Source organism: Pseudomonas sp. NFACC45 (genome assembly GCF_900113505.1).
In the GTDB taxonomy this organism is placed as follows: domain Bacteria; phylum Pseudomonadota; class Gammaproteobacteria; order Pseudomonadales; family Pseudomonadaceae; genus Aquipseudomonas; species Aquipseudomonas tehranensis.
On record NZ_FOPO01000004.1, the window covers coordinates 1 to 57,671 of the forward strand.

The following is a 57,671-nucleotide window of genomic DNA, read 5'->3' on the forward strand; positions in this document are numbered from 1 at the left end:
GATCGCAGCCTTCGGCAGCTCCTTGTATATCGACTATCGCCCTGTCAGGAGCGATAGTTCTCGACTGATCATCGAGGGAGGGACTTGGAAGCCGTGCAGCTCCTTAGGCTTTTTGCCTGTGACGTAGATTGTGCTCCAGCCCTCCACACTCACTCATACAGTTCGAACGGTATCTTGGGCCCGCCTCAGGCTAGAGCTCGCATTCGCAAGGTTGGACAGAGTGAAGTGATGATCGCAAAAGGGACCAAGTGGAGAGACGATCATGTCAGGTTTCGTTGGCGTCGACATCGCAAAGAACACCTTTGATATTGCTACACATTTGCCCAATGGCAAGCACAAAACCAAGGCCAAGCTGGGCAACGATCCGAAGGGTTTCAAAGAGTTTGAGACCTGGCTGGACAAACACGTCGAGCGTTCGGCCCTGATCGTGATGGAAGCCACCAGCGTCTACCACCTGGAGCTTGCCGAGTTCGTCTACAACAAGGGTTTCCGGGTCTGCGTAGTGAACCCGGCCACGACCAAAGCGTACGCGGACAGTGAACTGCGCCGAATCAAGACCGATAAAAGCGACGCCAAGCTGATCGCTGACTTCGCCCGAGAAAAAGATCAGAAGCTTCAGCCCTGGGCGCCTGAGCCACTGAAATATCGCCAGTTGAAAGCGATGGTGCGCCGTTTGGATGACCTTCAGGAAATGGAGCAAATGGAGCGTAATCGTCTGGATGTGTCTGACGAAAAGGTCAAAGACTCGATCAACTCCGTTCTGCGCCATATCGAAAAAGAGATCGTAGAAACGCATAAGGCGATCAAAAAGCACATTGATGACGACCCGGACATGCGCCAGATGCGGGATCTGATCGTGACCATCGACGGCATCGGACAGAAAACGCTTGAGCGATTGCTGGCCGAGCTGGGTGACTTGCGCAAGTACAGCGATCCTCGCCAACTTGTCGCCGCTGCTGGGCTGAACCCCAAGTTGCAGGAATCAGGGAAGCTCAAGGGCCACACCCTAATTTCGAGAATCGGCTCAGCACGGCTGCGTGCAGGCCTTTACATGCCTGGCATGGTGGCGCTGAAACACAATAACGCGATCATGGCGATGAAAGAACGCTTGGAGGCCAACGGCAAGGCCCCCAAGCAGATCATCTGCGCAGCGATGCGCAAACTGCTGCACTTCGTTTACGGAGTGCTCAAGTCAGGTCTGCCATATGACCCAAAACTTGCGCTTGCCCGGTGAGATTTAAGACGGTATCTACACACGCAAAATAGGAAAACTCCACCTACCTTGTAGGATTCTGCGACAGCCTGGCGGTTGGTGATCGAACGTCCGCCACGTATGATCCCTGACAAACTCCCGCCGAATAGAAGCCTATGTCACTGATAGTTCTATTGCTTTTGCCCTTCATCGGCAGCTGTGTCGCGGCGCTGCTGCCGCATAACGCCCGTAACGCCGAATCCGTGCTGGCAGGCCTTGTGGCCTTGGTCGGCACCGTTCAGGTGGCTTTGCTGTACCCCCAGATCGCCGACGGCGGTGTGATCCGTGAGGAGTATTTCTGGTTACCGAGCCTGGGCCTGAATGTCGTGCTGCGCCTGGACGGTTTCGCCTGGCTGTTTTCAATGCTGGTGCTGGGCATCGGCACGCTGGTGTCGTTGTACGCCCGCTATTACATGTCGCCGGACGATCCGGTGCCGCGTTTTTTTGCATTTTTCCTGGCGTTCATGGGCGCCATGCTGGGGTTGGTGATTTCCGGCAACCTGATCCAGATGGTGTTCTTCTGGGAGCTGACCAGCCTGTTCTCATTCCTGCTGATCGGCTATTGGCACCACCGCGCCGATGCCCGGCGCGGTGCCTACATGGCCTTGATGGTGACCGGGGCCGGCGGATTGTGCCTGTTGGCCGGCGTGATGATCCTCGGCCATGTGGTGGGCAGCTATGACCTGGACAAGGTCCTGGCTGCCGGCAACCTGATCCGTGACCACGCCCTCTACCCCGTCCTGCTGACGCTGATTCTGATTGGCGCGCTGAGCAAAAGCGCACAGTTCCCTTTCCACTTCTGGCTTCCCCATGCCATGGCCGCGCCCACTCCGGTGTCGGCGTATCTGCATTCGGCCACCATGGTCAAGGCCGGAGTATTCCTGCTGGCGCGGTTGTGGCCGGCGCTGTCGGGCAGTGAACAATGGTTCTACATCGTCGGCGGCGCCGGCGCCTGTACGTTGTTGCTCGGTGCTTACTGCGCGATGTTTCAGAACGATCTCAAGGGCCTGCTGGCCTATTCCACCATCAGCCATCTGGGGTTGATCACCCTGTTGCTGGGCCTCAACAGTCCACTGGCGGCGGTGGCGGCGGTGTTTCATATTCTTAACCACGCCACCTTCAAAGCCTCGCTGTTCATGGCCGCCGGGATCATCGACCACGAAAGCGGCACCCGCGATATTCGCCGGCTCAGTGGCCTGGTGCGGCTGATTCCGTTCACCGCCACCCTGGCCATGGTCGCCAGCGCGGCGATGGCCGGGGTGCCGCTACTCAACGGGTTCCTGTCCAAGGAAATGTTCTTCGCCGAAACCGTGTTCATTTCCGCCACGGCCTGGGTGGAGCTGGCGCTGCCGATCATCGCCACCATTGCCGGGACCTTCAGCGTCGCCTACTCCCTGCGTTTTACTGTGGACGTGTTCTTCGGCCCCCCCGCCACCGACCTGCCCCATACCCCCCATGAACCGCCACGCTGGATGCGCGCGCCGGTGGAGTTGCTGGTGTTCGCCTGTCTGCTGGTGGGCATTTTCCCGGCCCAGGTGGTCGGCTCGTTGCTGGCCGCCGCCGCGTTGCCGGTGGTGGGCGGCCCGTTGCCCGAGTACAGCCTGGCGATCTGGCACGGCCTGAACGCGCCGATGATCATGAGCCTGGTGGCGATGTCCGGCGGCATCGTGCTTTATCTGCTGCTGCGCAATCAGTTCAAACTGGGCCACATCAAGCATCCACCGTTCATAGGCCGATTCAGCGGTAAGCGGCTGTTCGAGCGCTGCCTGGTGCTGATGATGCGTCAGGGCCGACGGCTGGAACGCAAGATCAGCACCCGGCGCCTGCAAGCGCAGTTGTTCTGGCTGGTGCTGGCCGCCGTATTGGCCGGGTTGATTCCGATGCTCAACAGCACGCTGGTGTGGGGCGACCGGCCGAAGATCCCTGGCTCCATCGTGTTCGTGACCCTGTGGCTGCTGGCGATCGCCTGCGCCCTGGGCGCGGCCTGGCAGGCCAAGTATCACCGGCTCGCGGCCGTGACCATGGTCAGCGTCTGCGGCCTGATGACCTGCGTGACCTTCGTCTGGTTCTCGGCCCCCGATCTGGCATTGACGCAACTGGCCGTGGAAGTGGTGACCACGGTGCTGATCCTGCTGGGCCTGCGCTGGCTGCCACGGCGGATCGAGGACGCAGCGCCGCGGCCCAACAGCGAACGGCGCGCACGCATCCGTCGTCTGCGGGACTTGCTGCTGTCCATCGCCGTGGGTGGCGGCATGGCGCTGCTGTCCTACGCGATGCTGACCCGCCAGACCCCCAACGATATTTCATCGTTTTACCTCAGTCGGGCCCTGCCCGAGGGCGGCGGCAGCAACGTGGTGAACGTGATGCTGGTGGATTTCCGCGGCTTCGACACCCTCGGAGAGATCACCGTGCTGGTAGCGGTGGCCTTGGCGGTCTTCGCCCTGCTGCGACGTTTCCGGCCGCCGAAGGAAAGCATGCAGCTCCCGGCCCAACAGCGTCTGCTGGCACCCGACGTGGTCACCGATCTGGTCAACCCGCGCCACGCCAGTGATACCGCGCTGGGATTCATGATGGTGCCGTCGGTGCTGGTGCGTTTGCTGCTGCCGATCTCCCTGGTGGTGTCGTTCTACCTGTTCATGCGCGGTCACAACCAACCCGGGGGCGGTTTCGTGGCCGGGCTGGTGATGTCGGTGGCGTTCATCCTGCAATACATGGTCGCCGGCACCCAATGGGTCGAGGCCCAGATGAGCCTGCGTCCGCTGCGCTGGATGGGCACGGGCCTGTTGTTCGCCACGGTCACGGGACTTGGCGCGATGGCGGTGGGTTATCCCTTCCTGACCACCCACACCTGGCATTTCGAGTTGCCGTTGCTGGGCGATATTCACCTGGCCAGCGCGCTGTTCTTCGACATCGGCGTCTATGCCGTGGTGGTCGGCTCGACCCTGTTGATTCTCACCGCCCTGGCTCACCAGTCGGTGCGGGCCCACAAGCCTGGTCTGCATCCCAAACCCATTGCACAACCCGTAGCAGGAGGCGCGGCCTGATGGAAGAAGTCATCGCAATAGCAATTGGCGTACTGGCCGCCTCCGGGGTCTGGCTGGTGCTGCGACCACGGACCTTTCAAGTGGTTATGGGCCTGTGCCTGCTGTCCTATGGCGTCAACCTGTTCATCTTCAGCATGGGCAGCCTGTTCATCGGCAAGGAACCGATCATCAAGGACGGCGTGCCCCAGGATCTGCTGCATTACACCGACCCACTGCCCCAGGCGCTGGTCCTCACTGCGATTGTGATCAGCTTCGCCATGACCGCGCTGTTCCTGGTGGTTCTGCTGGCCTCCCGGGGCTTGACCGGCACCGACCATGTGGACGGCCGGGAGCCCAAGGAATGATGTTGACGCCTCATTTGATCGCCGCGCCGATCCTGCTGCCGCTGTTGACCGCTGCGTTGATGCTCATGCTGGGCGAAAAACATCGTCCGCTCAAAGCCCGGATCAACCTGTTTTCCAGCCTGCTGGGCCTGGGTATCGCCATGCTGTTGCTGTACTGGACCCAAGGCCAGGCCCTGCCCGCCTCCATCGGCGTGTACCTGCCGGGCAACTGGCAGGCGCCGTTCGGCATTGTATTGGTGGTCGATCGCCTGTCGGCGCTGATGCTGGTGTTGACCGGGATCATCGGCGTCAGTGCCTTGCTGTTCGCCACAGCCCGTTGGGATCGCGCCGGCGCGAGTTTCCATGCGCTGTTCCAGATCCAGTTGATGGGCCTCTACGGGGCCTTCCTGACCGCGGATCTGTTCAACCTGTTTGTGTTCTTCGAGGTGCTGCTGGCCGCTTCCTACGGTTTGATGCTGCACGGCTCGGGCCGGGCGCGGGTGTCGTCGGGGCTGCACTACATTTCCATCAACCTGCTGGCCTCCTCGCTGTTCCTGATCGGCGCGGCGCTGATCTATGGCGTCACCGGCACTTTGAACATGGCTGACCTGGCGTTGAAGGTGCCCCTGGTGCCGGAAGCCGACCGGGGCTTGCTGCACGCCGGGGCAGGCATCCTGGCGGTGGCGTTCCTGGCCAAGGCCGGCATGTGGCCGCTGAACTTCTGGCTGGTGCCGGCTTACAGCGCCGCCAGTGCGCCGGTGGCGGCCCTGTTCGCGATCATGACCAAGGTGGGCGTCTACACGATCCTGCGCCTGTGGACGTTGCTGTTCTCCGGTCAGGCCGGCGCCTCGGCCTATTTCGGCGGCGACTGGCTGATCTACGGCGGCATGGCGACGATCGTCTGTGCCGCCATCGCCATTCTGGCGGCCCAGCGTCTGGAGCGCATGGCCAGCCTGAGTATCCTGGTGTCCGCCGGGATCCTGTTGTCGGCCATCGGCTTTGCCCAGCCAAACCTGGTGGGTGCTGCGCTGTTTTATCTGGTGAGCTCGACCCTGGCACTCTGTGCGTTGTTCTTGCTGGCCGAGCTGATCGAACGCTCACGCTCGGCCAATGAACCGTCGCTGGAGGACGATCTCGATGTCCTGCCTCGGCCACTTGAATCCCTGCAACCGCCCAAGGGCATCAACCTCGATGACGAACAGAAAGCCGTCATCGGGCAAGTCATTCCCTGGACCATGGCCTTCCTCGGCTTGAGTTTCATCGCCTGCACACTGTTGGTGGTGGGCATGCCGCCGCTTTCGGGGTTCATCGGCAAACTGGGGCTCATGAGCGCGTTGCTCAATCCTCAGGGGCTTGGGGAAAGTGTGGAACCGGTGTCGAACCAGGCGTGGGGCTTGTTGGCGTTGTTGATCCTGTCGGGGCTGGCGTCGTTGATCGCTTTCTCGCGCCTGGGTATCCAGCGCTTCTGGACGCCGCAAGAACGACCGTCACCCTTGTTGCGACCTTCCGAATGCCTGCCGATCATCGTGCTGCTGGGGTTGGGCATCGCGCTGACCTTCAAGGCCGAGCCACTGCTGCGCTACACCCAGGAGGCGGCCGCCGGGCTGAATAACCCCGAACATTACGTGATGTCGGTGCTCGCTACCCGCGCCGTCCCCGGCCCGAAAGCCGATAGCGCGCTGACAGAGGTGCAACCATGAAACGTTTGTTTCCTGCTCCGTGGTTGTCCCTGGCACTCTGGTTGCTCTGGCTGCTGTTGAACCTGTCCCTCAGCGCAGGGCATCTGCTGCTGGGAGCGGCACTGGGCGTGCTGGCACCTTTGCTGATGCGCCCGTTGCGCCCCAGGCCCATCCATATTCGGCGGCCTTGGGCGGTGCTGCGGTTGTTCCTGCTGGTGGGGCGCGAGGTGGTGGTGTCCAATCTGGCCGTGGCCTGGAGTGTGATGAACGCCGGACACCGCCCACCTCGCTCGCGGTTCATCAAGGTGCCGCTGGACCTGCACGATGCCAATGGCCTGGCGGCGCTGTCGATGATCACCACGGTGATTCCCGGAACGGTATGGTCGGAACTGGCCCTGGATCGCAGCGTCCTGCTGCTGCACGTGTTCGATCTGGAAGACGAAGCGGCATTCATTACGCACTTCAAGACCACCTTCGAGCGGCCGCTGATGGAGATTTTCGAATGAGCCCATTGCTGTCCAACGCGATCCTGTTGAGCCTGTTCCTGTTCTCCCTGACGATGGTGCTGACCTTGCTGCGTCTGTTCAAGGGGCCGTCGGCGCAAGACCGGGTACTTGCCCTGGACTATCTGTACATCGTGGCGATGCTGATGATGCTGGTGCTGGGCATTCGTTACGCCAGTGACACCTATTTCGAGGCGGCGCTGATGATCGCCCTGTTCGGCTTTGTCGGCTCGTTCGCCCTGGCCAAGTTCCTGTTGCGCGGCGAGGTGATTGAATGAGCGGCGAACTGTCGATGTGGGTCGAAATTCCCGTGGCCATCCTGCTGGTGCTCAGCAGCCTGTTCGCCCTGGCCGGAGCGATCGGCCTGGTGCGTTTGAAGGATTATTTCCAACGCATGCACCCTCCGGCCCTGGCTTCAACATTGGGCGCCTGGTGCGTGGCGTTGGCCTCGATCATCTATTTTTCAGCGCTCAAATCCGGCCCGGTGCTGCATGCCTGGCTGATACCGATCCTGCTGTCCATCACCGTCCCGGTGACCACCCTGTTGCTGGCCCGGGCGGCGTTGTTTCGCAAACGCATGGCCGGCGATGACGTACCGGCGGAAGTCAGCAGCCGCAGGACGGATCAGGGCGACTCGCCAATGCCTTGAGAGCGTGGGGGTTATCTGCCAAGGATATCCCCCCTGCCCTCGCAGCAATCGTTAAGCAACCCCTTGCGTTTCCGTCAATGCCGCCACCACCAGAGGATGCAGGACCGCGCCCGGGTGCTCGGTTTGCCAGGCACTCAACTGACGACGCATGGCCGGGGTCCAGAAGCTCTTCATGTGTTGACGCACCCCATTCACTGCCAGCGCGTGATCCGGCTCACTGGCGAAGTACTGCGCGATCTGGTTGGCCATCTTGATCAGGCTTTCGGAACTCATCGGCGCACCTCGGCTTTCTCGGCATGGCGACGCTCCTTCAGCAGGCGCCCCTGTTCGTCACTGAACGCCTGATAACGCTTCTGCCATTCGGAAGGCTGGCTGACCCGCACGATCTCGACCGCCGTCACTTTGTATTCCGGGCAGTTGGTGGCCCAGTCGGAGTTGTCGGTGGTGATGACGTTGGCACCCGATTCAGGGAAGTGGAAGGTGGTGTAGACCACGCCCGGCGCCACCCGCTCGGTGACTTTCGCACGCAGCACCGTCTGCCCGGCACGGCTGCCGATGCCGACCCAGTCGTCCTCGGCGATGCCGCGGTTCTCGGCGTCGGTCGGGTGGATCTCCAGGCGGTCCTCCTCGTGCCAGGCTACGTTGTCGGTGCGTCGAGTCTGGGCGCCGACGTTGTACTGACTGAGAATACGCCCGGTGGTCAGCAGCAACGGATAGCGGCTGTTGACCTTCTCTTCGGTAGGCACGTAGCCGGTGAGCATGAAACGCCCCTTGCCCCGCACGAACTGATCGATGTGCATGGTCGGCGTGCCGTCGGGCGCGGCATCGTTGCACGGCCATTGCAGGCTGCCGTGACGCTCCAGTTCGGCGTAGCTGACGCGACTGAACGTCGGTGTCAGGCTGGCGATTTCGTCCATGATCTGCGAGGGATGGCTGTAATGCATCTTGTAGCCCAAGGCATCGGCCAGGGCCACGGTGGCTTCCCAGTCGGCCTTGCCGGCCAGCGGTTCCATCACCTTGCGCACCCGAGAGATGCGGCGTTCAGCGTTGGTGAAGGTGCCGTCCTTCTCAAGGAACGAGCTGCCCGGCAGGAACACGTGGGCGAACTTGGCCGTCTCGTTGAGGAAGATATCCTGCACCACCACGCATTCCATGGCTGACAGCGCCGCAGTGACGTGCTGGGTGTTCGGGTCGCTCTGGGCGATATCCTCGCCCTGGCAGTAAAGCGCCTTGAAGGTCCCATCCAGAGCCGCTTCGAACATGTTGGGGATGCGCAACCCCGGATCGGGTTGCAGCGTCACGTTCCAGGCCTGTTCAAACTGGGCGCGCACCGTCTCGTTGGAAATGTGCCGATAGCCCGGCAGCTCGTGGGGGAAAGAGCCCATGTCGCAGGAACCCTGGACGTTGTTCTGCCCACGTAGCGGATTAACCCCGACACCCTCGCGACCGATGTTGCCGGTGACCATGGCCAGGTTGGCGATGCCCATGACCGAGGTGCTGCCCTGACTGTGTTCGGTGACGCCGAGTCCGTAGTAGATCGCCGCGTTGTCAACGCTGGCGTAAAGCCGCGCGGCGGCGCGGATCTGGTCGGCGGGCACGCCACAAACAGGGCCCAGAACTTCGGGGGAGTTCTCCTCCAGGCTGACGAAATCGCGCCAACGGTTGAAGTCCGCAGGCTCACAGCGTTGTTCGACAAACCCCTGATCAACCAGGCCTTCTGTGACAATCACATGGGCCAGCGCATTGAGCATCGCCACGTTGGTGCCCGGACGCAGTTGCAAGTGCAGGTCGGCACGGGCATGGGGTGAATCCACCAGGTCGATACGACGCGGATCGATGACGATCAGCCGCGCGCCCTGGCGCAGACGACGTTTGAGCTGGGAACCGAAGACCGGGTGAGCGTCAGTGGGGTTAGCGCCCATCACCAGGATCACGTCGGCCTTCATCACCGAGTCGAAATTCTGGGTGCCGGCGGATTCGCCCAAGGTCTGCTTGAGGCCATAACCGGTGGGCGAATGGCAGACCCTGGCGCAGGTGTCGACGTTGTTGTTGCCGAAAGCGGTGCGCACCAGTTTCTGCACCAGGTAGGTTTCTTCGTTGGTGCAGCGGCTGGAGGTGATGCCGCCGATGGAATCGCGCCCGTACTTGAGCTGGATGCGGCGCAACTCGCTGGCCGCATAGGTGACCGCCTCTTCCCAGCTGACCTCTTGCCACGGGTCGCTGATGTGCTTGCGGATCATCGGCTTGGTGATGCGGTCCGGGTGGGTGGCGTAACCCCAGGCGAAGCGGCCCTTGACGCAGGAATGGCCATGGTTGGCCTGGCCGTTCTTGTCCGGGACCATGCGCACCAGTTGCTCGCCCTTCATTTCAGCGCGGAAGGAGCAACCCACACCGCAATAGGCACAGGTGGTGATGACGCTGCGCTCCGGCTGGCCGATCTCCACCACGCTCTTGTCGATCAAGGTCGCCGTCGGGCAGGCCTGGACACAGGCGCCGCAGGAGACGCATTCGGAGTCGAGGAAGTTGTCACCGCCGGCTGCCGCCACGCGGGAATCAAAGCCGCGTCCGGTGATCGTCAGGGCAAAGGTGCCCTGGATTTCCTCACAGGCGCGCACACAGCGGTTGCAGACGATGCACTTACTCGGGTCGTATTCGAAATAAGGGTTGGAGACGTCCTTGGCTTCGGCCAGGTGATTGGCACCTTCGTAGCCGTAGCGCACCTCACGCAGACCGACCTGCCCCGCCACCGTCTGCAATTCGCAATTGCCGTTGGCTGCACACGTCAAGCAGTCCAGCGGGTGATCGGAAATATACATTTCCATCACGTTGCGCCGCAGGTCGGCCAGTTTGGAGGTCTGGGTACGTACCACCATGCCCTCCGTGACCGGCGTGGTGCAGGACGCCGGATAGCCGCGCATGCCGTCGATCTCCACCAGACACATGCGACAGGAGCCGAAGGCTTCCAGGCTGTCGGTGGCGCAGAGTTTCGGGATGGTCGTGCCCAGCATGGCCGCTGCGCGCATGACCGAGGTGCCGGAGGCGACGCTGATTTCGCGTCCGTCGATGGTCAGGCTGACCTGCACGTCGCTTTCACGCGCCGGGGTGCCGAGGTCGATATCGCTGCTGGGGTCGAAAATAGTGATCATTGGTCGGCCTCCGTGGTCGCCAGACCGAAGTCGGCGGGAAAATGCTTGAGGGCGCTGCCGACGGGAAAGGACGTCATTCCCCCCAGGGCGCAGAGCGAGCCGTACTGCATGGTGTCGCACAGATCATGCAACAGCAGTGCCTGCTCCTGGCGTGTAGCCGCATCGGTGCTGGCGATCAAGCGGTCCACCACTTCCACGCCACGGGTGGAACCAATCCGGCACGGCGTGCACTTGCCGCAGGATTCCTCGGCGCAGAACTGCAAGGCAAAACGGGCCATGTGGGCCATGTCCAGCGTGTCATCGGCAACCACCACGCCCCCGTGGCCGAGCATGGCGCCCATGGCGGCGAATGCCTCGTAGTCCAACGGCGTATCAAACTGTGAAGGCGGCACCCAGGCACCCAGCGGCCCGCCCACTTGCGCGGCCTTCAGCGGTCGACCACTGGCAGTACCGCCACCATAACCTTCCACCAGCTCACGCAGGCTCAGGCCGAAGGCGCGCTCCACCAGGCCGCCCTGGCGCACATTGCCGGCCAGTTGAAACGGCATCGTGCCCAAGGACCGGCCCATGCCGAAGTCGCGATAAAACTGCGCGCCCTTCTCCAGGATTACGGGCACCGAGGCCAGGGTCACCACGTTGTGGACCAGCGTCGGCAGCCCGAACAGGCCTTGGATGGCTGGCAGCGGCGGTTTGGCACGGACCGTGCCGCGCTTGCCCTCGAGGGATTCGAGCAGTGCCGTTTCCTCGCCGCAAATGTAGGCGCCGGCCCCCACCCGAACGTCAATGTCGAACTCACGGCCGCTGCCGCTCACGTTCGTGCCCAGATACCCAGCGTCACGGGCGATGCGCAGCGCATCGTTCAGGGTGCTGATAGCGTCCGGGTACTCCGAACGCACGTAGATGTAGCCCATGGTCGCGCCGACGGCGATCCCGGCGATGATCATGCCTTCGATCAAAAGGAACGGATCGCCTTCCATCAGCATGCGGTCGGCAAAAGTGCCGGAGTCGCCCTCATCGGCGTTACACACCACGTACTTCTGTGCCCCTACCGCGTCGCGCACAGTGCGCCACTTGATGCCCGCCGGAAACGCCGCGCCACCGCGACCACGCAAGCCGGAATCGAGCACGCTGGCGACCACCTCTGCGCCGTCCATCCGAATCGCCCGGGCCAGCCCAAGGAAACCGCCCTGGGCACGGTAATCGTCCAGGGACAGCGGTTGGGTGATGCCGGCGCGCGCAAACAGCAGACGCTGCTGGCTTTTGAGATAGGGGATCTGCTCAACCAGGCCCAAGGCCAATGGATGGCTGCCAGGATCGCCTGCCAGCGCATCCAGCAGGCTGGGCACGTCTTGCGGCGTCACAGGGCCAAAACCGAGCCGGCCTTGGTCGGTATCAAGCTCCAGCATCGGCTCCAGCCAATAAAGGCCGCGTGAACTGGTGCGGCGCAGCTCAAATGGTAGTTGTCGACGCTCAGCTTCACTCGCCAGCGCCGCTGCGACCTTGTCCGCGCCCACGGCACGGGCCACTGAATCACGGGGGATGCAGAGCTTCAGCATGCGCCCTCCTCCAGACAACCCTTGACCAGCTCGCGCAAGCGCTCGGGGGTTAACCGTGCATGCAGCTCACCGTCCAGTTCCAGCGCAGGTGAACAGACGCAGGCGCCCAGGCAATAGACCGGACGCAGGCTAATGCTGCCATCGGCACTGGTGCCGTGGTCATCCAGCGCCAGTTGCTCACGCAACTGCGCAGCCAGGCCTTCGGCCCCCATGCTCTGGCAGGACTCGGCCCGGCACAGACGTAGCGTGTGGCGCGCTGGCGGCGAGGTACGGAAATCGTGGTAGAAACTGATGACCCCGCGCACTTCAGCCTGGCTGAGGTTCAGGGCATGGGCAATTTCCGGGACGGCGGCGTCGGGGACGTACCCGCAACCTTCCTGGATCGCGTGGAGAATCGGCAGCAAGGCACCGGGGGTGTCCTTTTCGCGCTGCAACACGCTATGAATCAGAGGCAGGTGAAGCGTCTCATCAGGCATAAACGTACCTCGGCATCTCGAACGACACCGCCGCAATGCGGCAGCCGTCCGGAGTCTTGGCTGCGGTGCCGGGCCACGTCACGGACGCGTGGTTGATCCAGTCACCATTCTCGCTCTCCGGCCAAGTGTCTAGGCGCACCAGGTCCGGGGCATCGTTACAGCTTGCCACTCCCGGGGGGCGGCGGTTGCACACAGACGACTTAACGTGTCCTGAAAGCGACTTGAGCCGGGAGGCGGTCAGCTCTCATAGCTTAATTCACTATTGGTTATTAGCGAGTCGGGGCTGCCGGTGGCGGGTGGAGTACCTATGCTTCAGGGAGGGTTGCCCCTGGGATCGTCTCGGCGGCAGCTGAAGGCTTTCGTTGCCAAAGGTAAAGGCCGTCGAAGAACTGCTTGAAGCCATTCGTCGTTACTCCAAGTGAACCCATCCAGGTACAGGCTCATGAACAGCACTCACATCAACCACACACATGACCACGTGTTCCTTGGCTCAGGGCACGACGAAAACGCCAAGCGCACGCTTTGGGTGGTGGCACTGACCATGGTGATGATGGTTGGCGAGATCACCGCCGGCTATATCACCGGCTCAATGGCGTTACTGGCAGATGGTTTTCACATGGCAACCCATGCCGGCGCATTGGGCATCGCGGCGTTCGCGTATGGATACGCAAAACGCCACGCTTGCAGCCAGCGCTACAGTTTCGGTACCGGCAAGGTTGGAGACTTGGGCGGGTTCGCATCGGCACTGATTCTCGGTATGGTTTCCCTGGGAATTGGCGTTGAGTCTGTCCTGCGCCTCTTGCAGCCAACGGACGTTCAGTTCGGCACGGCTACGCTCATCGCTATTGCCGGTTTGATCGTCAACATTGTCAGTGCCCTGCTGCTGGGTCACGGGCACGATCATGGGCACGATCATGAGGATCATGGCCATGCCCACCACGGGAACGACAACAACCTGAAGTCCGCCTACGCCCACGTCATCGCGGACGCGCTGACTTCGGTCCTGGCTATTGTGGCACTGCTCGCCGGCCGCTATCTCGGTTGGGTGTGGCTGGACCCGGTCATGGGCATTGTCGGCGCCATCGTTATTGCGCGTTGGGCATGGACGTTGATGAGGGTCACCGCCGGTGTACTGCTGGATCAGACAGATGTGCCCATCGCCGAGGAAATCCGCGAACGGGTTGAAACGCCGGGAGATGCCACCCTCACAGACTTGCACGTCTGGCGGGTTGGACCACAAGCCCATGCGGCCATCGTCAGCGTCGTTGGTAACGCCACTGCGAGCGCCGACAGCATTCGTGAACGCCTCAAGCCGGTTCACGAAGTCAGCCATCTGACGGTCGAGTTTCGATCGGCCTGACTCAGCGCCTTCCCCACCATCGCCTCGAAAGGAACCCGCAATGCCCCTAGACCGCTCAGCAAGCTGCCAAAGGCAAGGAATAACCAGGTTTGCGTTTTACACCCAGAGGTCAGCCACTCCGATCAATTGAAAGACCTCATCTCCCGAGGGCTCGGCGAAGATGATGTCCAGGTTGCGGTAACCGGAGTGGTCTCCTGCCAAGCTCAGCTCGAATCGAGCCCCATTGGCGTCGGCTTCGTAGCTCTTCAAGTAAGTCAGGTTCTTGGCTTCATTGACCACCACGTCCAACGTGCCGTTGTAACCATTCCCCAGCCGGGTAAAGCCCAAGGCGGACAAATCGATAGTGTCTTCACCCGCGGTATAGTCCATCAGGCGATCCGTGTGGTTTTCAGTGGCGGTACGGTAGCTGTCGCTCAGTGCGTCGAAGCGGAACACATCGCTGTTACCGCCACCCACCAATAGGTCCCGACCCTCTCCGCCAACCAATACATCATTCCCTAACGCTCCATAAAGGCGATCATCGCCCGCCAACCCTTCGATGATTTCGCCTCGAGCGTTGCCTTGTAAACGATCAGCCTCTTCGGTACCCATCAAACTGGCTTGCTGGAACACGAGGTTGGTTTCATTCAGCGTTTGGCCCAAGTTACCGTCGAAGACCACTTCGAAGCGTTCCCCATCCGCGTTGGCCTCGAAACTTTTGAGGTAGGTCCGCGTCCCGCTTTCATTGACGCGTATCGCCAGCGTTCCGTCATATCCATTGCCCAGCCCGAGGAAGCCCAGCGAGGCGAGGTCGAGCGTATCAGTGTTGGGGTCGAAGTCGGTGATTCGGTCGCTATGGGCCGTGGTTGCGGTTCGGTAGCTATCTGAGACTGACTCGTAACGGAACGTATCGGCCCCGGCACCGCCCGTCAGCAGGTCGCGACCTTGCTGGCCATCGAGCAGATCGTTACCGGCCCCGCCAACGATCGCATCGTCGAATGAGTCGGTACCCAGCAAGAAGTCATCATCGCGGCCACCGTCAAGGTGGTAATAGCCGTCATCGGGATTGCCGAAGCTGTGGTCCAGGCTACCGTCGGGGTTCAACTGAACCAAGGCCGCCAGATAGCCGTCCGCTCTCGTGCCTTGCATTGCGCCGATCAACAGCTTGCCGTCGGCCAGCACGATCATGTCGGCTACGGCGAAAGGCGCGCTTTGCGAGCCCCAACTTACCCGACCCTGATCTCCGAAATCGCTGTCGAGGGAGCCGTCGGCGTTGAGTCGAATGACGCTCGCCACGCCGCCCGAGGCGCCCGCCAGCAGGATTTTGCCGTCATCCTGGATGACGAGGGCGTCTGCGTGAACATCCAGGGCCAGGCTGCCGCCGTTGGCAAAGCTGCTATCCAGGGTACCATCCTGGTTGAGGCGGGTCAGCGTATCTCGCCCCGTGACCAATACCTTCCCGTCCCCCTGCAGCGAAACGTCGATCGTGCTGCTGGGTTGAATGCCGACGGACGCGGGTAGGTGCAGGACCCCAGCCTCTGCGAAAGACGAGACCAAGGCCCCTGTCGCGTCGAAACGAGCGATATAGATCTCCCCAGAGGGATACGCAGCGCTCGCGAAAAAGCTGCCGTCGCGTTGTACCGAGAACGACGCTTGCTGGCCTAGAGAGTCATTCCAGTAAAAAGGCACTGTCGCGGTGCCGCCGTTCCCGAAACTCGTATCGAGGCTGCCGTCAGCCAAGGTACGCGTTATGCCCGACACCCAGGCGTCGCCTACTTTCACGTATTGCGCCACCAGATAGCCTCCTCCCGGCTGCACCGCAGCATTACCGCCGTCCTCGATATCGAGCGACACAGGCAGGAGGGATTTACCGTCTCCACTGTAGTTGCGGTCCAGGCTACCGTTGGCATTGAACCGGACCAGACTGCCGGTGAAGCCTGAATCCTCTTCGCCTCCCAACCCCAGGCGACTGTAAGCGCCAAGCCAGATAGCACCGTCCGGATCGACCGTGATCCCGCCGATGTTGTCCGAGCCCCATAAGGTCGTGGCTACCATGCCCGTGTTCCCCACAGCTGAAGCTGCGGGCGAGATGCTCTGACTCATGTCCATGCCTCCGATAGCAATCTGTCGCCAAAAACAATAGACACGCTTGAGTCTGGTTGCCACTTTACGAAACGAAGAGAGGTTCTTGGACGAGCTTCTACGCTGCTATCGATGCAACCAGTCTGCGGCAGCTGCGCAAGGTAATGCCAGGCTGGCTGAAGCTTTACTCATCGCGGGACTCTGAATCCAATCGCCGCTTGGCCTCGGCCAACATCTGAGGAACTGCGATTCGCTGGCTCAGAAAAGTAGCGACCATGAGGCGTTTTATCCAGTCAGATTAATTCCTGAGCTTGTCTTGGTTGTCGCTGATCCAGAATATGAACCATCAGGCAGGCATATAGCGTCACGAGAATGAACAGTCCCATGCGTACGGCAAACGCCGTGTAGACATCCTTGCCTGCAATACTGTCTTGAACCGACTGGCCTAGCAGAATAATCAGCGTGATCAGGCTGTTGAGCCAGAACCCCGGGCTTAAGCGTGTGGGGCTTAGTCCATATAGCTTGCACGCCAGCGCGAGGCCGAACAGCAACATCCAAAGGAAGAACATCCATAGGTGTACAAAAAGGCTCAGTGCACACCAGAACAACACCGCCAGCAGGCCTCCTAACAAGGTCGAGCCAAGCAATTCGCGAGCGGCATTACGCGACGTCGTTGTGGAGCTCTGCTGACCCAGGCTGACCGCTTTCAAGACAATGGGCAGGTAACTGGCCGGATCAATCAGGGCCACCAGAAACGCCGGTAATACAATCAGCGCAGCGCGCAGCGCAACCCTGTCGACGTCTTCCGCTCGCAGGGTCGGGGCCGCGGGTGGTGACGGCGTATTGGCTGACTCGGGAAACAGCCAATGACTTATCGCCAGCACCATGACGGCGAGGATCAAGCCTTTCACTAATGCACCGATGATCATCATCGCCAAGTCAAAATCGACGAAGCCAGCTGAGGAGATCATGGTCAGGCCGATCACCAGAAACGTGACGATCAGGTTATTGCCGCCACGCAGACCCAAGCGAAAAACCAGGAACAGGCTCACGCCGACCAGGAGAATGCCGCTGAACGAGTAGTAGCGCAGAATTGGGATAAGCAATAGGCCTACACCGGTGGTCAACATCGCTGCCAGTGCAAGTGTCAGTCCGGCCTTGAGTTGCAACGGACGATTGAGGGTGGCGATCAAAAGTACCGCAAGCACGGGCGCGATAAAGGGAATCGGCAAGGCCACGCCGAAGCTGATCGCAAGGCACAGCGCGGTGCCTGTAGCCAGGCGTAACGCCCGCTGAGTCCTCGGCGTCCGCTTAGTAGACATAAGACAGCCAACTCATCAGTCTCAGAAATAAGCGACCCAGTGGGTTCAGCGGGTTGCTTTGAGAGGGGAAAGCCATGACCTCGGCTTGGCCACCGGCACGTATCGCGCGAGTGTCACGCAGCCTGGCCATTGATTCCTCGGAAAATTCGATGATCACCGGAAAACGCTGTGCCGGACGAAGCCAATCCCGGCTGTTCTGCACAGTTGCCAATGTACCGGGCGCCGTCGTCGGCCCCACGCTGACGCCGTAGCCGACACTGCGGACACGCCCGTCGAACACTTCGCCTGGCAATGCATCCAGAACGATCGCAACCGGTGTCTGGGGCTTGACCAGACCGAGGTTGTTTTCGGTCATGTCTGCGCTGACCCATACATCATGGATGGCGATCAGGGTCATGACTGGGCTGCCGATGGCCGCGAACTGCCCCGCGTCGGTGCGTAGATCGGTGATCAAACCTGCCGAACGTGCGCGAATCTGTGTATTAGCCTGATCGAGTTCAGCTTTCGACAACGCGGTGGCGGCGCTGCGCAGCAAAGCGTTGTTTTCCGCACTGCCGCCCTCTTGCTCGCGCGCGCGCTGGACCTCGGCACGGGCGGCGGCGACCTGGCTGACCGCTTGTTGGTAGTTGGCACGAGATACTTCGAGCAAGCGTACGGAAATGGTGCCAGGGTCTTCGCGGTACAAACCCTCGAGGCGCTGGTTATCCTGCTGCGCCTTGAGTTCATTCGCCTGGGCCGCTCGCAAATTGGCTTGCGCCGCGGCGATGCCGGCGGTGCTGGCACCGATCTGTCGACGGGTGGACTCAAGATCTGCACGCGCACGGTCGACGGCAATCTGATATGGCTGAGGATCCACTTCGAACAGCACGTCTCCCGCCTTGACGTCCTGATTGTTACGCACGTTGACGCGGATGACTCGGCCAGCCACTTCCGCAGCGACCGGAATCACAAAGGCACCTACTCGAGCCTGTTGCGTATAAGGCGTAAAGCGGTCAGCCAACAAGTACCAGGCCAGACTCAGTGTGATTAAGATCAGTACCCACTTGATGCCTTTTGAGCCGGATTCAACTGGTGGTTCTGGCGCCTCGGGGGAAGAGGCATCGGGGGAAGACCGCGCGGCTTCACTCATGATTGTTGACCTTTTTGGGTTCCGCTGCTGAAGGCTCATCCAACAAATTGTCCCAGTCCGTGCGCTCTTCCATTTGCTGGCGGGTGGCCGGATCAACTTTCGGTCGGACGCTGTACCAACCGCCGCCCAGCGCTTTGTATAGGGCAATCACATTGCTGACGGCATTGCTGCGGCTGACCAGGTAATTGTCCTGTTGCTCCAGCAGCGCACGTTGCGAGTCGAGCACCCGCTGGAAGTCCGAATACCCTTCCCGATACAGGGCGTTGGCCAGCACCAGCGAGCGCTTGGCGGCGACTTCGGCCTCACGCAGGATGGCTTCGCGCTCCAGGGACTTGATCAGTCCATTAGCTGCGTCATCTGCCTCGCGTGCAGCTTGGCGCACCTTTTCGCGGTAACCTTCGATCAGTTGCTGCAACCGCGCATCCTGCACGCGCACGTTGTTACTGATCTGGCCATGGTCGAACAGATTCCAGCGCAGACTCGGGCCACCGATCAGGTCCAGACTCCTGGGCGTGCCATTGAGCGTATCAGTCGTCCAAACGATGCTGCCCAGCAAGGTCAGCGACGGATAGAAATCGGTTTCGGCCACGCCGATCAGGGCCGACTGAGCCGCGACATTGAGCTCAGCTGCACGTACGTCGGGCCTGCGCAGCAGCAGATTAGCCGGTACATCCTGCAGCACTGCACGGTCCACCAGCGGAATCCATCCTTCATTTTCGACCAGTTGCGGTAGAGCGCCGGGCGGCCGTCCAATCAATACGGACAACGAGTTACGGGTACGCAGAATCTGATCCTCGAAGTTGGGGATGGTACTGAGGGTCCCCAGGTATTGGGTTCTGGCTTGTTGCAGGTCGAGCTCTGCATTCTGGCCGCTCTTGAATAGCCTCTCGGTTATCTCGAAGTTACGTTTTTGCTGTTTGGCGTTTTCCTTAGCCACACGCAAACGTGCTTCGGTGGTACGCAGCGAAAAATAAGTACTGGCCAGTTGGGCGCGTAGCAGAACCAGCCCGTCTTCGAAATTGGCCTGGGCGGCGAAGTAACTGGCATCGGATGATTCAATGGCGCGACTGAAACGCCCCCAGAAGTCCAACTCCCAACCCATGTCGAACCCCGCACTGTATTGCCAGAAATGACTGTTTTGCGGATGACTCCCGCCGGATTGATTACGGTTGAAGTACAGACTGTCGGCGCTGGCTTGCTGCAGTTGTGGGTAACGCCCGCTCTGGGCAATACCCAACTGAGCCCGCGCCTCAATCACCCGCAGACCAGCAACTTTAAGGTCTGAATTGTTGGCATCCGCCTCAGCAATCAGACGATTGAGGACCGGGTCGCCGAAAACTTGCCACCATTGACGAAAGTCCGGGGTCCGGCTGCGTTGGCTGACTTGCTCAAGGGCAGGAGTCGTCCAATGTCCTGGCCACGCCTCCCTCGGTGACTGAAAGTCTGGCCCCAGGCGCACGCAGCCACTCAAGCCGAGCACTCCAAACACTAGCAGTTGGCCCGATCGCGTCAGATGCATGCGTTTTTCCCAGTCAAGGAAGACTACAGGAGCATAGACGCCCTGATCGCCCGCAGACTGCTAAGCTCTTCAAGCATCGTCACATTTGATAAGTCCAGTCAAAAAGGTACGGCAACCATGAATTCTCCCCATACCGCTAAATGGCGATTCAAACTGGGTATAGCCATCATTTGTCTGATGCTTGGCTCCTGGTTAATGGTGCCGGTCGCGGCAGCGCTCGATGTGCCTGGTTCAAAAATCGCAGCGCTGACTGGAGTGCTGTTTATCAGCAACAAAGTCCTGCTGATTCTGGTCATCGCCGTCATGGGCAAGGCCGGCTTCCAGCAGTTGAAGGGCAGCTTGGTCGGTTACGTGTCCGGGCTTGTGCCTTCCATGAAGGACGAAGTTGGCCCGGTTCGTCATCGAATCGGCATCGTGATGTTCTGCTTGCCGTTGATCTGCTCATTTCTCGAGCCTTACGTCGATGCCTTCTGGCCAGGTCTCAGACCGAACCTCTGGCAGGCTCAACTGTTGGGTGACGTCATGCTGATTAGCAGCTTTTTTGTACTCGGGGGGAATTTTTGGGAGAAGGTACACGCGTTATTTGTGCGAACTGCACGTGTCTCAGACTCAAGTACGACGTGAGTCGACGATAGAAACGAAGGCTTTCAACCCAAGCGGACGTTTAACTGCCTGCGAGGCAGCCGGCTTCGAACCGCGAGTCGCTTTCGACTTCGTTATGCTGGCTCGGGGGCTGGCGAAGGGGTTATAGATCACTGATTGAATGGTTTTCTGCCCAGACGCTCCGAGTCAGCCGCCGTTGCTCTTCTCGCTGAACGAAACAGGCGACGGAGCAGTCGGAACACCAGGTCCCTCGGCAAAGAAACCTGACCCATGTCCTTACGATTCGCTGTCCTCGCTACGTTGCTCACGTTGGCCGCCCACACTGCGGCCGCCGCACAAGAACCGCTGCGCCTGGAACGCCTGGACCGCTGCGGTGACCTGCTGCAAAACCAGCACCAGGACTGGTGCCTGACCGTGCGCGGCTTGGGCAATCAAACACCACAACTGAAACTGGGTGAAAAGACGCTACCCGCGCTCATTGTCCAGCGCGAAGGCGAAACCCTGCGCGTGCGCCTGGACAGCGCCGCCTATCAGAGCGGCCCTCTTTGGCTGGAAGACGGACAGCGCGTCAGCAATGCAGCCTGGCTGAGCCTGCGCAACAGTCACGTACGGGCCGCCGGGCCAGACGAAGTGGCGAAGAACATGGACGGCTTGAGCACCTACGTCGATCTGGTCAGCCTGTTGATCGAGGAGAATCACGATGGGCGCCAGGAAGCTGAGCGTCTTGCCCAAAAATACGGCGCCACGGTCGTTGGCAGTATTGCTCCCCTGAACCTGTACCAGCTTCGTTTGCCGGCCAAGGACCTGGTGCAGCGCGACGCGCTGGTGCTGCGGATGGGCAGTGAGACCAGCGTCGATGCCGTGGTGATCGAGGAGTCGGCGGCCGAAGAGGCCGAGCAAGCCGCCAACCGCCCTGAAGAACCGAAAAAGCCGGCCCTGGACTCCGATGAGTGGGCCGCCAATCGTTTTCTCGACGCGGTGAACTACTACCAGCGGCGCATACCCGCGCGGCAACCGCCCACCCGCCCACAACCGGTGCGCATCGGCCTGATCGAACGTAACGTGGATTTCGACACCGCCGATTTCGCCGACTACCTCGGCGACTGCTCACTGCCGCGCACCTGCGTTTATGCGCGCGACGCGAACACACCAGACAACCACGGCACCACCGTCGCCGGCATCCTCGCCGCACGCTGGGATGACGGTGGCAACACCGGTTTTCTCCGGGGTCTGGACAAAGCCAGTGGGGGCTTCGAAGTCATTGTCGAGCGCAATTCCGATGCCGGGATCACCGCCACCATCGCCGCCTCGGTCAACCTCGTGGAAGACGGCGTGCGGGTGCTCAACTGGAGCTGGGGCATTCACCGCGTTGGCGCGAAAAACGTCAAAGGCGATGAAGTCGACTCGCTGTTGCGCTCAGGCATCGCCATGAGTGGTTACGAGGAACTGCTGGAAGAGTTTTTCCTGTGGCTGCGCAAGGAGCATCCCGACGTGGTGGTGGTGAACTCCGCCGGCAATGGGTCGTCGTTCTCGGGCACCGATGAGTACCGCCTGCCCTCTTCGTTCATCACCGAACAACTGCTGGTGGTCGGCGGACACCAGCGCAGCGAGCGCGCCGGGGTGGCCGTCGATGACCCGGCCTATGCGGTCCAGCGCAGCTCCTCGAATATCGACATGCGCGTGGACATCACCGCCGCCGCTTGCGCCCACGCCTCGACCACCCGCGCCGGCGAAAACGGCGCAGTGCATTGCGGCACATCCTACGCCACACCCATGGTCGCGGGCCTGCTGGCGGCGATGCTATCCATCAACCCGCAACTTCAGCCCGAGCAACTACGCATGCTGCTACGGCGCAGCGCCATGACCATCGGTGAAAATCACGACTTCGAACGCATGGACGGCGAGGACCTAACCGCCCCCATCCTGCCGTCGGAGCGTAGCTATCAGCTTAACGACAAGGACGTGGGGCGTTCGGCGCGACTGGACATGCAAAAAGCGCTGGATCTGGCTGAGCAGAGTCGTACGCGCGTGCGTTGAATCATGCTCGCGGATTCCTGGCCGGCGGATCACAAGCAGTCTGGTGCAGTTGGTGCGGCGGCGAACCGGGCGATAAAGGATTGAACAATCTGTGCCACGCCCTGGGGATCCTCGGCCGTCAACAAGTGCCCACATGGCAGGGAAAACAGGCTGCCGTTGGCCAATCGTCGATACAACGCAACACTCACCCTGACCGGGACCAACCGGTCGTCCAAGCCAATGATCACCGCCGTCGGACACTGAATCCGCGGGACCTGCGACGCGACATCCAGGGATAGGTTGAGGGCCAACTGGACGACGACACCGGGCCAATGAACCCGTAGATAAAACGCCTCGCTGTAAACAGCTACCTGCGCGGGTCCCATGGCCCGGCACCACGCGGCGGAAAAGCCTTGGCTGATAATGTTGGTCGCCAGCTCCCTGGGGTTCTTCTCGAGCAGCCGATGCCAATGTTCAAAGGTGCTATGTACCAGCGGGTCACGGGCATTGTCGAACGGCGCGATCAAGCTCAGCGTCAAGATATGCCGGGGAACGACGCTGGCCACCTCAATCGCCAGCGCCGCACCCAGTGAATACCCTATCAGGTGAACGCCTTCAACCGCGCGCTCCTGAATCTGTCTGGCAATCAGTCTGCCCAACTCCGTTACCGTCTGCGTTGCTGCGCTCGCCTGCTCCAGACGCGACAGGTCGACCGCCAGAACCCGATACGCCCCGTTCAGGTGACTGACAAACCTTTCCCAGGTGGAATGCGGACTACCTGCTGTGCCATGGATCAATACCAGGCAAATTTCTCCGCTTGCGTTGAGCTCAATCAGATTCAACATCTACGCACTTTCCCCAAGCCAGGTTCCTCTTTGATCTTAAGCCCTCTCACGCATTGTTCAGGTCATTTTTTCTAAACCGTGGAATCAGCTTTTGTGCGTTGAACTCCTCCCTGTACACAACCTAAAAAGGCCAAAAGGAGGAACGCCATGCAGACGATCAACTCAACGTTCAATTCGCAGCAGTTCAGTGCCGACTGGAGTTACCCCACCCCCATCTGGTTTGGTGTCGAACGGATCAGCGAACTGGTCAATGGATGCGTGCTACTGGGCAAACACAGGCCTCTGGTAGTCATTGATACAATGCTGGTGGAGCATCCACTGATCGTCCGTGCCTTGGAGCGTTGCAGCCAGGCGGGCATTGATCTGAAGATTTTTTCCAGCTTTCGCTCCGATCCAGATACCGAGATGCTCGACAGAGGCATCGGTATTTTCAATGAGTCCGCCCGAGACTCGGTCATCGGCATCGGTGGCGGGAGTGCTCTGGATCTGGCCAAGGCCATCGCCTTCATGGCGGTGCAAACCAAACCGATCTGGACCTTCGAAAGCCTGCCCAACCTCTGGAAAGCAGCGAATGACAATCTCCCGCCGATTATCAGTGTGCCAACCACCGCAGGAACGGGCGCGGAGGTCGGTCGGGCCGCCGTGCTGCTGGACACACTGGATAATCGCAAACGGCTGATATTCCATCCCAAGATGCTCTCCAGCCTGGTGATCGTCGACCCGGCACTGACCCTGACGGTGCCGGCGTCCATCTCGGCGGCGGTGGGGATCGATGCGTTTTCCCATGCCTTTGAAGCCTATTGCGCTAACGGTTTCCATCCGATGGGAGACGGCATCGCCCTCCAGGCCATGTGCTTGATCAAGCAATGGCTACCTATCGTTTTCCGGGAGGGAAGCAACCTGCAGGCGCGCTGTTACCTGAGCGCCGCCGCCTTGATGGGCGCCGTGGCCTTTCACAAAGGCTTGGGCGCCGTGCACGCAGTCAGCCACTCCATAGGTGGCGTGTACGGAACGCACCACGGCCTGACCAATGGCGTGTTACTGCCCTATGTGGTCGCCTACAACCGCCCGGTCATTGAGGACAAACTCGTCCGGCTCAGCGAAAACCTGAACCTGCTGCAGCCTGGGTATGAGTCTTTCGTCACCTGGCTCAGAGAGTTCCTGGCGGATCTGGGAATACCCAGTCGCCTGAGCCAAATCATCCACGAACCCTTCGACTCCGAGTACATCGCACAACTGGCTACGGCAGACCCTACCGCGCGGACAAATCCGCAAACCCTCTCGCAACAACATTACAAAACCATCATCGACAACGCCTGGTTCGGACGCTGAGCCAGCACCCAAAGGAGGTCATATGTATAAGGACATTGGTTTGTTTATCAACGGTGAGTGGATTTACCCTCACGATGACAAGCCTTGCATCGACATCATAAACCCCAGTACCCATCAGAAACTCGGACGCTTGGCCTGTGCCCAACTCGGTGACCTGGACCACGCCCTGAAGGTCGCGCAACAAGCGTTCCTGAAGTGGCGAGCTTGCAGCGCCGAAGAGCGAAGCAAAGTGCTCTATGAGGCCTACCGCATTATCTTGAGCGAAGCCGAATCCATCGCCGCCCGGATGACCCTCGATCAAGGCAAACCCCTGGCCGAAGCCCTTGCAGAAGTGCGTTTTTGTGCAGAGCACGCCAAATGGCACGCCGAAGAATGCAAGCGTTTGTATGGAAGACTGATCCCCGCTCGAAATCCCAAGGTTCGTCAATTGGTGGTTAAAAGGCCGGTGGGCGTGTGTTGCGCATTCACACCCTGGAACTTCCCTTTCAACCAAGCCATTCGCAAAGTCTGCGCAGCATTGGGTGCCGGCTGCACGCTGATTCTCAAGGGACCCGAGGAAGCGCCTTCGGCGGTCGCGGCGCTCGCCGATATCTTTCATCGGGCAGGTCTGCCCGAGGGTTGCCTGAACCTGGTTTGGGGGCACCCTGAACAAATCTCCAGCTATCTGATCGACTCCCCGGTCATTGCCAAAGTCTCATTCACAGGCTCCATTGCCGTGGGGAAAAAACTCGCGGCCCAGGCGGGGGCGAAAATGAAGAGGGTCAGCATGGAACTGGGCGGCCATGCTGCTGTGATTGTCTGCGCCAGCAGTGATATCGACAAGGTGTGCACCTTGCTGGTGGAAGCCAAGTTCCGTAACGCCGGGCAAATTTGCATTTCCCCTTCGCGTTTCTATGTCCACGAGTCAGTGATGGATAAGTTCGTCTCCACCCTTCTTGACAAGACCTGCAAGGTCAAGGTGGGCGATGGCATGGACCCTGAGACCAAAATGGGGCCCTTGTGTAACGAGCGCCAAATAAAACGTCTCCAAGACCTCATAGATGACAGCCTGGCCGAAGGCGCCAGCCTGCTGACGGGTGGCAGCCGGATGGACCGGCCGGGAAATTATTTCCAGCCCACGGTGCTCGCCAATGTGCCTGCAAGCGCCCGTCTCATGCAGGAGGAACCTTTCGGCCCGGTGATCCCGGTCAACACGTTCGACGATCTGGACACCGTGATCGAGCTGGCCAATGCACTCCCCTATGGCCTTGCTGCCTATGGATTCAGCGAGGATCGCCAAGAATGCGCCAAGCTCATCGAAGGCTTGGAAGCAGGCATGATTTCGATCAACCACTACGGTCTCGGCATGCCGGAAACGCCCTTCGGTGGAATCAAGGAAAGTGGCTACGGCAGCGAAGGCGGCATGGAGACTTACGACAATTATTTGTCCACTGTCTTTGTCAGCGAACTGACCCGGCCCTGAAAAATACGCCGCATTGCACATGAGGCAACACGATGAACATCACCCTCAGAACCTTTCAAGCTAGCGATTTCGATACGGTTATTTCCTGGATCGATGGGCCACAAACCCTTTCCCTGTGGGCAGGAGCCACCTTTACCTATCCTCTGGACAAGGAACAACTTGAACGCTATCTGGCCAAGGCCCAAGAACGTTATCCATGGCGTTTCCTCTACGCCGTGGTGGACCAGGACGAAAAATTGATCGGCCACATCGAGTTTTCGGACATTTGGCCACATCTGTCCTTGCGCTTTGCGCGGATCCTTATTGGCGATCCCGAATCACGTGGCAAGGGTTATGGCCAGGCCATCCTGCGTCAGGCGTTGGCACTGGCGTATACCCGATTCAACGTTGCCCGGGTCGACCTGGGCGTAAAAAAAGAGAACCTGCTGGCGATCAATTGCTACCGCAAAGCCGGCTTCAAGGACATCGGGCTGTGGCCCCAGGCAATCGAAACGCCTATCGGTTGGATCGATGTCCACTGGATGACCCACACCCGAGAGGAGCAATGCCCATGAATCCGATCACCCTGTACGGCCACCCGGAGTCCGGACACAGCTATAAGGTCAAGTTAATGCTGGATGTGGCCAAGGTGAATTACACCTATCGCCAAGTGGATATTCTCGTTGAGCGGGACGCACGCCCCGAACCATTCAGGTCGTTAAGTCTGGCGCGCTTTGGTGAAGTACCACTGGTGAGCATCGGCCAGACGCACTACGTGCAATCCAACGCCATCCTGATCGAACTGGCCGATACCCTTGGGCTGTTCGGCGGTAGCGGGCGCAAAGGCACGCTCTCGTGCAAGGAATGGCTGATGTGGGAAGCCAACAAACTTGGCCTGTCACTGCCGCACCTGCGCCTGGCCCGAAATTACTTCCCCGATGATTACCCACCGGGTGCCGTGCAATGGTTGGCCAGTCGGTTCAAAGAAGACATCGGCAGACTAGACAAAGAGTTGCGCGATGGTCGCCGCTTCATTCTGGACGACGAGTTGTCCATCGCTGACTTCTCCCTGGCCGGCTATCTGTTCTGGAGTAATCAGGCCCAGGTGGATCTGCCTGGGACTGTCATTGACTGGCTGGGCCGCATCGCCAGCCTGGAAGGTTGGCAAAGCCCCTACGCGTGTCTGTCGCAGCACCCCGGCTATGAAACCTTTGGTCTAGTCAAGGAAGAGTTCGACCCCCGCCTCGCCGTCGTCTGAATATTGGAATCACATCGTCGGCGAGGAGGCAATCTCCTCGCCTTTTTTTGATCTGCCCTAGCTAATGGATTGATCCATTTCCTGTGCCGGTCGCTCATGCCTGGGCTGGCCCACCACACAGGCCGGGATCCCCACTACCGTAGTCCTGGCAGGAACCGCCTTGAGCACCACGCTATTGGCACCCACCTTGGACCCCGCACCGATCTCAATATTGCCGAGGATCTTCGCCCCCGCTCCAATCATCACTCCAGTCCTGACCTTGGGATGACGATCACCACTATCTTTTCCTGTGCCTCCCAAAGTAACGCCTTGCAAGATGGACACGTTATCCTCGACCACGGCTGTTTCACCGATAACGATTCCCGTGCCATGGTCCAACAACACGCCGCGACCAATACGGCACCCTGGGTTGATATCAATGCCCAGTACTACATTGCATCGCGCCTGAAGATACAGCGCTTCCAGGCGACGCCCCTGTTGCAACAGTGCATGACCGAAGCGGTAGGCCTGCAGCGCGGCGAAGCCCTTGGCGAACAGAAACACCTCCAGTTCGTTCTGATACGCTGGGTCTCGCTGAACCACGGCTTTCAAATCAGCCACCATGCAGCACACCAGATCGTGACAGCCACTGAGTTCCTGTAACACCTCGCGCATCAAGCCACGCTCACGGGAATCGTGGGGCGCCAGCAGGTTCGCGATACGCGCGGCCATGCCCGAGCCCAGGTCCGGGCACTCAAGTACCGCCTCGTTGACCATGTGACCCAGGCTGGGGTGGCGCCCGAGGGCATTCATCGCTTGCGCTCGGAGTACCTTCCACAGCATGGCATCGACGCCAGAGTCGGCGGTGCTGTCCAACAAATCATCATTGATCAGAAACATAGGCATGACCTCCCAGGTCTTTGGCCGAACTCATGGCCTCGAAGCACGTACGCGCGAACGCCGCAAACCAGGCCGCCCCCGAATACAGAATTGCATCGTTGAAATCGTAATGCGCTGAGTGAAGCGGTGGATCATCCGACCGACGCGCCGATCCCAGGAAGGCGAAAACACCAGGGATACGCTCGCTGAAAAATGCGAAATCCTCAGCTGCCATGGACGCCTGTGCCTGGGCTTGCACATACGGCTCTGCGAACACCTGCCGAGCCGCTTCCAGTCCAAGGTCAACCATAAACGGACAGTTGATCAGCGCAGGGTAACTGCGGCGAAAATCCACCGTTCCCCTGCATCCGAAAGCTTGGGCTATACCCTCGCTCATCCGCTCGATCGCTGATGCCAACCGATCGACCGTCAGGCTGTCGAAAGCCCGCACGGTACCGCGGATACTTACGCGCTCGGGAATGACGTTAAAGCCATTGCCCGCTTTTATTTCTGTCACCGTCACAACCGCAGCCTCCAACGCATTCACCTCGCTGGCCACCAACGATTGCAACCCCAGGCACAACTGCGCCGCGGCGTTAATGGGGTTGATCGCAATATGCGGCTGCGCGGCATGACCGCCACGGCCATCGAGGTGAATCTCGAACTTGTTGCTCGACGCCATCAAGGCCCCCGGCCGGGTAGCAAAACTTCCTGCCGGCAACGAAGGCCAGTTGTGTAAACCGGCGATAGCCTGGATTGGGAAACGCTCAAGCAGGCCATCGTCGAGCATGGCTTTGGCACCGGCCTGGCCCTCCTCGGCGGGCTGAAAGATCAAACACACCGTGCCGTTGAAATCGACAAACCGGTTGATTAACTCGGCGGCGCCAATCAGCATCGCCATATGTCCGTCGTGACCACAGGCATGCATGCAACCGGGGTGCTGTGACACATGGCCAAAAGTGTTGCGCTCAGTGATTGGCAAGGCATCCATGTCGGCGCGCACCGCAATACACGGACCGGCATTGCCTTTGGTGATAATGCCCACGACGCCAGTCTTGGCGAGTCCTCGAATGAACGGGATACCCAAAGCCCCCAGCGCTTCACAGATCACATCGCTGGTGCGCACCTCCTGGTAGGCCAGCTCAGGTATACGGTGCAGCACCTGCCGTAGCTTGATCAACTTGTTCACAAAATGCCGCTGTTGCTTGTGGCTTAGCATCATGATGTCGTCCTCCGACGGTTATCATGACCGCTACTCTCGTGACGAAAACCGATTTCCGTTAAAGCCAGGGATGAGAAAAACTAAACCTGCTTGTAGCCGGGCGTATTGCCAGATGAAGCCAGCGGTGCTTCCCTTGAGGAGAACGAACATCCATTGTTCGACCCACCTCGAAGTGAGAGATACATCGGGAGCATAACCTGTCAGCCAACATGGAGGAGATGGCGATGAAGCACACCCGTTTTTTTGGAAAGACTGTTCTGACCTGCACATTCATCCTGGCAATGATTGGTTGGGGGGTCGGTTTCTATGGACCGCCGATCTATATGCAGGCCGTGATGGATCGCACCGGCTGGCCGGTGGCCCAGGTGTCGGCGGCCGTTACCCTGCACTTTCTCAGCGGCACGCTGGTCATCGCCAACCTGCCCAGGCTCTACGCGCGCTTCGGTGTGCCGGCCATTACCCTGCTGGGCAGCATAGTGCTGGGAGTCGGGGTGAATATCTGGGCTCAGGCGAGCCAGTTATGGGTGCTGTATGCCGGAGCCATCTGCTCGGGCATCGGTTGGGTGACATTGGGCGCCGCAGCCGTGAATACCCTGATCGCCCCGTGGTATATCAAGGAGCGACCCAAAGCCTTGGGCAAGGCTTACAACGGCGCCAGCATGGGTGGGGTGATTTTCTCGCCGTTGTGGGTGTTGCTGATCGAGCGTTTTGGCTTCGCCACGGCGGCGCTGGTGATCAGTTCCGTAGCCGTGGTGCTGCTCGGCTGCTTCGCCTTTCTGGTTTTCAATAAAAGCCCGCAAAGCCTCGGCCAGCATCCTGACAATGCCGACCAGCCAGAGCCCGTGGCGATCAGCTCAAGTGCCGTACCCTGGACTGCGGCGCAAACCCTCAAGTCGGCAAATTTCCGTTCCCTGGCAGCCGGCATGTCCTTGGGGTTGTTCGCCCAGATAGGCTTGATCGCCCATCTGTATTCGATTCTGGCCGCACGCATGGGCGCCCAGGACGCTTCATTCGCCATGGGCCTGGCCACCGCCAGCGCCATGGGCGGGCGTTACGTGGCCGCACGCTTGATGACCCAAGGCATGAACCGCCGTCAACTGGCCTGCCTGGGCTACGGGATTCAGATGCTTGGCACACTGATGCTGCTGGGTCTGGATATCCATCCGGCGGTCGCCTGGGTGGCGGTGGTGTTGATCGGTTCGGGGATCGGCAACGCCACTTCATTGCCGCCACTGATCGCCCAGACTGAGTTCAGCCGCGAACAAACCGCCAGGGTGATTGCGCTGATGGTCGCAATCAGCCAAGCCACCTATGCCTTCGCCCCGGCGTTCTTCGGCCTGGTCCGTTCGGCCTTTGCCGTACCGAGCCAAGCCATCGCCGCTATCGTGATTGCCGCCGTCGTGGTGCAACTGCTCGCGATCCTGTCGTTCTACAAGGGCGTAGTCACCCGCCCTTTTAAAAAAACCGTGTACTGAAGCTTCCCCACTGACCCGTTCCCCCGGCCAGGCAGTTTCGCTGCCTGGCTACTCCCGCACCCTCTCCTGAATTTAGTCCTTCTTAACCCAGAATTGAATAATTCTGCGTTGTCAGCTTTCACGCCAGCAAACACCATCGAGTGAACTTCTCCAATCGCAGGGTGAGCTCATGGGTTTTGAGATTTTCAGGAAAATGGATTGGTCCGCACTGGTGCATGAATACGACCTGGACGGAAAACGCCTGCTGCCGTGGGACAGATACCCCATGCCGTTTGCCGCCGGCTGGTGTGTCGTCAGACCCCACACTCACAGCGAACCTCACGTACAGATCGACCAGGAAATCTTCATTGCCCTTAAGGGCACCGCCCGACTGGTGATCGGTGACGCGCAGTATCTGTTTGAAACCGGTGACATCGCCGCGATTCCCAAGCACACCAATCACTATGTCATCAACGACAGCGACGAAGACTTTCACTTCTACGTGATCTGGTGGGACAAGTTTATCGCGGGGGACTACATGAAGGCCGATATCACTCATCTGGAGAGCGAGAATGTCTAGATTCATTGTCACCATCACACCTCCCACACCCAATGGCGATCTACACATCGGTCACCTGGCCGGACCATTTCTGAGCGCCGACATCTTCACCAGGACCCAACGGCAAAAAGGCCACGAATGCGTGTTGGTTTCCTACTCCGATGATTACCAGTCCTACATGTTGCGTCGAGGCCGGGAACAGGGTCGTGAGCCTGCGGTGGTGGGCGAGGAAAATACTCGCAAGATCAAAATCAGCCTGCAGATGGCAGGTATCGAGATCGACCACTGGATGAGCTCTCTGGACAACGCATTTTTTCGCGATGCTGTGCTGGAGCTCTATCACCAGGGTGTCAGCGATCACAACATCTATCAGAAAACCGTCCTGGCGCCCTATTGCCGAGCCTGCAATGTATGGGGCTATGAAGCCTTCGGCCGGGGCCAGTGCAGCAGTTGCGGGCAAGACTCGGACGCCAGCCAGTGCGAAGAATGTGCCTGTGCACCGAATTATCTGTACATGAAGAACTTCCGGTGCAAGCTCTGCGGTGGCGAACATGAATGGATGGAGAAAGAACACGCCTATCTGAACATTGGTAAGAATGTGCACAAACTGCAGACCTGGCTCGGTAACAGTGCGGTGCGCCTCAACTCGCGAGCTTTCGTGGAACGTGAGCTGGCACCGACCCCACAAGACTGGCAAATCACCCGCCATGGCGATGCTGGCCTGGATATCGGCCAACCCGGCCTGGGCAAGACCCACACTTGGTTCATGGGCATGGCCGGGTACATCGCGGCGACTCGGGAACACTTTTGCGTCAACCAGCAGACACCCGAACTGTTCGATACGTTCTGGCGTGCCGATGACACCACGTTAGTGCACTTTCTCGGTTATGACTGCCTCTACAGCCACGGGATCGCCTACCCGATCCTTCTGGCGGGCAGCCCCTACGCGAAAACTACTCAGCGCCTCTACACCAATATGTTCTTGAAACTCAATGGCCTGAACCTCTCCACCAGCCGAAACCATGCCATATGGATTCGCGATCTGGTCAGTGACTACGACACTGACCCCGTCAGACTCTACATGGCGTTGCTGGCGCCGGAAGAGCAAGAAAGTGACTTTGTCGAAACGCAATTCGTTGAATGGCACCAAGACTTCTACCAAGACAAACTCGAAGTGCTCACCGTCGCCGCCATGCAGGAATCGCCGGCGTTCTGGTTGGATGGCATGCAACGCAATGAACACAGGCTGCTATGTGAGGTGTACAACCGCTGGTCCACAGTGACGAGCGCCGACAGCTTCTCCAGCCGCAATCTGGCCCTGTTGGCGGTGGAGCTTTACGAACTCGCCTACTCTCGGCTGCAAGCGGGACAACCCCTGTACTACCTGATGGCACTGGCATCCTGTATTTGTGCCCCGATCACCCCGAGCCTTTCCAGACAGATCCAGAAACGCTGCGCGATCAGTGAAACGCTGGTCCTGGACAATCTGATCAATGCCAACTTCCTCGACTACTCCATCTAGGGGAAAGGCCATGCACAGCGATTTCGAAGTGGCCGTCATCGGCGGCGGGATTATCGGGCTGACTATCGCTGCGTTACTCGCGGAGCGTGGTGTCGATACTTTGTTGATGGAGAAGAGCCGCTGCGGTTATGCCGGTGCAACGGCCCATACTGGGGGTATATGTCGTGCATTCGAACCGAACCCTGAGCTAGCCAGGATGGCCGAAGTAATCGGTCTAGCACCCGGCGAAACCGAGGTGGAATCAATCTTAAGTAGCCATCAGACGACAACCGGCGCGCTTTACCGAATGCCGCTGTCGTTTTCAATGGCCCGCTGTGAGGCCCGGGTTCAAGGGATCTCACCCGCAGCTGCGGCGCAGTTGGTTGGCCGCCCGCTCGCCCATGACGGTGCTTACTACCATGAGCCCAGCGCCGCGATCAGCGATGTCCACGCCACAATGAGCGGGCTGCGCGCCGCGTTGCGCAAGCACGGCTGCTTGATCGAACACTGCGAGGTCCAACGACTGGTGGAGCGCAACACCCAGGTCGAGATTCATGGCCTTGAAACCGTCTATCGCGCACGGTTGGTGATCAATGCAGCAGGCTCTGGAAGCCAGGTTCTGAGCTACATCAAAGACGCCCAGGTACGCACCATCCCCTATTTCAAGTTCCGGGGGCCGCTCGTCCCCCAACTGCCTTGTATCGATTATGTCGCCAGCAACTACATCCTTGCCCTACCCGGCGGTCTTGTGCAAAGCAGCACGGTAATCAGGCCCAGTCTGTCAGAGATAGAAGGCGACCCTGGATACCTGCGCACCATGGTCGAGGATTGCAAGCAGCGGCTACAGGATCTGTTGGGCAACGTCGATGAGTATTCGTTGCTATCAATCGATCTGGCAACCGACCTGTATACCCCGGACGGGTTGCCCAGGCTGGGGCCACAACATCCCGGGTCAAGTATCTGGCTAGCGACCGGTTTCAATGGCGTTGGTTACAAATACGCCTTCCCGATCGCTGCGCGCATCTACAGCCAAATAGCCCGACAGCGTTAACTATTACCCTGCTGCATTCCTTGAAATAAACGTCCAGGGAGGGACAAGCATGTCCTTTTGCATCGGCATATCCGCAATTTTCGAAAGTTTCAGGACAGTGCATGCCCGCACCTTCCTCGCGGCTATCAATCACTTCATCAACACACACGACACCCTGGGGCTGAGGTTTGTCTTCGAAGATGACGACGCCAGTCCTCAGGGGGGGCGCCGAGCCGCGCAGAATCTCATCGCCAAAGGCGTCGATGTGGTGGTTGGGCATTTTTCTTCGGACGCCGCGGCAGGCGCGCTGCCGTTGTATCAGGCATCCGGCATTCCAGTATTGCTGCCGGCAGCGACCAAGCAGGATCTGCTGGAAGGCGCCGCACACGCCTTTCGTCTCTGCCCATCCGACAAAGACCTGATGGAGCTACTGGCCAGAAACCTGATCATGGATGCCCCACGGGGAAACGTGTTGATTGTTCATGATTCAACCGAACACGGTAAATCCCTGGCACGAGTGCTGACTGCAATTTTAGCTGGCTCCAGCATGTTTGTTGCCCCAACGCTCGAGCTGGCCGAGGTGGTGGTTTATTGCGGGCGATTGAACAACAGCATCCGCTACGTCAATTCCCTTCTCAACGAGCATCGTGACCTACCGATTTATCTCACCGACGATGCGCTTTCCAACTGGTTTATTCAGAACACCTCGCCTTTGCAAAACCTTCGGATCGTCGGCTTGGTAACAGCCGAGCCTACCTATTTCCAGGAAAGTCTGGCTGCCCTGCAAATCGCCAGGACTCTGAGCCACTGCGGCGAGATGCTCGATGCACTGCAAACCGCCACCTTCAATACCGTTCTGGGTCAGGTGCAGTTTTGCAACGGCCAAAATCGTTTCGCCCACGCGGCCCTTTGGGAAATACGCGATCAACGTTTCATCCCTTCCACTTCTGCTTGATCACAGGTGCCACATGCAGGTTACTCCCGACTATTACGAGATGATCAATATCGGCTTCGGCCCCGCTGGCATCGCCTTGGCGTGCGCCCTCGAAGACGCCGCCCATGGCCCGCTGGAAACAAGGCAGTGTCTGTTTCTGGAAAAGAACGCCAGCTGCGCCTGGCACCCGGAATTTCTGCTGGACGGCACTGACATCAATCACCATGTATTGCGCGACCTCGTCACACCGCGCAACCCGCAAAGTCGGCATTCGTTCGCCATGTACCTCAAGGCACATGACCGCTTGTATCAGTTTGGTCTGCTGGGCCGTCCGGCCAGTCGCAATGAATGGTCCGACTATGTCGCCTGGGTCGGCAAAGCCTTTTCACCGTATGTGCACTATGGGGAGGAGGTCCAGGAAATCCGCCCCGTCATGGAGGACGGCCAGGTCGAGCAGTTGCTGGTCATGACCACTAAAGGCCAATACCTGACTCGCAGCCTGGTGCTGTCTACCGGAAGCACACCGAATATTCCCAGGCAGTTCACGAAACTGGACACTTCGAGAGTGATCCACACCTCGCGTTACCTGAGCAGTATCGACACATTGGATTGCCAGGGCGCTTGGTCGTTTGCGGTCATCGGGTCCGGCCAGAGCGCCGGAGAATCCATCGTCGATCTGTTGAACCGTTTTCCCAACGCCCAGGTCACCTCCATCCACCGCAGCAGCGGTTTCAAAATTGCACAATTGGGGCAGTTCCCCAACCAGGCGTTCCATCCGGATCGCGTGGCCTATTTCCATAAACTGGGCCAGGTCGAAAAAGCGATGATTCTGGAGGAAGTCAAGTCCACCAATTATTCCGGTATCGATGTCGACGAAAGCCAGGCGCTGTATTCGCTGTTTTATGAGGGATTGGTCAGCAATAAACCAAGGTTGGCGTTGAAGATCTTCACTCAAATCGAATCGGTCTCACACACCCCGACAGCCGTCACCTTGCACACCTGCGACCCCTACACCCTGGAACGCAACAGCGTCAGCGTCGATTACGTGATCCTGGGTACAGGCTACCAGCAAGACTACATCCCGTCCGTGCTCTCGCAACTGCAACCATGGCTGACCTTGGGCACTGACAACGGTGTGCTGGTCGAACAGAACTACAAGCTGACCACTACCGCGTCATTTAAACCCACCCTTCTCGTCAACGGCCTTTCCGAGCGCTCCCACGGCATCGGCGAGGGGCAGTCGTTTTCCTTGCTGGCCATGCGCGCCGGCATCCTGACCCACTCATTGTTCTGAATACCTACAGGTGTCGACATGTATAACGCCTCTTCCGATATCGTGTTTGACGACGTATTCCTCACCGTCAAGGGCCTGGGCATCCGCTGCGCCTTAAAACTGGACTACTTCAACGCCGCCGGCTCGATCAAGATGAAAACCGCTCTGGGCCTGGTCTTGAGCCTGGAACAGAAAGGTCTGATCAACAAGCACACTACGCTGATCGAATCCTCATCCGGCAACCTCGGCGTTGCCCTGAGCATGATCTGCGCAGAGCGTAAATATCGATTCATCTGTGTTTGCGATCCTAATACTTCCGAATCCAATCTGAAGTTGATGAAAGCCCTGGGTACCCGGATTGTTCAGGTGGACACCAAAGACTCCAATGGTGGTTTCCTGGGTACCCGAATTGCCTATGTCCAACAAAAAATAGCCGCGGATCCGAGCTGTCTCTGGCTGAATCAATACTCAAATCCGGCCAACCCAGAGACCCATGCCCGTACCACCGCCACCTCAATCTTCAATAGCTTCACCCGGGTCAATTACCTGTTCGTGGGAGCCGGCACCACCGGGACGTTGATGGGCTGTATCGACTTTTTCAAAAAACACAGCCCTTACACCAAGGTCATCGCGGTGGACAGTCTGGGCTCCGTTACGTTTGGCGGGGCTGCGGGAAAGCGGCATATCCCGGGCCTGGGCTCCAGCCAGATGCCGCCCTTGTTTCGCGCCGACAACCTGCATGCCCTGGAAGTCGTCAAGGAAGCAGACACCATCCAGATGTGCCGCTATATGGCCAGGGAGAACGGCCTGTTGTTCGGAGGTTCCACCGGCACGGTCCTGGCCGGTGTATTGGCCTGGAAAGACCGGATTCATCCCGACGCGACCGTGGTTGCCATTTCCCCGGATGCCGGCGAGCGCTATCTGGACACGATCTACAACGACGACTGGGTACGTGCACGATTTCCAGAGTATGACTTCACTCGCATCCGCCCCAGCGCTCTTACAAGAGACAAGGAGTACTCCAATGCCTAGTACCTTGAAGAATCAGGACTTTCACGTCGTCGGCGGAGGCACCGTTCGCGATATCTTGAAGCAGTTTCCAAACCTGGCCCTGGATGTCGTCCGGGACACTTACCTGCAACATCATTACGAGTGCACCGAGAACCCGGACAGCTATTTTTTACGGTTCAAGGACAGTCCTGCGGACCGGATCATTGCCCTTCCCGCTGCCTGCCTCGCGGGTCCTGATAAAGTGGCCGGGATCAAATGGATCGCCAGCTTCCCGGGCAATACCCGCCATAACCTGCAACGCGCTTCGGCCACGTTGATTCTTAATGATCTCTCCACGGGCTATCCCATTGCCTTGCTGGAAGCGTCAATCATCAGCGCCGTGCGTACGGCCGCCTCCGCGGTATTGGCAGCGTACTGCCTGTTGGAGCACCGCACCGAGATTTCGCGGTTGTCATTTATCGGGGCGGGCATCATTTCACGAACCATTCTGGAGCAGTTCCAGATCAACCAATGGTCGATCGGCCAAGTCGTGATCCATGACACCGACCCAGCCTCCGCCCGGGCGTTCAAAGCCTATGCCATGGATCTGGGGTTCGACTGTAACCTGAGCGAAAGTCTCGACCAGGCTTTGCAAGGTGACGTCGTGGTACTGGCCACCAACACCTCACAGCCCTATATCGATGAGCGCTACCCGTTACGGCCTGGCGCCGTGTTGCTCAACGTATCCCTGCGAGATTTGGCGCCTTGCCAGATCCTGAAGGCGTTCAACTTGACCGACGACATCGACCACTGCCTCAAAGCCAACACCTCGCTGCATGTGACAGAACAGCAAGTAGGTCATCGCGATTTCATCAACTGCACCCTTGCCCAACTAATGCTCGGCGAACGCGCCCCCGACCGTTCACGAACCATGATTTTTTCTCCCTTTGGCCTGGGTGTTCTGGACGTGGCATTGGGTAAAAAGATCCTGGACCTTGCGCTTTCCCGACACCAGACCGTCCCCGTGAACAATTTTTTTGAATCCACCGCCCGCTGGAGCTGAACCATGCGTATAGCAATTATCGGTTTGGGCGCCACAGGCTTGCTGGCGCTTACCAAGACTTTTTCCATGGCCAAGCGTCACCCTCACATGTCGATATCCGTACATGCCTTCGATGCCCAGGCACCTGGCCAAGGCGTCCACCGCAGCGATCAGGCGAGTTACTTACGCCTCAATACCGTGGCAGGACAGCTTTCGATGTTCGAAGATGGCGATTTTTCCCTGTTCCCCCGGCAAGCGTTTCGCCCCACACTTTATGAATGGATGACACATCAGCATCCCCACGCTATCAGTTGCGAGCAGGATCGCTTCGCCTTCTTACCGCGTAAATACCTAGGTCTCTATCTGCAGTGGTACTTCACGCAATTACTTGAGCGCGTACCTCTCAATGTGCGATTCGAGACCTCGTGTCGCTTGATCCGCTCCGTCGAGGAGGAGCCGGATGGACGTTTTCGACTGATCGCTTCGCCGCCAATGAACGGAGCCTTCGACACGCTGTTGTTGTGTACCGGGCATGGGGTGCTGCATGGCAACGAACCCTCTACCCCGGACATCAAGCCCTATCCATTGCCCGCCGCCCTTGATCACATTGCCAGTGGTTCGGCAGTGGCCATCCAGGGCGTAGGATTGACCGCCATGGATGTGGTGGCCGCGTTAACCACGGGCCGAGGTGGGATCTTTGAGCAAACCGACAGCGGATTGAGGTATTCGCGCTCCGGCCGAGAACCGGTGATCAGCCTGTACAGTAACTCGGGAATGCCCTACCGAGCGCGACCGGAAATCAACGATGCGGTCATCCGTCACCAGCCTCTGGTCATGACGCAGGAGAGGATCGATCGGATCAGGCGCGAGACAGCGACTCAAAAAATCGACTTTGAAAAAGACCTGCTGCCGCTGCTTCATCAAGAAATGACGGCTGCGTACTACTGTGCCTGCGCCGCCCAATACGAAAAAAGCGCGTATGCCTATCAGGAGCAATACCGCGATGTCCGGACAACGCTCCAACACGCTCAGGCCAGCGGGAATCTATCCGCCGCATTGGACCGCCTGGCCAACGACTACGGCCCTTTTAAGGTGCAGGAGGTTCTTACGTGTAGCCCGCCCCTCCATCTGACCACAAAGAACTACCCGCATTGGTTTGTCACGCAACTTCAAGAAGATTTGCGGGACAGTACCCTGGGCTGCCAACACAGCCCACTGAAGAAATCGTTAGAGATCTGGCGTGATCTGCGCGATCAGTTGTGTTACGCCATTGACCATCAGGGATTAACCGAGGAGGCCCACCGCACCTTCTATACAAACTACTGCCCGCTCATCAATCGACTGGTTGCCGGGCCACAAAAAGAACGCCATGAAGAACTGATTGCATTGATTCAAAGCGGAACTGTTCATATTCTGCCAGGCTATAGCGCCACTAACAGTTACAACTCCACCACCCGCAAACATACGGTCACACTGAAAAAACCCGAACAGCAATGCTTGCTATTCGACCACCTGATTAACGCTAATATCAACACACGAGATTCCCAGCGTCACCTGTATGCTTTGCTCAATGACGTCACCGAATCTACGGCTGAACGTTCTCATCTGGCGTACAGCGATTTCACCTCACTTCATCAACCTGAGTTTGTCCAGCGCCTTTTGCGAGAACGGATTTACGTATTTGGTCCGGTTCTGGAAGGGGCCAGTTACTACAATCACTACGTGCCGTCCAGTCACCGCTCGCGTCTTTCATCAGCCCTTGAAAAGTGCCTGAGCAATGCAGTCAACCATTACACTCACTGCTTTAGCGAAACGTTCTGAAAACAAGTGCTTAGCTTATATTTCCATCTGCTGGAGAATGAGGTTCTTGCGCCCTTGCATAGGTATAAGTTTGAGATTAGCGTAGGTGCATCAGGCCTGCCAACGCTGACTTCATCACCCATAGCGCACGTTTAACGATAACACCGCAATCACCTGAACCCTGATGCACCACAACAGAGCAAGAACTACTCATAAGGAAATATTTGATGCTGTGTCCAGCCCATACTTCCTGAATGCACCGAGGTTAATGTCGGGCAATACTTTCTTACCACAACCTATCGCCGTCCACAGCGGTGAGGAAACAAGTATTGTCCTGAAACAAGGGTATTCGTGATTAGCAGTACGAATTGCGCCGCGGCTAAACGACAACAAGGACTGAACGATGAGCCGATCCATGCCATTATCATCGCTCCATGTATTTGTGGAAGTTTGCAAATACAACAGTATGAAAAAGACGGCCGATATACTGTGCGTTACACCAGGCGCTATCAGTCAGCAGATAAAAAACCTGGAAGACCGGATGGCCGTAAAGCTGTTTGAACGCTCTCATCGAGAAATCAGCCTGACCAGCGCCGGGAAAAACCTGATGGAGCAGCTGGCGGTCTCCTTCAACAACATCGAAGCCGTGTGGGAAGACTTCGAGTCGTTCAGAACTAAATGCGCCCGCCTCTCGGTCAATACCACTGTGTCATTTGCCAGTTCCTGGCTGATCCCACGGCTCACGCGTTTTCAACAGCAATGGCCTGATATTGAAATCAACCTATCGACTTCCCATTACTCGGCGGATCTGCGCCGCGATGGTATTGATGTCGCTATACGCCATGGGCTGGGAGCGTCAGCCGGTCATTACAGCGAAAAGCTATGGACACCCAAAATCGTGCCGATCGCCAATCCCGCCTTGCTGAAAAACGGCCACCGAATCGAGGCACCTAGCGATTGTCTGCACTATCCACTGCTTCAGGATGCGAGCCGGTCGAACTGGAAACTCTGGCTCAAGGCTCACGGCATAGAAGACAGCCGCTCACGTCGTGGTTGCAGCTTTACCGATGATCACCTACTGCTCGGCGCGGCCATCGCTGGCCAAGGCTTGGCGTTGGTCAGTGACCTGTATGCTCGCCCCGCTATCGAGGCCGGATGGGTCATACCCGTGCTTGAAGCTTCGTCGCATACCGAAATGGCCTATTACTTGGTCAGTGCACATGAACAAGCGGACGATTGGAAAATAAACATCTTCCGAAACTGGATAAAAACGGAAGTCAGCCTGTTCTTCAAGACAAGCGACCCATCTACTATCATCCGTCAGCTTGATTACGCCTGTGAGTAGCGCGAGCGACACAACAACAAACGTTTGCTCATGCTCGCAAGACCGATCCGTAGACCGTGCGGCTTCACCGCCTGAACACCGTTGACACCCGCCACATGGGCCCCGCCCGCCCAGGGCCCGGTGGGAGCAAGCTTTAGGCAATTACGGCCGCTGAGCGCAGACGTCGTCTGGATCGGGCCAGCGCTAGCCCCCTGAACGGATGCGCTCGACCAGACGTGCCTGCAGCAATTTGAGCTCCTCGGGATCGGCCTTGCCCCGCCCATGTATGCCCGCCTCTTCGCCCTCCCAGCGAGGGACTATGTGGACATGAATGTGGTAGACCGTTTGCCCCGCCGGGGCACCATTGAACTGCGCGATCTGCACGCCATCGGGCTTCAGTTCGTCGACGATGACCCGCGTGAGCCGTTGCACGGTAGCCATCATCGCGCCCAGTACGGCGGGCTCGACCTCGAGAATATTTCGCGCCTGGGATGCTTTGGGAATCACCAGGACGTGGCCGCGTGACTGGGGGAAAACATCCAGAAACGCCAAGACATCGGCATCTTCGTAAATCTTGTAGGACGGCGCTTCGCCGCGAAGAATCAGCGCGAAGATGTTCTGTGGATCGTAATCGCCGTGCAGGCTCATGATCATTCCCTTAAGCGGTTGTTGGAACAGTTGACTGCCAGCAAGCCGGCATCGATCGATCGGAAGGTTTAGCACAATCACCTGGCGGTTTTCCATAGAACGGGCAAAAGCCCCGGTACTTTGCAGTGCCGGGGCCTGATGTTGCGTGGCGTCACGCGCGGTTGTTCAACGTGTCATAGGCTTCAAGCGAACGCAGCGAGTAAATGTACGCGGCGCCTGCATTCAGCGAGATCGCGGTTGCCAGGGCGGCGGCCACTTCCTCGCGGCTCGCCCCAGCCTTGATCGCCGCGTCGGTGTGCGCGGCGATACAGCCATCGCAGCGGGTGGTGACCGCGATCGCGATTGAAATCAGCTCGCGGGTCTTGGCATCGAGTACGTCGTTTTCGCTGGCGGCCTCCCCAAGGGCCATGTAGGCCTTGACCATTTTCGGGTTGCTCTTGCCCAGCGCGCCAAAGGCTTTTTGAATGGTGGGCAACAATTCAGACCAGTTGTTGAACATGGCATTAACTCCTGAGTGGGTTGGGTGTACTGTTTCGACGCCCTCAGTTTTTCACTCTGGCGCGGGTCGATTTTGTTCAATCCGCTCAGTTTTTTTGGCGATGCTCTCAAATGAATGCAATCGATAAACTCATGAGCCTGGCCAACGTGCGCGGTAGCCTGGATCTGCGTTGTCAGTTTCAGGGTGACTGGGCGTTGGATCACGAGCAACAAGCCCTGGGCAACGCGCCCTATCACATCGTGTTGGCGGGAGAGTGCCGGGTGGAGTTTCCCGATGGGCAGCGTTTGCCCATGCGCGCCGGCGACATCCTGCTGTTGCCTCGTGGCGCCCGGCATGTCTTGCATAGCCCAGGAAAAATGGTTGCGCCCTCCTCGCCAGAACTTGTCCTGGGTGGCGCGTTGCCGATCCATCGGATTGGCGGCGCCAGCGCGGACCTGGACATGTTGTGCGGTAGCTTTCACTTCAATCGAGCGTCACTGCTGCTTGCAGCCTTACCCGAATACCTGGTGATTCCCAGCGGCGCCTTGCCCGCCAACGGGCCGCTACCGACCCTGGTCGAGGTCATGCGAGCAGAGGCGGATGAGGACAAGGTCGGCGCTCGTTTTCTGCTCGATGCGCTTTCCCAGGCATTGTTCACGCTGATTCTGCGTGCGCATCTGGCAAGTCATGGCCAGCACAGCGGCTCGCTGGCCCTGCTGGGCGATAAACGTCTGGGGCGAGCCTGGCAGGCGATGCTGGCAGATCCGGCCTACGAGTGGACAATTGAAGGCCTGGCGGACCTCGCGAACATGTCCCGCGCGAATTTCATGCGAGCCTTCGTTCGCGTGGCCGGGGTATCGCCTTGGGTGTTGTTGACGCAAATACGCATGGAGTTGGCGTTCAGTCTGCTGAGCCATTCACATTTGGGCTTGAGCGATATTGCCGTGCAGGTCGGTTACCAATCCCAGGCAGCGTTCAGCAAGAAATTCAAGGCAATTTATGGGCAGGCACCAGGAAGAGTGCGACGCAGGATCTAGCCTGTGGCAAGGGCGCTGGGGTGCGCAGCAGCCCTAAGATCTGCCATCGCGGTGCGTCAGGTTGATTGTGTTCAGCTCTTTTGGGGCTGCTACGCAGCCCAGCGGGAGCAAGCTCCCTCACCACGGGTTCTGTTGGGCTGGGCGATTGGGGCGAGATGAGCACCTGCTCAAACGTCCAGAACCAGGGTCTCACTGCCCTGCGCCGGCACTGCGCAACAGATCAGTACCTCATCCTCGGCAACCGGCTCGGCCGGACTGTTCAGATAATGCACCTGCCCCTGGCTCAACCGGGTCTTACAGGTGCCGCACGAACCACCGCGGCAACTGAACTCCGGACTAAGGCCCCGGGCCTCGGCGAGTTCCAGCAAGGTCCCGCTGCCTGGCTCCCAACGGGCCTCCTTGCCGGAGCTGGCGAACAATACCTTTACCGTCTCGCTCGATGCAGGCACTTGCGGGATCGCCGGCACACTGATTTCGGCGTCACGCACCAGCGTGGACGGGCCGAAAGTCTCGGCGTGAATGCGATCATCGGGAATGCGCAATTTACGCAGCCCGTCATACAGCGACTGGGTGAAGCTGCCCGGTCCGCAGAGGTAGTAGTCGTAGTCATCGAGCGCCAGCAGCTGCTTGAGTAGCTCGACATCAATCCTGCCCGTCGCGTCGTAACCTTGCCCGGCTCCGTCGCTCGGCGGTTGGCTGACCACGCGCAGGACTTTGACCTTGCCCCCAGCGCGGTTCGCCAGCTCATCGATTTCCTCGCGAAAGGCCAGGTCGGCAACCGTGCGCGCGCTTTGCACCATCCAGACCGGCCGCATCCGGCTCATGCGCAGGCCCTGATAAACCACCTCGCGCAACATCGACAACAGCGGCGTCACACCCACGCCCGCCGCCAGCAGCACCAAGGGCCGCCGCTCAGTGGCCTGAACGGTGAAGTGCCCTTGGGGCGCTCGCGCCTCAAGCTGCTGCGCCACCTCGAACCGGTCATGCAGGTGCGAGGAGACCAAACCATCGCGCTTGACGCTGATGCGCAGGAAGTCATCCGACGGCGCACTGGACACGCTGTAGGTGCGAATCAATGGCGCTTTCTGCCCCTCCAGCGAAATCCGCACGGGCAAGTGCTGGCCGGCGTCAAACCGGGGCACGCCCGCGCCGTCGGCCGCTTGCAGGTAGAAGGAGCGAATGTTGTGGCTCTCATCCACCACACGAACCACGCGCAATGGGCGCCAGTGGGTCCGCAGGGCTTCGGCCTGCAAGCGCTCGGCGGCTTGTTCCCAGCTCCCGGTCATCAATGAGTTGGGCGAGTCGCCCGCGCTCTGGTCCTTCCAGCGCAGCGGGACCGCTGCCGGGCGGTAAACAACGCGCTGCGGCTTGAAGCGCAGCAACCGCTCGGCCCCCTGGAACGCCGCTATTTCGGGATCGTCCAGCAACACTTGGGCTGAACCGGTCATTTGCAGAAGGTCGCCGGTCTTGAAATCGATAAAGGTAAGGCCTGCGCGGGGATTGAGCAGGATGTTGCCCAGGGTGTTGAAGAACAGGTTTCCGGAAAAGTCCGGAATGGTCAGTGTGCCGTCCTCGTCCATGCGCACAAAACCTGGCTTGCCGCCACGGTGGGACGCATCGACCTGCCGCTCGCCGTCGCGCTCCACATAGGTGGCGATGTAAAACGAATCAGCCGCTGTGATCAGACGACGGGCCAGTGGGTCCGTCGCCACCAAGTGCCGAGCGTCGCCGGCCTGTTCCCGGACAAAGGAATATTGGCGCAGGTTGATATAGCGAGGGCAATTGCCATAGGCCTGACGTACGGATATTTCCAGCCCGTGACCGAGCAGACGGCAGATGTTGCCGTTCATGCGGTTGCGCCGGCGGGTGTGCAACTCGATACCCAGCATACCGATGGCATCCCCCTCGCCCATGCCCTCCTGGGCCGGATCGCTGGGTTGCGGCTCGATATTGATCTGCAGGGTTTGCGGATCCGGTGAGCTCATGAAACCGGGTTTGCCGGTGCGCAGGGTCGCCCACACGTCACCTTGCCGATCCACGGCGCCCAATACCACGAAAGGCAACTGCGCGTAGAAGTCCCGGTGCTGGTCCGGCATCCAGTCGCGTGCCAACTGCCGCTGGCCGACGCTGGTCATCATGTCGACCGCACCGACCGAGCGCTGCAAGGTCAGTTCGCCTTCATGCCAGGGTGAGGGTTGTGCTTTCGAGGCTTCGTCCATCAGCTACTCCTCGCGCCCGCAGCCTTGCAGACTGCGTTCAGACGCTACGGTCAGGGGGACTGCGCTACGCCTCTTGCCGAGGGTGCATTGCAGGTGGGGTTATCTTCTTCCCAAAGGGATTGGGGAGGAATACGCACGAACTGCAATCCACCGTTTCATAAACTGGAATGAACGCGCCCGAAGACGCCTGCGGAGGGAATCACCAGGACCGGACAGTAAGCCCGTTCATCGCTGAAGGTCAGCGCCCCAGGGCAAGGGCGATCTTCAGTTGCAAGTCGTTTTCGGAAAATGGCTTGTGCAACACGGGGCGATGGGCAAACTCGCTAGGCAGCCCGCTGGCACCGTATCCGGTGCTGAATAAAAACGGAATCTGCCGAGCCTGGAGAATCTCGGCAACCGGAAAAACCCGCTCACCGGCCAGGTTGACATCCAGAATGGCCAAATCAATCGCCACCTGGTTCGCCACTTCACACGCCGTAGCGAGCCGGGCCACGGATGCCACCACCACGCATTCGAGTTCTTCGAGCATTTGCTCGACCAACATGGCGATGGCGCCTTCGTCCTCGACCACCAGCACTCTGACTCCGGGGAACGCACTCATGGGCTGGACGCGCCGAGCGGAAACGAGAAACGGCAGACAACCCCGTGCGGGTCGAAGGTAAGGTCAAATGTCCCGCCCAAATCGCGCTCGATGCAGCGTTTCATCAAACGAGAACCCAGCCCTTCCCGCTTGGGCTGGGAGACCGCAGGCCCGCCCCGCTCGCACCAGTCCAAGGTCAGCAACATACCCTTGGCTGCTGGTTGCACAGACCATTTCACTGAAAGCGTGCCGGTCTCGACTGACATCGCTCCGTATTTAAGTGCATTGATCGCCAGCTCATTGAGGGTCATTGTGAGGTTGAGCGCCACTCGGGTGCTGACGTCCACAGGGTCGCCCTCGACCACGATGCGACCGGGTTCCTGGCCAAATATCGGCATCAGCACTTCTTGAGCAAGGGAACCCAGGGGCGTATGCCCCCAATGCCGCCGGGTCAACAGATCATGGGCCCGGGACAACGCCAGCAACCTGGCTTCGAAACGCCTGTAACCATCTTTCGCATCTTCGGCATTGCGCGCCGTTTGTGCCGCCAGCGATTGCACAGTGGCCAGGGTGTTCTTGACCCGATGGTTGAGCTCGTCGATCAGGGTTTTCTGCCGGTTCTCCGCCTGCTTTCGCTCGGTGATGTCCACCAGCATGTTGATGGCGCCCACCAGGTTGCCATCGGCGTCATGCAGCGGTGTGGGGTAAGGCGCAAACGGCACACGAGTGCCATCAGGCCGCTCGGCAATGGCCTCGACACCGCGTATCGGGCGGTTTTCCTTCAAGGCCACCGCCATCGGGCATTGGTCGTGGGGAAGCGCGCTCCCGTCAGTATTGAATATTTTCCAGGTCACGCACCACAGGTCACCCAGTTGAGGCGTTCGCCCGGACAACTCGACAGCGGCCCGATTGAAGAAGGTGATGCGCCCTTGCGCGTCGGTGGTATAAACCGCGGCGGGTAAAGCCTCGAGCAGATTGCGCATGTGCCGTTCACTTTCACGAATCTGGCTTTCCATTCGCTGGGCGAGCGTGACGTCGATGGTGAAACAGCGTGTGTGAAAGAGCTTACCGTCCTCGAAACGCCCATTGGAGGTAATCGCTACATGCCTGATCGTGCCGTCTTTGGCCCTCAACCGCGCGGGATAGCTGTCCAGACTTTCGCCGCTGCCCAGTTTGTTGAGGATGTCACCAATAACGGACTCATCGACATGAAACTCCGTAATGTGGCGGCCAATATATTCTTCAGCCGTGTAGCCCAGCATGTTCAGCTCGGCCTTGTTGGCACGCTGGATAATGCCCGCGTTGCTGACAATGTGAAGCCCCACCGCGCTGTTTTCAAAAAAATCCTCGAGGTCGGCGCTCTTGCGTCGAAGCTCTTCGGCCATGGCATGGTGCGCCGAGACATCCTGGAAGCAATTGATCGCCCCTTGAATGGCCCCGCTTCGATCTCTAAGGGGCCGGATGTTCACAAGGGCGACGATCCGCGCTCCATCTGGACGCTCAATGATCACTTCCTGATTGCGTGTGGGTACGCCGCTGTTGAGAGCCGACGCCATTGGGCAGTCCTCAAAAGCCAGCGGCGTACCGTCGGGCAAGAAAAGCCGGTGCGAGCCACAGAAGCGGTCACCGTTCTCGCCTAGTACCGGCACCCTACCCCACAGCTCGGCGGCCTCACTGTTATACCTGACGAGCCAACCTTCGCGATCGCAGAGATAGACCGCCCCCGGAATGGCGTCGAGCGCGCTCGCTCCCATCGTGGCCAGACTTTCGTACTCGCTCGATGTGCGGGTTTCCACGGGTAGCTCTTGAATGTTCAACATCAGTAAATATCCTCAATCCACCTGGCTGAAGCGCCCCTTGCTGTCCATCGCCCCCCTTTGTAATACCCGGAGTCGGTGATGCCAGCTCGGATAAATGACTTCAAGTGCGGGTACGGATATTTGTCGTAAAGCTGCGGTATTGGAGTCTAGATCCCCATTCTCTTTGCGAGTTCAGGAAAACTCAGCGGCACGTAACCGGTGGCCGGGAAGGGGCTGAATCAAATCAACCGACGTGCGGTGCAGCCCCATGACTTATTGGCCCAATCGGCTCAAATCAGTCACTTACTCGTGCCCCCAGTCTTTTTGCATTCACTGCGGGAGTCGCCTGACCCGATAAAAGTGGCAATGGCCCCGGAAAAACAGGCACAGCGCAGTTATTCCCCTATGCTTGTTGCAAAAGGAAGCCGTCCAATGTCTTCACAAGTGTTACACGTGCATGGCCTCAAGACTGCCTGTTCCAATTGCAGCGTGCTTGAACTGTGCCTGCCCATTGGGCTGACAGGCGGTGAAGTCGAGCGTCTCGACACCTTGATCGCCCAGCGACTGAAGATCAAAAAGGGCGCGGCGCTGTACCGCACCGGCGATCCGCTGCGCTCGCTGTATGCCGTACGGCTGGGCTTTTTCAAGACCAGCATCTTGTCCACGGATGGCCGCGAACAAATCACAGGGTTTCAGATGCAGGGCGAAATGCTCGGTCTGGACGCCATCAGCACCGATCATTACGCTTGCACAGCGATAGCCCTGGAAGACAGCGAAGTCTGCCCGCTCCCCTTCGCGCTCCTGGAAAAACTCGCCCGCGACCTCCCCTCCCTGCAGCACAACCTCAACAAACTCCTGAGCCGGGAAATCGTACGTGACCACAGCATGTTGCTGTTGATGGGCAACATGAATGCCGATGAGCGTCTGGCGGCGTTCCTGCTGAACCTGTCGCAACGACTCAATATGCGCGGCTACTCCTCCAGGGAATTCGTCTTGCGCATGAGCCGGGAGGCCATCGGCTCCTATCTGGGCCTGCGACTGGAAACCATCTGCCGGGGTATCGCCCACCTGCGAGAGGAGGATCTGGTGGACATGCATGGACGCAACGTCACGATCCTGGACCTGCCCGGCCTCAAGCAAAAAGTAGCCGGTTGCCATCGTCACTCAGAGCAGTAAAAAACCAGTCGATGCGTTCACATCACCGGTTATCTGCTTGCCGCCTGACCGACCACCCTGTTCGCTCGGTAGGTCGTCTTTCTGATCCTCATCAACTTACAGCCAGTTGCCCGACCGCACAGGGGCTCATTACGCCCTTGTTGATTTAGCTCAATGCGTCGGCCTCACCCAGGGGTAAAAAAAGCAGACCGGGCCCTGACAGCTCGCCCGCTTTGCATCATCTGGAGGACGCCTCGATGAGCGACTTGACCCTGCGCAAAACCATTCTGGAAGAATTGGAATTCCAACCCGACCTCAACGCAGCCCATATTGGCGTGGCCGTGGACAACGGCGTTGTCACCCTCTCCGGCCACGTCAGCAGCTATGCAGAAAAAATCAGCGCTGAACGCGCTGTCAAAAACATCGAAGGCGTGCGCGCCGTAGCTGAGGAAATCCAGGTCCGACTGAATAAAAACGCCGGCACCGCAGACGACACCATTGCCAATCGCGCCTTGAAGATCATCAACTGGAGTTCCGACGTTCCCGAGGGCGACATAAAAGTCGTCGTCCAGAACGGCTGGGTCAGTCTGGAAGGTGAAGTAGATTGGCAATACCAGAAAGAAGCCGTGGAGCGAGCCGTGTTCAAGTTGTCCGGCGTCATGGGCGTCAACAATCGGCTGACGCTGCGCCCTCGAGTGGACGCCGACAATATCCAGCACCGTATCGAAGAGGCCCTTAAGCGCAATGCCGAAGTGGACGCCAAGGCCATTCACGTCAAAGTTGATGGGGATGTGGTGAGGCTCGACGGCAAGGTCCATTTATGGCGCCAGCGTAAAATCGCGGAACGGGCGGCCTGGTCGGTTCCGGGGGTCAGAGAGGTGAACGATCATCTGTTGCTGGTCTGAGTCGCTGGCCCGGGGAGCCAACGCTCACTCCGGCGATGAGTGCGCTGCCTGTCATCTGATGCCGTTATTGAGCTGAGGCCATGAAAAAATCCGTGAGGATGCCACCAATGAACACACCCTCGTCACACACGCTTGATGGACTTTCTGGTTCTCCCCACCCGATTGGAGCGGTAACAGCACTGGCTATGCCAAAAAGCCAGAAACTCGAGCAGGAAGACGAAACCTTTCCATTTGGCGTGTGAGCCCGTTCGCAGTCCGGCCGCCCTACCCCTGAGGGCCGGCGGTCGACTCCCGCTGCCAGGCTCGCTGCAGCAAATCGATGACGATTTCATCCGATGTCTGGGGGAAGTCCTTGTACCAATAGCCTATGGAAACCAGCCAGTCAGGAATCAACGGACAAATCACCTCATCCACTTCGCTGCGTAGCGCCTCCAGCGTTTCAAGCGGCGCAACCGGCACAGCGACCACGATGCGCGAGGGCCCTTGCGTGCGGACCGCGTGGATCGCTGCCATCATCGAGGCCCCTGTGGCCAGACCGTCATCAATCAGGATGACCACCTGGTCCTTGAGCTGTACAGGCTCACGCGTGCCTCGATACGCCTGTTCACGACGCAGCAGCTCCCGGGTCTCCCGGGCGACCACGGCGTCGAAATCGGCCTGACCAATCGGATGGGCACGAAGAGCGTCGTCATTGAGGATCTGTATGCCACCACTGGCAATGGCGCCCATCGCGAACTCGGGGTTGGATGGCACACCCAGTTTGCGAACCAGCATCAGGTCGAGGCGCACGTGCAGAGCGGTGACCACTTCATAAGCCACCGGAACTCCGCCGCGCGGCAAGGCCAGGACGATGACATCGGGTCGATGGGCGTATTTGAACAAAGCGTCCACCAGCCCTTGCCCCGCGGCGCTCCGGTCTTTCCATACTGTTTGCATTGAGGGACTCTGACTCATTGGAAAACCTCCACAGGCTGTTGCGCCCCGTCGTTCAGCGTCAATCCAGCGTCCTCTGATAGAGCTGCCGGTGCGTTGATTTATGTCAATTTCCCTGCAAGGCAGCTCAGCCCTTCTCCTATGAAATTCACACACTCACACCCTGCATAACCTCTGATCTAAATCAATGCTCCCTACCCTCTTCACGCAGAGATTAATAACCAGCGTTAGAACCTTCGCCTGGGCGAAGGTTGTCGCCCCCTCGTCTCGTGGAGACTTCATCATGGCAACGCACCTGCAAGGCACCGAGCCGGTCATCCCGGCCGCAAAACCTCATCCTTTGGCCGGCAGTTTGCGAAAGGTCGAACCCAAACGTCTGTCATTGAGCCTGCTGGTTGCGCTAGTGGTCGGTTCGATGATCGGCAGCGGCATTTTCAGCCTGCCCCAGAACATGGCCTCCAGCGCGGGAGCCGGGGCTATCCTGATCGGCTGGCTGATTACCGGCGTAGGCATGCTGTCACTGGCCCTGGTCTATCAGACTCTCTCCAACCGCCAACCGGAACTCGATAATGGCGTATTCGCCTACGCCCGCGCGCTGGGGGGTGAGTTTCTGGGCTTCAATTCGGCGTGGGGCTACTGGATCAGCGCATGGATTGGCAACGTCAGCTACCTGGTGATTCTGTTCGCGGCGCTCAGTTATTTTTCCCGCTGTTCGGCGAAGGCAATAACAAAGCCGCGATCGCCGGTGCGTCGGTGGTGCTGTGGTCCTTGCACTGGATGATCCTGCGCGGGATGCGCACCGCCGCCAAAGCCAACGCCCTGACCACCGTGGCCAAGGTTGTGCCGCTGTTGCTGTTCATCGGTCTGGTGATCGCCGGGTTCTCCAAAGACACCTTCATGGTCGACTTTTGGGGCACACCGGCATTGGGCAGCACCCTGGATCAGGTCAAGAGCACCATGCTGATGACGGTCTGGGTCTTTATCGGCATTGAAGGTGCCAACGTGTTTTCCGCCCGTGCCGCCGACCGGGCGGATGTGGGCAGGGCGCCCTCGCTACATGCTGCTCAGCGCCCTGCTCTATGCCCCCGGTTCGCTGATTTACCTCAGCGCCCAATGGGCTAGGACCGGACATGCGCTCAATGGTTTCGGCTGGGGGTTGCTGCTGGTGATCTGGGTGGCGGCGATCTTTGCCGGCTGGATGCTCTGGTCCGGACAACTCTCGTTGTAAGGCCTGCAAGCGTGCATTGACCCGTCCGGAACCAGCGCCTGGCAATGATGCCAGGGCCCGCCCGGACATCACCCAAGAGGAAAACCAAATGTCCAATTCAGTGAAAAAAATGCCGGTCGATACCCAAGACAAAGCTCAACATCCGGTCAAGCATGACCTTTGGCATCCACTGGAAAAACTCCGTCAGCAGGTGGATCACCTGTTCGATGATTTCAACCGGGGCACAGGCCTTTCTCCCTTCAGTCGCGGGCTGTTCGACGTCGAGCCCTTCTGGCGCCGGGAGTTCTCCGCAAGCCTGCCCGCCGTGGACATCAGCGAAAAGGAGAAGAGCTTTGAAATCACCGCCGAATTGCCCGGAATGGATCAGAAGGACATCGAAATCCGGCTAGCCAATGGCAATCTGGTTATCAAAGGGGAGAAAAAGGAAACCCAGGAAGAAAAGAAGAAAGGCTATTACTTGTCCGAACGCCATTACGGCTCCTTCGAGCGGGTGTTCAACCTGCCAAAAGGGGTCGACAGCGACAAGATCGAAGCCCAGTTCAGCAAAGGCGTGCTGACCCTGACACTGCCTAAAAAACCGGAAGCGTTGAAAGCGGAAAAGGTCGTGCCGATCAAGGCTGACTGAATGCAGTACACCTTGCCCCTCGCCGGCCAACGACGAGGGGCTTTTTCTTGCCTGTGCATTTGTGCGTGAATGAATTTGCTCAAATGTGCTGGTGCAGCTAACGACCTCTTCGCGAGCAGGCTCGCTCCCACAGTTTTCGAGTCGCTTGCATAACTTTCGTGGGAGCAAAGCTTGCTCGCGATAGCGGTCGTTCAGAGTTCCACGCTGTCGCGGTATTCCGGCACCGACACCGACCAGCCCAATTCATCGCGAATGCGGTGACGCAAGACGTCGGAAGCATTGGGTTCGCCGTGGACGACATAGGTATGCCGGGGCGGTGTCTTGAAGCCACGCAACCATTGCATGATTTCATCGGCATCGGCATGGGCGGACAATGTTTGCATCGGCACCACTTCAGCGTTGATCGGCACGTCCTTGCCATGGATGCGCACCGACGGCTCGCCCGCCACGATTCTTGCGCCGCGCGTACCGCCGGCCTGGAAACCTGGCATCAGCAAGGTATTGATGGGGTTGGGCGCCAGGCTCTTGAGGTGAAACAACACCCGCCCTCCGGTGGCCATGCCACTGGCGGCGATAATCACTGCCGGGGTGCGTCGCACGTCCAGGTCCATGGAGTCCTTGGCCGAACGCACCGGATGCGCGATATGGCACATGCCTTCACATTCTTCCTTGGACAACCGGTGCTCATCGCCAAAGCGCTGATACAAACGGGTGACGTCGATGGCCATGGGGCTGTTGAGGTATATCGGGATATCCGGGATCGCCATACGCTGTTTCAGGCGATACAGGTGGTACATCAACAGTTGTGCCCGACCGACCGTGAATGAGGGCACCAACGTGATACCGCCACGCAATGCGGTGCGGGTGATGACGTCGGCCAGTTGATCTTCCGGCGAATCGTGTGGATGCCGCCGGTCGCCGTAGGTGGACTCCACCAACAGGTAATCCGCACGTTCGATGGTTTGCGGGGCGAACATCAACGGATCCTCGGGGCGTCCCAGGTCACCGGAACACACCAGCGTTACGCCACCGGCCTGAACCTGCACCGTGGCGGCACCCAGAATGTGCCCGGCGCGACGCAGCAACATATTCAGTCCCCGGCCGATGTCCACCGGATGATCGAACGCCACTGGACGTAGCAGCTTCAGCGCCCGCTCGACATGCTCACGGGTGTACAGCGGCAAGGCCGGATCGTGTTTGGAAAACCCTTTGCGGTTGGCGTATTCGGCCTCCTCTTCCTGCAAGCGGGCGCTGTCGAGCAGGAGAATTTTTGCCAACTCGCAGGTGGCCTGCGTGGCATAGACCGGACCGCGATACCCATTGCGCACCAGCACCGGCAGGTACCCGCTGTGATCCAGATGCGCGTGAGTCAGCACGATCGCGTCCAGGTCACGCATCGGCAGTTCGAACGGGTCCCAGTTGTGCAAGCGCAATTGTTTGTAGCCCTGGAACAGCCCGCAGTCGATCAGAATGCGCTGATCGTCGTGCTCCAGCAGGTACTTGCTGCCGGTGACCGTGCCGGCCGCCCCTAGAAACGTCATGCGCATGAGCGTGCTCCTGAACCATCGATGGGAGTTGCATGGGTCGCACTATTCACACCAACGGCCATTGATTTTCATCAAGGACGCCGCGGTGAACGCCGGTGTCCTCACACCGCCAGCACGCTGCACGACACCTGATACAAAATATGCTCTGTGGTGCTGCCTAACAGCCCGTGCGGGCCACTCTTTTGGGAGCGCCCCATGACGACGACATCCACCTCATGCTCCAGGGCAAACTCACTCAAGGCTGAAACCGGATGGCCCAGCACAAAGTGCCTGCGCTCGGCCGGAACGCCGAACAGGTTGGCCAGCTCCAGGAACGCTTTTTCCAGGCTCCTGCGCAGCTCATTACTGAGCTGCTTAAGCGTCAGCCCACCGCCACCGACATCGCCCAGGTACACCGACGAAACCTCATACGCGTGAACCAGATGCAGCTCGGCGTCGCACTGCAAGGCCAAGCCGATTGCCTCGCGAATGATCCGGTCGTTGAGCCCACTGTTTTGCGCAAAGTCGCTGGAGGGGTCCACCGCCGCAACCACCTTGCGCGGTAAGGCGTGGCCGGTGGCGCCCACCAGATACATGGGAACCGGACACTGGCGCAACAGACGCCAGTCCAGCGGGGTAAGAAAGGCCCGTTTGAGCAGGGGCTCGTGTTGCACCTGCTTGATCAGCAGATCAGGCTGGATTTGCGTAACGTGCTGCAGAATCTGCTCGTCCATGCCGTCGACCCAGTCCACCTGAGTGGTGACCCTCAGGCCTCGACGCCGCATCTTGTCGGCCTCCTCCTCCAGCCAGTGACGGTGGTCCTGCAGATAGTTCTGGCGCGCTTCCTCACGGGGCTCCTGCTCCAACAGCGAGAGTATGTCCAGTGACGGCACCAACGCCGAAACATGCAAGTGCGCCCCGCTGGCCGCCGCCAAGGCCGCTGCGTGATGCAGGGCAGGAGAATGTCGTTGTGCCGGGTTGAGAATCAACAGCAAGCGCTGGTACTGGCTCATGATGGATCTCCAAAAAGTAGAACGGCGCGACGTCGACTTCATGACCCGCGCAGGACAATCAACCCGGCGCTGGCGTCCAGTGCCAGTTCAAGACCTCGGGCATGTCCTGCCCATGTTCGATCAGGTAGAGCTGGTGCTTCTCCATGGTGGCCCAGTAGCGGTCGCGGGCGCCTTCCACCAGCGGTTGCAAGCGTGGGACCCGCTGGATGACATCCAGGGCCAGTTGGTAGCGATCCAGGTGATTGATGACCGCCATGTCGAACGGTGTGGTTGTGGCCCCCTCCTCCATGAAACCGCGCACGTGGAAGTTGTCGTGATTATGGCGTTTGTAAACCAGGCGATGGATCAATGAAGGATAGCCGTGGAAAGCGAAAATCACCGGTTTGTCCACGGTGAACAGCTCATCGAACATGGCCTCCGGCAACCCGTGGGAATGCTGTTGCGGCGGTTGCAAGACCATCAGGTCGACCACATTGACCACTCGCACTCGCAGGTCGGGGACGTATTCGCGCAGCAGGGTCACGGCGGCCAGGGTTTCCAGGGTCGGCACGTCACCGGCACAGGCCATTACCACATCAGGGTCTTCATCGTCCTTGCAGGCGAAGGCCCAGCGGCCAGCGCCGGTCATGCAATGGCGGATGGCCGAGTCGATGTCCAGCCACTGCCACTCCGGCTGTTTGCCTGCCACGATCACATTGATGTAATTGCGACTCTTGAGGCAGTGATCGGCCACGGATAACAGGCAGTTGGCATCCGGCGGCAGGTAGATACGCACCACGTCCGCGCTTTTGTTCGCCACCAGATCAATGAACCCTGGGTCTTGATGGGAAAAGCCGTTGTGGTCCTGACGCCAGACATGGGACGTGAGCAGGTAGTTCAGCGAGGCGATCGGTGCGCGCCAGGGAATCTGGGCGGCGGTCTTGAGCCACTTGGCGTGCTGGTTGAACATTGAATCGACGATATGGATGAACGCTTCGTAGCAGGAGAACAACCCATGACGACCGGTCAGCAAATACCCTTCAAGCCAGCCTTCACACACCTGCTCGCTGAGGATTTCCATCACCCGGCCGTCGCAGTCCAGATTCGTATCGCCGGTTTCCTGCGCCGCCATCCAGGTCTTGCCACTGACCTCATACACTGCATCAAGGCGATTGGACGCCGTTTCGTCGGGGCCGAACAGGCGAAAGTTGCCAGCCTTGAGGTTTTGTTTCATCACGTCGCGTACAAAACCACCCAATACCCGAGTGGACTCTGCCTGCACGCTGCCGGGCGCGGAAAACTGCACGGCGTAATCGGTAAACCACGGCAGTTCAAGTGGCTGCAGGAGCAAACCGCCATTGGCGTGGGGATTGGCGCCCAAACGCCGATGCCCCGTCGGCGCCAGCGCGGCGATATCCGGCAGCAACGCACCGCCGGCGTCGAACAGCTCCTGCGGCCGGTAACTCTCGAGCCATTGTTGCAGTTGCGTCAGATGCATGGGCTGTTCGAAGTGGCTCAGCGGCACCTGATGAGAGCGCCAGGTGCCTTCGACCTGCTGACCGTCGACGAATCGCGGACCGGTCCAGCCCTTGGGCGTGCGCAGCACCAGCATAGGCCACAGTGGCCGCTCCAGTTCACGTCCCGAGGCGTCCGCACGGGCCGTACGCTGGATTTCGCGGATCTTGAGCAGCATCGCGTCCAGGGCTGTGGCCAGTTGCTGGTGAACGATCTGCGGGTCGTCGCCTTCGACAAAATAAGGGTCGTAGCCATAGCCGTACATCAGCGCTGACAGCTCGTCTTCACTGATGCGTGACAGCAGCGTGGGGTTGGCGATCTTGAAACCGTTAAGGTGCAGGATGGGCAACACAGCCCCGTCACGGCTGGGGTTGAGAAACTTGTTGGAATGCCAGCTCGCCGCCAGCGTACCGGTTTCGGCTTCACCGTCACCGATGACGCAGGTCACGATCAGGTCAGGGTTGTCGAACGCCGCACCGTAGGCGTGGGCCAGGCAATAACCCAGCTCTCCACCTTCATGGATGGAACCC

The 57,671-nt window shown here is 59.2% G+C and carries 47 protein-coding genes and 2 pseudogenes (1 of these 49 running past the window's edge); 29 read left to right on the forward strand and 20 right to left on the reverse strand.

Translation table 11 applies throughout. From position 1 onward, the window contains the following. Positions 1 to 262 precede the first annotated feature (262 nt). The 7 genes from BM132_RS08100 (at position 263) to BM132_RS08130 (ending at position 7,450) form a co-directional block, all read left to right on the forward strand. A complete protein-coding gene (locus BM132_RS08100; protein WP_092453883.1) occupies positions 263 to 1,234 on the forward strand; it encodes an IS110 family RNA-guided transposase in 972 nt (323 codons plus the stop codon). 134 nt (positions 1,235 to 1,368) lie between these two features. Further along, a complete protein-coding gene (locus BM132_RS08105; protein WP_092454481.1) occupies positions 1,369 to 4,296 on the forward strand; it encodes a monovalent cation/H+ antiporter subunit A in 2,928 nt (975 codons plus the stop codon). Next, positions 4,296 to 4,640, forward strand: a complete 345-nt coding sequence (locus tag BM132_RS08110) for a Na+/H+ antiporter subunit C (RefSeq protein WP_003202835.1) — start codon at positions 4,296 to 4,298, stop codon at positions 4,638 to 4,640. The genes BM132_RS08105 and BM132_RS08110 overlap by 1 nt, the downstream gene beginning before the upstream one ends. Then, positions 4,637 to 6,319, forward strand: a complete 1,683-nt coding sequence (locus BM132_RS08115; RefSeq protein WP_092396803.1) for a monovalent cation/H+ antiporter subunit D — start codon at positions 4,637 to 4,639, stop codon at positions 6,317 to 6,319. The genes BM132_RS08110 and BM132_RS08115 overlap by 4 nt, the downstream gene beginning before the upstream one ends. Continuing rightward, positions 6,316 to 6,804 (forward strand): Na+/H+ antiporter subunit E, encoded by a 489-nt coding sequence (locus BM132_RS08120; protein WP_092396801.1) that lies wholly within the window; start codon positions 6,316 to 6,318, stop codon positions 6,802 to 6,804. Before BM132_RS08115 ends, BM132_RS08120 begins: the two co-directional genes overlap by 4 nt. Beyond that, positions 6,801 to 7,079, forward strand: coding sequence for a K+/H+ antiporter subunit F (locus BM132_RS08125; protein WP_047225717.1), 279 nt, complete (start codon positions 6,801 to 6,803; stop codon positions 7,077 to 7,079). Before BM132_RS08120 ends, BM132_RS08125 begins: the two co-directional genes overlap by 4 nt. Further along, positions 7,076 to 7,450 (forward strand): Na+/H+ antiporter subunit G, encoded by a 375-nt coding sequence (locus tag BM132_RS08130; protein ID WP_092396799.1) that lies wholly within the window; start codon positions 7,076 to 7,078, stop codon positions 7,448 to 7,450. Before BM132_RS08125 ends, BM132_RS08130 begins: the two co-directional genes overlap by 4 nt. A gap of 51 nt (positions 7,451 to 7,501) precedes the next feature. Here the strand turns inward: BM132_RS08130 and BM132_RS08135 are convergent, their stop codons facing one another. Genes BM132_RS08135 through BM132_RS08150 form a run of 4 tightly spaced genes read right to left on the reverse strand, consistent with a single transcriptional unit; the run spans position 7,502 to position 12,628 of the window. Next, positions 7,502 to 7,723, reverse strand: coding sequence for a formate dehydrogenase subunit delta (locus tag BM132_RS08135; protein WP_092454484.1), 222 nt, complete (start codon positions 7,721 to 7,723; stop codon positions 7,502 to 7,504). Then, positions 7,720 to 10,596: a formate dehydrogenase subunit alpha gene (fdhF, locus tag BM132_RS08140; protein WP_092454486.1), complete on the reverse strand. Its 2,877-nt coding sequence runs from the start codon at positions 10,594 to 10,596 to the stop codon at positions 7,720 to 7,722. The genes BM132_RS08135 and fdhF overlap by 4 nt, the downstream gene beginning before the upstream one ends. Next, the gene (locus BM132_RS08145; protein ID WP_092454489.1) at positions 10,593 to 12,152 is read right to left on the reverse strand and encodes a formate dehydrogenase beta subunit; all 1,560 of its coding nucleotides are present in this window, start codon (positions 12,150 to 12,152) and stop codon (positions 10,593 to 10,595) included. The genes fdhF and BM132_RS08145 overlap by 4 nt, the downstream gene beginning before the upstream one ends. Continuing rightward, positions 12,146 to 12,628, reverse strand: a complete 483-nt coding sequence (locus BM132_RS08150) for a formate dehydrogenase subunit gamma (protein WP_047225711.1) — start codon at positions 12,626 to 12,628, stop codon at positions 12,146 to 12,148. The genes BM132_RS08145 and BM132_RS08150 overlap by 7 nt, the downstream gene beginning before the upstream one ends. Before the next feature lie 442 nt (positions 12,629 to 13,070). On the opposite strand from BM132_RS08150, the gene dmeF reads away from it, so the two are divergent. Further along, complete coding sequence (gene dmeF / locus BM132_RS08155) at positions 13,071 to 13,988, forward strand: CDF family Co(II)/Ni(II) efflux transporter DmeF (protein ID WP_092454491.1); 918 nt, start codon at positions 13,071 to 13,073, stop codon at positions 13,986 to 13,988. A gap of 96 nt (positions 13,989 to 14,084) precedes the next feature. Here the strand turns inward: dmeF and BM132_RS08160 are convergent, their stop codons facing one another. The 4 genes from BM132_RS08160 to BM132_RS08175 form a co-directional block, all read right to left on the reverse strand. Further along, positions 14,085 to 16,022: a M10 family metallopeptidase C-terminal domain-containing protein gene (locus tag BM132_RS08160; protein ID WP_256244216.1), complete on the reverse strand. Its 1,938-nt coding sequence runs from the start codon at positions 16,020 to 16,022 to the stop codon at positions 14,085 to 14,087. A 320-nt stretch (positions 16,023 to 16,342) separates the two neighbouring features. Further along, positions 16,343 to 17,371 (reverse strand): DUF2955 domain-containing protein, encoded by a 1,029-nt coding sequence (locus tag BM132_RS08165; protein WP_092454495.1) that lies wholly within the window; start codon positions 17,369 to 17,371, stop codon positions 16,343 to 16,345. Next, positions 17,361 to 18,500 (reverse strand): HlyD family secretion protein, encoded by a 1,140-nt coding sequence (locus tag BM132_RS08170; RefSeq protein ID WP_092454497.1) that lies wholly within the window; start codon positions 18,498 to 18,500, stop codon positions 17,361 to 17,363. Before BM132_RS08170 ends, BM132_RS08165 begins: the two co-directional genes overlap by 11 nt. Continuing rightward, positions 18,493 to 20,019 (reverse strand): TolC family protein, encoded by a 1,527-nt coding sequence (locus tag BM132_RS08175; RefSeq protein WP_092454499.1) that lies wholly within the window; start codon positions 20,017 to 20,019, stop codon positions 18,493 to 18,495. Before BM132_RS08175 ends, BM132_RS08170 begins: the two co-directional genes overlap by 8 nt. A 117-nt stretch (positions 20,020 to 20,136) precedes the next feature. On the opposite strand from BM132_RS08175, the gene BM132_RS08180 reads away from it, so the two are divergent. Together BM132_RS08180 and BM132_RS08185 are read left to right on the forward strand one after the other, a co-directional pair. Next, positions 20,137 to 20,643, forward strand: coding sequence for a transporter suffix domain-containing protein (locus BM132_RS08180; protein WP_092455067.1), 507 nt, complete (start codon positions 20,137 to 20,139; stop codon positions 20,641 to 20,643). A 249-nt stretch (positions 20,644 to 20,892) separates the two neighbouring features. Next, on the forward strand, positions 20,893 to 22,659 hold the full coding sequence (locus BM132_RS08185; protein ID WP_092454502.1) for a S8/S53 family peptidase: 1,767 nt from the start codon (positions 20,893 to 20,895) through the stop codon (positions 22,657 to 22,659). Positions 22,660 to 22,688: 29 nt separating this feature from the next. On the opposite strand, the gene BM132_RS08190 is transcribed toward BM132_RS08185, so the two are convergent. Further along, positions 22,689 to 23,483, reverse strand: coding sequence for an alpha/beta fold hydrolase (locus BM132_RS08190; RefSeq protein WP_092454504.1), 795 nt, complete (start codon positions 23,481 to 23,483; stop codon positions 22,689 to 22,691). Between the two features lie 147 nt (positions 23,484 to 23,630). Here BM132_RS08190 and BM132_RS08195 point away from each other — a divergent pair, with 147 nt between their 5' ends. Genes BM132_RS08195 through BM132_RS08210 form a run of 4 tightly spaced genes read left to right on the forward strand, consistent with a single transcriptional unit; the run spans position 23,631 to position 27,514 of the window. Further along, on the forward strand, positions 23,631 to 24,815 hold the full coding sequence (locus BM132_RS08195) for an iron-containing alcohol dehydrogenase (protein ID WP_092454506.1): 1,185 nt from the start codon (positions 23,631 to 23,633) through the stop codon (positions 24,813 to 24,815). Positions 24,816 to 24,837: 22 nt separating this feature from the next. Next, a complete protein-coding gene (locus BM132_RS08200) occupies positions 24,838 to 26,277 on the forward strand; it encodes an NAD-dependent succinate-semialdehyde dehydrogenase (RefSeq protein WP_092454507.1) in 1,440 nt (479 codons plus the stop codon). A 32-nt stretch (positions 26,278 to 26,309) separates the two neighbouring features. Further along, complete coding sequence (locus tag BM132_RS08205; RefSeq protein ID WP_092454509.1) at positions 26,310 to 26,831, forward strand: GNAT family N-acetyltransferase; 522 nt, start codon at positions 26,310 to 26,312, stop codon at positions 26,829 to 26,831. Next, positions 26,828 to 27,514: a glutathione S-transferase family protein gene (locus tag BM132_RS08210; RefSeq protein ID WP_092396769.1), complete on the forward strand. Its 687-nt coding sequence runs from the start codon at positions 26,828 to 26,830 to the stop codon at positions 27,512 to 27,514. Before BM132_RS08205 ends, BM132_RS08210 begins: the two co-directional genes overlap by 4 nt. Before the next feature lie 57 nt (positions 27,515 to 27,571). Here BM132_RS08210 and cysE read toward each other — a convergent pair whose 3' ends face one another. Then, positions 27,572 to 28,393, reverse strand: a complete 822-nt coding sequence (gene cysE / locus BM132_RS08215) for a serine O-acetyltransferase (RefSeq protein WP_092396767.1) — start codon at positions 28,391 to 28,393, stop codon at positions 27,572 to 27,574. After that, positions 28,377 to 29,561, reverse strand: a complete 1,185-nt coding sequence (locus tag BM132_RS08220; RefSeq protein WP_177193326.1) for an amidohydrolase — start codon at positions 29,559 to 29,561, stop codon at positions 28,377 to 28,379. The genes cysE and BM132_RS08220 overlap by 17 nt, the downstream gene beginning before the upstream one ends. Before the next feature lie 257 nt (positions 29,562 to 29,818). On the opposite strand from BM132_RS08220, the gene BM132_RS08225 reads away from it, so the two are divergent. The 9 genes and pseudogenes from BM132_RS08225 to BM132_RS08270 all read left to right on the forward strand — a co-directional run bounded on the left by BM132_RS08225 (position 29,819) and on the right by BM132_RS08270 (position 41,522). After that, complete coding sequence (locus BM132_RS08225; protein ID WP_092396763.1) at positions 29,819 to 31,069, forward strand: MFS transporter; 1,251 nt, start codon at positions 29,819 to 29,821, stop codon at positions 31,067 to 31,069. 169 nt (positions 31,070 to 31,238) lie between these two features. Beyond that, the gene (locus tag BM132_RS08230; protein ID WP_092396761.1) at positions 31,239 to 31,628 is read left to right on the forward strand and encodes a cupin domain-containing protein; all 390 of its coding nucleotides are present in this window, start codon (positions 31,239 to 31,241) and stop codon (positions 31,626 to 31,628) included. Next, a complete protein-coding gene (locus BM132_RS08235; protein ID WP_092396759.1) occupies positions 31,621 to 33,129 on the forward strand; it encodes a methionine--tRNA ligase in 1,509 nt (502 codons plus the stop codon). The genes BM132_RS08230 and BM132_RS08235 overlap by 8 nt, the downstream gene beginning before the upstream one ends. Positions 33,130 to 33,139: 10 nt before the next feature. Further along, positions 33,140 to 34,159 (forward strand): NAD(P)/FAD-dependent oxidoreductase, encoded by a 1,020-nt coding sequence (locus BM132_RS08240; protein ID WP_177193325.1) that lies wholly within the window; start codon positions 33,140 to 33,142, stop codon positions 34,157 to 34,159. 49 nt (positions 34,160 to 34,208) lie between these two features. Beyond that, the gene (locus BM132_RS08245; protein WP_092454511.1) at positions 34,209 to 35,093 is read left to right on the forward strand and encodes an ABC transporter substrate-binding protein; all 885 of its coding nucleotides are present in this window, start codon (positions 34,209 to 34,211) and stop codon (positions 35,091 to 35,093) included. A 13-nt stretch (positions 35,094 to 35,106) separates the two neighbouring features. Then, positions 35,107 to 36,366 carry a SidA/IucD/PvdA family monooxygenase gene (locus tag BM132_RS08250; RefSeq protein ID WP_177218151.1) on the forward strand — a complete coding sequence of 420 codons (1,260 nt, stop codon included), beginning with the start codon at positions 35,107 to 35,109 and terminating at the stop codon, positions 36,364 to 36,366. Positions 36,367 to 36,384: 18 nt separating this feature from the next. Further along, a pseudogene (sbnA, locus tag BM132_RS28450) lies at positions 36,385 to 38,398 on the forward strand (2,3-diaminopropionate biosynthesis protein SbnA). 3 nt (positions 38,399 to 38,401) lie between these two features. Beyond that, positions 38,402 to 40,198 (forward strand): FAD/NAD(P)-binding protein, encoded by a 1,797-nt coding sequence (locus BM132_RS08265; RefSeq protein WP_092454519.1) that lies wholly within the window; start codon positions 38,402 to 38,404, stop codon positions 40,196 to 40,198. Positions 40,199 to 40,592: 394 nt separating this feature from the next. Then, on the forward strand, positions 40,593 to 41,522 hold the full coding sequence (locus BM132_RS08270; RefSeq protein ID WP_218157834.1) for a LysR substrate-binding domain-containing protein: 930 nt from the start codon (positions 40,593 to 40,595) through the stop codon (positions 41,520 to 41,522). 183 nt (positions 41,523 to 41,705) lie between these two features. Here the strand turns inward: BM132_RS08270 and BM132_RS08275 are convergent, their stop codons facing one another. Then, complete coding sequence (locus BM132_RS08275; protein ID WP_092396743.1) at positions 41,706 to 42,149, reverse strand: HIT family protein; 444 nt, start codon at positions 42,147 to 42,149, stop codon at positions 41,706 to 41,708. A gap of 151 nt (positions 42,150 to 42,300) precedes the next feature. Next, the gene (locus BM132_RS08280) at positions 42,301 to 42,648 is read right to left on the reverse strand and encodes a carboxymuconolactone decarboxylase family protein (RefSeq protein ID WP_092396741.1); all 348 of its coding nucleotides are present in this window, start codon (positions 42,646 to 42,648) and stop codon (positions 42,301 to 42,303) included. Positions 42,649 to 42,758: 110 nt separating this feature from the next. Here BM132_RS08280 and BM132_RS08285 point away from each other — a divergent pair, with 110 nt between their 5' ends. Further along, complete coding sequence (locus tag BM132_RS08285; protein WP_092454521.1) at positions 42,759 to 43,664, forward strand: AraC family transcriptional regulator; 906 nt, start codon at positions 42,759 to 42,761, stop codon at positions 43,662 to 43,664. Positions 43,665 to 43,831: 167 nt separating this feature from the next. Here BM132_RS08285 and BM132_RS08290 read toward each other — a convergent pair whose 3' ends face one another. From BM132_RS08290 to BM132_RS08300, 3 genes are all read right to left on the reverse strand, one after another. Beyond that, positions 43,832 to 45,883, reverse strand: coding sequence for a 2Fe-2S iron-sulfur cluster-binding protein (locus BM132_RS08290; RefSeq protein WP_092396737.1), 2,052 nt, complete (start codon positions 45,881 to 45,883; stop codon positions 43,832 to 43,834). A gap of 238 nt (positions 45,884 to 46,121) precedes the next feature. Next, positions 46,122 to 46,484, reverse strand: coding sequence for a response regulator (locus BM132_RS08295; protein ID WP_092396735.1), 363 nt, complete (start codon positions 46,482 to 46,484; stop codon positions 46,122 to 46,124). Next, a complete protein-coding gene (locus BM132_RS08300) occupies positions 46,481 to 48,283 on the reverse strand; it encodes a sensor histidine kinase (RefSeq protein ID WP_092454523.1) in 1,803 nt (600 codons plus the stop codon). Before BM132_RS08300 ends, BM132_RS08295 begins: the two co-directional genes overlap by 4 nt. Before the next feature lie 411 nt (positions 48,284 to 48,694). Here BM132_RS08300 and fnr point away from each other — a divergent pair, with 411 nt between their 5' ends. The 3 genes from fnr (at position 48,695) to BM132_RS28455 (ending at position 50,564) form a co-directional block, all read left to right on the forward strand. Then, positions 48,695 to 49,438, forward strand: a complete 744-nt coding sequence (gene fnr / locus BM132_RS08305; protein WP_092454525.1) for a fumarate/nitrate reduction transcriptional regulator Fnr — start codon at positions 48,695 to 48,697, stop codon at positions 49,436 to 49,438. 236 nt (positions 49,439 to 49,674) lie between these two features. Then, positions 49,675 to 50,322, forward strand: coding sequence for a BON domain-containing protein (locus tag BM132_RS08310; RefSeq protein ID WP_092454527.1), 648 nt, complete (start codon positions 49,675 to 49,677; stop codon positions 50,320 to 50,322). Positions 50,323 to 50,402: 80 nt separating this feature from the next. Further along, positions 50,403 to 50,564 (forward strand): hypothetical protein, encoded by a 162-nt coding sequence (locus BM132_RS28455; RefSeq protein WP_177218152.1) that lies wholly within the window; start codon positions 50,403 to 50,405, stop codon positions 50,562 to 50,564. A gap of 22 nt (positions 50,565 to 50,586) precedes the next feature. Here BM132_RS28455 and BM132_RS08315 read toward each other — a convergent pair whose 3' ends face one another. Beyond that, positions 50,587 to 51,276 carry a phosphoribosyltransferase gene (locus tag BM132_RS08315; protein WP_092454529.1) on the reverse strand — a complete coding sequence of 230 codons (690 nt, stop codon included), beginning with the start codon at positions 51,274 to 51,276 and terminating at the stop codon, positions 50,587 to 50,589. A gap of 394 nt (positions 51,277 to 51,670) precedes the next feature. On the opposite strand from BM132_RS08315, the pseudogene BM132_RS08320 reads away from it, so the two are divergent. Further along, positions 51,671 to 52,302: pseudogene (locus tag BM132_RS08320) on the forward strand (amino acid permease); the annotation flags it as partial. Positions 52,303 to 52,571: 269 nt separating this feature from the next. Continuing rightward, positions 52,572 to 53,108: an Hsp20/alpha crystallin family protein gene (locus BM132_RS08325; protein WP_092454531.1), complete on the forward strand. Its 537-nt coding sequence runs from the start codon at positions 52,572 to 52,574 to the stop codon at positions 53,106 to 53,108. A 191-nt stretch (positions 53,109 to 53,299) separates the two neighbouring features. Here BM132_RS08325 and BM132_RS08330 read toward each other — a convergent pair whose 3' ends face one another. The 3 genes from BM132_RS08330 to BM132_RS08340 form a co-directional block, all read right to left on the reverse strand. After that, the gene (locus tag BM132_RS08330; RefSeq protein ID WP_092454533.1) at positions 53,300 to 54,655 is read right to left on the reverse strand and encodes an MBL fold metallo-hydrolase RNA specificity domain-containing protein; all 1,356 of its coding nucleotides are present in this window, start codon (positions 54,653 to 54,655) and stop codon (positions 53,300 to 53,302) included. 101 nt (positions 54,656 to 54,756) lie between these two features. After that, positions 54,757 to 55,647: a universal stress protein gene (locus BM132_RS08335; RefSeq protein ID WP_092454536.1), complete on the reverse strand. Its 891-nt coding sequence runs from the start codon at positions 55,645 to 55,647 to the stop codon at positions 54,757 to 54,759. A gap of 58 nt (positions 55,648 to 55,705) precedes the next feature. Beyond that, on the reverse strand, positions 55,706 to 57,671 hold the 3' portion of the coding sequence (locus tag BM132_RS08340) for a phosphoketolase family protein (RefSeq protein WP_092454538.1). 407 nt of this gene lie beyond the right edge of the window; 1,966 of the gene's 2,373 nt are visible here — the last part of the coding sequence; its start codon lies beyond the right edge, outside the window — the gene reads right to left on this strand; the stop codon is at positions 55,706 to 55,708.

What these genes read in the sequence shown, in the direction of transcription:
- BM132_RS08100 (WP_092453883.1), top strand. Translation starts at nt 263, where the DNA reads ATGTCAGGTTTCGTTGGCGTCGACATCGCAAAGAACACCTTTGATATT.
- BM132_RS08105 (WP_092454481.1), top strand. Translation starts at nt 1,369, where the DNA reads ATGTCACTGATAGTTCTATTGCTTTTGCCCTTCATCGGCAGCTGTGTC.
- BM132_RS08110 (WP_003202835.1), top strand. Translation starts at nt 4,296, where the DNA reads ATGGAAGAAGTCATCGCAATAGCAATTGGCGTACTGGCCGCCTCCGGG.
- BM132_RS08115 (WP_092396803.1), top strand. Translation starts at nt 4,637, where the DNA reads ATGATGTTGACGCCTCATTTGATCGCCGCGCCGATCCTGCTGCCGCTG.
- BM132_RS08120 (WP_092396801.1), top strand. Translation starts at nt 6,316, where the DNA reads ATGAAACGTTTGTTTCCTGCTCCGTGGTTGTCCCTGGCACTCTGGTTG.
- BM132_RS08125 (WP_047225717.1), top strand. Translation starts at nt 6,801, where the DNA reads ATGAGCCCATTGCTGTCCAACGCGATCCTGTTGAGCCTGTTCCTGTTC.
- BM132_RS08130 (WP_092396799.1), top strand. Translation starts at nt 7,076, where the DNA reads ATGAGCGGCGAACTGTCGATGTGGGTCGAAATTCCCGTGGCCATCCTG.
- BM132_RS08135 (WP_092454484.1), bottom strand. Translation starts at nt 7,723, where the DNA reads ATGAGTTCCGAAAGCCTGATCAAGATGGCCAACCAGATCGCGCAGTAC.
- fdhF (WP_092454486.1), bottom strand. Translation starts at nt 10,596, where the DNA reads ATGATCACTATTTTCGACCCCAGCAGCGATATCGACCTCGGCACCCCG.
- BM132_RS08145 (WP_092454489.1), bottom strand. Translation starts at nt 12,152, where the DNA reads ATGCTGAAGCTCTGCATCCCCCGTGATTCAGTGGCCCGTGCCGTGGGC.
- BM132_RS08150 (WP_047225711.1), bottom strand. Translation starts at nt 12,628, where the DNA reads ATGCCTGATGAGACGCTTCACCTGCCTCTGATTCATAGCGTGTTGCAG.
- dmeF (WP_092454491.1), top strand. Translation starts at nt 13,071, where the DNA reads ATGAACAGCACTCACATCAACCACACACATGACCACGTGTTCCTTGGC.
- BM132_RS08160 (WP_256244216.1), bottom strand. Translation starts at nt 16,022, where the DNA reads ATGGTAGCCACGACCTTATGGGGCTCGGACAACATCGGCGGGATCACG.
- BM132_RS08165 (WP_092454495.1), bottom strand. Translation starts at nt 17,371, where the DNA reads ATGTCTACTAAGCGGACGCCGAGGACTCAGCGGGCGTTACGCCTGGCT.
- BM132_RS08170 (WP_092454497.1), bottom strand. Translation starts at nt 18,500, where the DNA reads ATGAGTGAAGCCGCGCGGTCTTCCCCCGATGCCTCTTCCCCCGAGGCG.
- BM132_RS08175 (WP_092454499.1), bottom strand. Translation starts at nt 20,019, where the DNA reads ATGCATCTGACGCGATCGGGCCAACTGCTAGTGTTTGGAGTGCTCGGC.
- BM132_RS08180 (WP_092455067.1), top strand. Translation starts at nt 20,137, where the DNA reads ATGAATTCTCCCCATACCGCTAAATGGCGATTCAAACTGGGTATAGCC.
- BM132_RS08185 (WP_092454502.1), top strand. Translation starts at nt 20,893, where the DNA reads ATGTCCTTACGATTCGCTGTCCTCGCTACGTTGCTCACGTTGGCCGCC.
- BM132_RS08190 (WP_092454504.1), bottom strand. Translation starts at nt 23,483, where the DNA reads ATGTTGAATCTGATTGAGCTCAACGCAAGCGGAGAAATTTGCCTGGTA.
- BM132_RS08195 (WP_092454506.1), top strand. Translation starts at nt 23,631, where the DNA reads ATGCAGACGATCAACTCAACGTTCAATTCGCAGCAGTTCAGTGCCGAC.
- BM132_RS08200 (WP_092454507.1), top strand. Translation starts at nt 24,838, where the DNA reads ATGTATAAGGACATTGGTTTGTTTATCAACGGTGAGTGGATTTACCCT.
- BM132_RS08205 (WP_092454509.1), top strand. Translation starts at nt 26,310, where the DNA reads ATGAACATCACCCTCAGAACCTTTCAAGCTAGCGATTTCGATACGGTT.
- BM132_RS08210 (WP_092396769.1), top strand. Translation starts at nt 26,828, where the DNA reads ATGAATCCGATCACCCTGTACGGCCACCCGGAGTCCGGACACAGCTAT.
- cysE (WP_092396767.1), bottom strand. Translation starts at nt 28,393, where the DNA reads ATGTTTCTGATCAATGATGATTTGTTGGACAGCACCGCCGACTCTGGC.
- BM132_RS08225 (WP_092396763.1), top strand. Translation starts at nt 29,819, where the DNA reads ATGAAGCACACCCGTTTTTTTGGAAAGACTGTTCTGACCTGCACATTC.
- BM132_RS08230 (WP_092396761.1), top strand. Translation starts at nt 31,239, where the DNA reads ATGGGTTTTGAGATTTTCAGGAAAATGGATTGGTCCGCACTGGTGCAT.
- BM132_RS08235 (WP_092396759.1), top strand. Translation starts at nt 31,621, where the DNA reads ATGTCTAGATTCATTGTCACCATCACACCTCCCACACCCAATGGCGAT.
- BM132_RS08240 (WP_177193325.1), top strand. Translation starts at nt 33,140, where the DNA reads ATGCACAGCGATTTCGAAGTGGCCGTCATCGGCGGCGGGATTATCGGG.
- BM132_RS08245 (WP_092454511.1), top strand. Translation starts at nt 34,209, where the DNA reads ATGTCCTTTTGCATCGGCATATCCGCAATTTTCGAAAGTTTCAGGACA.
- BM132_RS08250 (WP_177218151.1), top strand. Translation starts at nt 35,107, where the DNA reads ATGCAGGTTACTCCCGACTATTACGAGATGATCAATATCGGCTTCGGC.
- BM132_RS08265 (WP_092454519.1), top strand. Translation starts at nt 38,402, where the DNA reads ATGCGTATAGCAATTATCGGTTTGGGCGCCACAGGCTTGCTGGCGCTT.
- BM132_RS08270 (WP_218157834.1), top strand. Translation starts at nt 40,593, where the DNA reads ATGCCATTATCATCGCTCCATGTATTTGTGGAAGTTTGCAAATACAAC.
- BM132_RS08275 (WP_092396743.1), bottom strand. Translation starts at nt 42,149, where the DNA reads ATGAGCCTGCACGGCGATTACGATCCACAGAACATCTTCGCGCTGATT.
- BM132_RS08280 (WP_092396741.1), bottom strand. Translation starts at nt 42,648, where the DNA reads ATGTTCAACAACTGGTCTGAATTGTTGCCCACCATTCAAAAAGCCTTT.
- BM132_RS08285 (WP_092454521.1), top strand. Translation starts at nt 42,759, where the DNA reads ATGAATGCAATCGATAAACTCATGAGCCTGGCCAACGTGCGCGGTAGC.
- BM132_RS08290 (WP_092396737.1), bottom strand. Translation starts at nt 45,883, where the DNA reads ATGGACGAAGCCTCGAAAGCACAACCCTCACCCTGGCATGAAGGCGAA.
- BM132_RS08295 (WP_092396735.1), bottom strand. Translation starts at nt 46,484, where the DNA reads ATGAGTGCGTTCCCCGGAGTCAGAGTGCTGGTGGTCGAGGACGAAGGC.
- BM132_RS08300 (WP_092454523.1), bottom strand. Translation starts at nt 48,283, where the DNA reads ATGTTGAACATTCAAGAGCTACCCGTGGAAACCCGCACATCGAGCGAG.
- fnr (WP_092454525.1), top strand. Translation starts at nt 48,695, where the DNA reads ATGTCTTCACAAGTGTTACACGTGCATGGCCTCAAGACTGCCTGTTCC.
- BM132_RS08310 (WP_092454527.1), top strand. Translation starts at nt 49,675, where the DNA reads ATGAGCGACTTGACCCTGCGCAAAACCATTCTGGAAGAATTGGAATTC.
- BM132_RS28455 (WP_177218152.1), top strand. Translation starts at nt 50,403, where the DNA reads ATGAAAAAATCCGTGAGGATGCCACCAATGAACACACCCTCGTCACAC.
- BM132_RS08315 (WP_092454529.1), bottom strand. Translation starts at nt 51,276, where the DNA reads ATGAGTCAGAGTCCCTCAATGCAAACAGTATGGAAAGACCGGAGCGCC.
- BM132_RS08325 (WP_092454531.1), top strand. Translation starts at nt 52,572, where the DNA reads ATGTCCAATTCAGTGAAAAAAATGCCGGTCGATACCCAAGACAAAGCT.
- BM132_RS08330 (WP_092454533.1), bottom strand. Translation starts at nt 54,655, where the DNA reads ATGCGCATGACGTTTCTAGGGGCGGCCGGCACGGTCACCGGCAGCAAG.
- BM132_RS08335 (WP_092454536.1), bottom strand. Translation starts at nt 55,647, where the DNA reads ATGAGCCAGTACCAGCGCTTGCTGTTGATTCTCAACCCGGCACAACGA.